The sequence below is a fragment of the Streptomyces sp. NPDC047081 genome (assembly GCF_040643775.1).
In the GTDB taxonomy this organism is placed as follows: Bacteria; Actinomycetota; Actinomycetes; order Streptomycetales; family Streptomycetaceae; genus Streptomyces.
Genome location: NZ_JBEYUY010000018.1, coordinates 1 through 57,335, shown reverse-complemented (window position 1 = coordinate 57,335; position 57,335 = coordinate 1). Strand labels below are relative to the sequence as shown.

The window sequence follows — 57,335 nt, the reverse complement described above, 5'->3', positions numbered from 1 at the left end:
CGCGACTTCCTCCGCGGACGCACCGGCGCGTATACGCGCCTGGATGTCGCGGGGGCGGAGATGGCTCTCGACCTCGATCTCGATCTGACCGAGGCGGGGGCGGTCGCCGCGGACCGCGGCGCGCAGGCGCTCGTCGATCGGAAGCGTGTACTCCGTTGAGTCGGCAGCCTTGAGCACCAGCCGTGTGCCGTCATTCGAGACGGCCACGACACGCAGTTCGGGCATGGGGACCTCCCGGGTGGTGCCTGCCGACGTCACGTGCGTCGCTGCTTCCGCTAGTCGAGTGTGGCCTGCCCGGGTGCAGCCTGCCACAACCTTGCCGAGTTGCCCGGCGTGTCGGGCCAGGGCCCTGGATCGCCGTTATGGCACGGTTACCTATTCGCAACGCTAAGTGACCAACTCCGTCACCCTGTGCAACTAGCCCCCTCCCGGCGGTCCTTCAGCCGCGGACGCCCTGGCGGGAGACCGGACCCAGGGCTCGCAACAGTACTCCATTTGGACCACGTGCGTGGATTGGCTCGCCCCTCAACTTCTGACAACACGAGCCGCACGGCCGCTCGTTGCGGGCTTTTCGGGATCTTGAACGTGGCGTACTTCACGGAATCACCAGAAACGGAACTAATGGTTTCGCGCGTACGTCCCTTTCTCGCGCAGATGGTTGATCAAGCACGGTGGCTCGCGCCGAGAGCAACCGCCCCCGGCACCCGGCGAGTTCACCGCGGGCGCGGTCCACCGCCGCTCCCGCGCCCGGCGCGGCTACGCCCCCAGAACCCGCCGCAAGTAGTCGTTCTGGAACCGCCGATCTGGGTCAAGGCGGTCTCGCAGCGCGGTGAACTCCCCGAAGCGTGGGTAGACGCCGGCGAAGTACTCGGCGTCCCGCGTGTGGACCTTGCCCCAGTGCGGTCGGCCCTCGTGCGCCGTGAAGATGCGCTCGGCGGCGGTGAAGTACGCCTGGTACGGCGTGCCCTTGAACATGTGGACGGCGACGTACGCGCTGTCGCGGCCGGACGCGGTGGACAGCGTGATGTCGTCGGCGGGGGCCGTGCGCACCTCGACCGGGAAGCTGACCCTGAGGTCGGAGCGGTCGACCATCGCCTTCAGCTCGCGCAGCACCCCGGTCACGGCCTCGCGCGGGACGGCGTACTCCATTTCCACGAAGCGCACCCGGCGCGGAGAGGTGAAGACCTTGTAGGGAATGTCGGTGTAGGTGCGCGCGGAGAGGGCCTTGCTGGAGACCCGGGCGATCGTCGGGACCGTCGACGGGGCCGCGCGGCCGACCCACTGGGCCACCTGGAAGACGCCGTTGGAGAGGAACTCGTCCTCGAACCAGCCGGCGACCGGGCGCACCGGCTTCTCCGGGCCCGCGCTGCGGTTGTTGCGCTTGGTGTTGGTGGAGCCGGTGTGCGGGAACCAGTAGAACTCGAAGTGCTCGTTCTCGGCCCACAGTTCGTCGAAGTCGGCGAGCACCTTGTCGAAGGGCATCGGCTCCTCGCGGGCCGTGAGCAGGAAGACCGGCTCCACGGCGAAGGTGATCGCGGTGACGATGCCGAGCGCGCCCAGGCCGATCCGGGCGGCCGCGAAGACCTCCGGGTTCTCCTTCTCGGAACAGGTCAGCACCGAGCCGTCCGCGGTGACCAGCTCCAGTGCCCTGATCTGCGCGGCGATGGAGGCGGACTCGCGCCCCGTGCCGTGCGTGCCGGTGCTGGTGGCGCCGGAGACCGTCTGCTCCATGATGTCGCCCATGTTGGTCAGCGACAGACCCTCGCGCGCCAAGGCCATGTTGAGCCTCTTGAGCGGGGTGCCGGCCTCAACCGTGACGGTCATGGCATCGCGATCAATCTTGCGGATGCCGGTCAACAGTTGAGGGCGGATCAATACACCGTCCGTCGCGGCGATGGACGTGAAGGAGTGCCCGGTGCCGACCGCCTTCACGGTCAGCCCGTCCTCGGCGGCCCTGCGCACGGCCGCCGCCAGTTCCTCCACGGAGGCCGGCTCGACCTCCCGCGCGGGGCGGGCCGAGACGTTTCCGCCCCAGTTACGCCACGTGCCGTTCTTCGCGCTCGTCGTGCTGCTCAACGGTGCCTCCCCGACGCGGAGCCGGCCTGCTGAGCCGGCGGTACCCCAGGAAACCGACCGCGACCGCGACGGCCCCGGACACCGCCGGAACCCCGTACCCGGCCCGCGCCCCGGCCGCGTCGATGACCCAGCCGGCCGCGGAGGAGCCGAGCGCGACTCCGACCGCGAGCCCGGTGCTGATCCAGGTCATGCCCTCGGTCAACTGCGCGCGTGGTACGTGCTCTTCGATCAGGGACATCGTCGTGATCATCGTGGGAGCGATGGACAGGCCCGAGACGAAGAGCGCCACGGCCAGAAACGGCAAGTTTCCGACCAGTAGGAGGGGGATCATACTCACGGCCATCGCGCATATGCCCAGCAGCCAGCGGCGCTGTGGTGACCCTGTGAACCGCAGCAGCCCGAAGACGAGTCCCGCAACGCAGGAACCCGCCGCGTACAGAGCCAGGACCACGCTCGCGGCCCCCTTGTGGCCGCGCTCGTCCGCGAAGGCCACGGTCACCACGTCCACCGCGCCGAAGATCGCCCCGGTCGCCACGAAGGTGGCCACCAGGACCTGAAGGCCACGCGCGCCCAGCGCGCTTCTTCCGCCCTGCTTGTCGCGCGGGTGCGGTGCGGGCTCGGTGGCCCGCTGGGCGGTCAGCCAGAAGACGCCGACGGCGAGGAAGCAGGCGGCCAGCAGCGGCCCGGCCTCCGGGAACCAGACCGTGGACAGCCCGATGGAGATGATCGGCCCGAAGATGAAGCACACCTCGTCGACCACGGACTCGAAGGAGTACGCGGTGTGCAGCTGCGGGGTGCCCCGGTACAGGGCGGCCCACCGGGCGCGGATCATCGCGCCGAGGCTCGGCACGGCCCCGATGCCGGCCGCGCACACGAACAGCAGCCAGTCCGGCCACCCGAAGCGCGCGGCGCACAGCAGCCCGGCCGCCGAGGCGAGCGCGACCAGGGTCGCCGGGCGCAGCACCCGGCGCTGCCCGTACTGGTCCACCAGCCGGGAGATCTGCGGCCCGATCGCCGCGGCGGCCAGCGCGATGGTGGCCGACAGGGCGCCCGCGAGCCCGTACCGCCCGCTGATCTGGGAGATCATCGTGACCACGCCGATGCCCATCATCGACAGCGGCATCCGGCCGAGGAACCCCGCGGCGGAGAAGCCCTTGGAGCCGGGGGCGGCGAACAGGGCGCGGTAGGGGCTGGGCACGGGCGGGCTCCGGGTCAGAGAAAGGCAGTGAAACGCAGGGAGGGTGCGGCGGCTCGGTAAGGCGCGAAGCAAGTCGATACAGCTTACGAGTTAGGTCACCCTAATGCACCGGGGAAACCGCTGTTGAGGCAGCTGCTCCCGTGCCGGCCACCCGCCGTTTCCCGGCTGTCAGTGCCGGGTGGCAGGATCGACCCATGTCAGACGCGCTCGATGCCACCCCCTACGACGCCCTGCTCCTGCTCTCCTTCGGCGGCCCGGAGGGCCCGGACGACGTGGTCCCGTTCCTGGAGAACGTGACGCGTGGGCGCGGCATCCCCAAGGAACGCCTGAAGGAAGTCGGTCAGCACTACTTCCTGTTCGGCGGGGTCAGCCCCATCAACGACCAGAACCGCGCCCTGCTGGACGCCCTCCGCAAGGACTTCGCGGAGCACGGCCTGGACCTGCCGATCTACTGGGGCAACCGCAACTGGGCGCCCTACCTGACCGACACCCTGCGCGAGATGACCGCGGACGGCCACCGCCGCATCCTGGTCCTGGCCACCAGCGCGTACGCCTCGTACTCGGGCTGCCGCCAGTACCGCGAGAACCTCGCCGACTCGCTCGCCGCCCTCGAGGCCGAGGGCCTGGAGCTCCCCAAGGTCGACAAGCTCCGGCACTACTTCAACCACGAGGGCTTTCTGGAGCCCATGATCGACGGCGTCCTGCAGTCCCTGGCCGACCTCCCCGAGGACGTCCGGGACGGTGCCCACATCGCGTTCTCGACGCACTCGATCCCCACCGCCTCGGCGGACAGCTCCGGCCCGGTCGAGGACCACGGCGAGGGCGGCGCGTACGTGGAGCAGCACCTGGACGTGGCCCAGCTGATCGCCGACGCGGTCCGCGAGCGCACCGGCGTGGACCACCCCTGGCGGCTCGTCTACCAGTCCCGCTCGGGCGCCCCGCACATCCCGTGGCTGGAGCCGGACATCTGCGACCACCTGGAGGAGCTGCACGGCGCCGGCGCCCCCTCGGTCGTCATCGCCCCCATCGGCTTCGTCTCCGACCACATGGAGGTCCTCTACGACCTCGACACGGAAGCCGAGGCGAAGGCTGAGGAGCTGGGCCTGCCGATGCGCCGCTCGGCCACCGTCGGTGCCGACCCGCGCTTCGCCGCGGCCGTCCGCGACCTGGTCGTGGAGCGCGCGGCCGTCGAGCGCGGCCAGGAGGTCACCCCCTGCGCCCTGGGCGCCCTCGGCGCGAGCCACAACCTCTGCCCGGTCGGCTGCTGCCCGGCCCGCGCCCCGCATCCCGCCGCGGCCGGCGCCGACAGCCCCTACGCGTGAGGAGCCCCGTGACCGACCCCCGCCATCAGGAACTGCTGGAACTGGCCCTGGAGGCCGCCCGGCGCGCCGGAGACCTCCTCCGGGACGGCCGCCCGGCCGACCTCGCGGTGGCCGCCACCAAGTCGAGCCCCATCGACGTGGTGACCGAGATGGACATCGCCGCGGAGAAACTGATCACGGACCTGATCTCCTCCCACCGCCCGCACGACGGCTTCCTGGGCGAGGAGGGCGCCGCCACCGAGGGCACGAGCGGCATCCGCTGGGTGATCGACCCGCTGGACGGCACGGTCAACTACCTCTACGGCCTGCCGACCTGGGCCGTCTCCATCGCGGCGGAGCAGGACGGCGAGACGGTCGTCGGCGTCGTGGCGGCCCCGATGCGCGGCGAGACGTACCACGCGGTCCTCGGGGCCGGTGCCTGGCAGGGTGAGCGGAAGCTCAGCTGCCGCCCGGCCCCGCCCCTGGAGCAGGCCCTGGTCTCCACGGGCTTCAACTACGTCACCGAGGTCCGCGCCCACCAGGCCGAGGTGGCCCAGCGGCTGATCCCGCTGCTGCGCGACATCCGCCGCAGCGGCTCGGCCGCGGTCGACCTCTGCGACCTGGCCTCCGGCCGCCTGGACGGCTACTACGAGCGCGGTCTGAACGCCTGGGACTGGGGCGCGGGCGACCTGATCGCCCGGGAGGCGGGCGCCCTGACCGGTGGCCGCCCCGGAGAGCGCCCCTCCCGTGACCTGACGGTCGCGGCCACCCCCGGCGTCTTCGAACCCCTCCAGCGCCTCCTGGAGGACTTCGGCGCCTGGCACGACTGAGCACCGCCGGCACAGAACAGCGGGCCCCCGGCGCTGGATTCGCCGGGGGCCCGCTGTCCTGCTCAAAGCCGATCAGACGCTATGCGCCGACCTCCACACCGTGCTCGGCGGCAAGGCGGCGCAGGTCGTCGAGCTCGGCCTGTTCCACCTCGACGAGGAAGTCGTCGCCCTCGTCGCGAGCCCGCGTCAGGTCGGACTCGGTCGTCCTTATGCGCTGCAGAAGTCCTGCGGTGAATGCGTCCATGCTGCGCCCCCTCGTCCTGGGTCGTGGGTCGGTGGCACGGGGGTGTGCCGTTCGGAAGGGGCGATCACGTCTCCATCAGGTGCCCGGCACAGCCCGCGCCGGGTGGCGACGGTGCCGGACACCCACGCCCACTCTGCGGAAAGCGGATTGCGCCGTACCGCATGGTGCTGCGGCACTAGCAGAGCGTGATCGCGGGGTATGAACCGTCCTCCCCTCGCTTCCTTCCACGGAAACCTCAACCCGACGAGAAAATCTCGCATTCCCGGGCCTCACACCTGTTCTTCATGTTGAGACAACCGCGCTCTTCCCCGCTCCGCCCCCGTCTTACAGCCGACTTATGGCCGAAAAGGGCAGGATGGAGGCACACACTGATGAAGAACCCTCAGGCAGGAAGGACAACCGACGTGCGCGTACTCGTCGTCGAGGACGAGCAGCTGCTCGCCGATGCGGTGGCCACCGGACTGCGCCGGGAGGCCATGGCCGTCGACGTCGTGTACGACGGTGCGGCCGCCCTGGAGCGCATCGGCGTCAACGACTACGACGTGGTCGTCCTCGACCGTGACCTCCCGCTGGTCCACGGCGACGACGTCTGCCGCAAGATCGTCGAGCTCGGCATGCCCACGCGCGTGCTGATGCTCACGGCCTCCGGCGACGTCAGCGACCGGGTCGAGGGCCTGGAGATCGGCGCCGACGACTATCTCCCCAAGCCCTTCGCGTTCAGCGAGCTCATCGCACGCGTGCGTGCCCTCGGCCGCCGCACCAGCGTGCCGCTGCCGCCGGTCCTGGAGCGCGCCGGCATCAAGCTCGACCCCAACCGCCGCGAGGTCTTCCGCGACGGCAAGGAGGTCCAGCTCGCCCCCAAGGAGTTCGCCGTGCTGGAGGTGCTGATGCGCTCCGAGGGCGCCGTCGTCTCCGCGGAGCAGCTCCTGGAGAAGGCCTGGGACGAGAACACCGACCCGTTCACCAACGTCGTGCGCGTCACCGTCATGACCCTGCGCCGCAAGCTGGGCGAGCCGCCCGTCATCGTCACCGTCCCCGGCTCGGGATACCGGATCTGATCACTGATGGCCGCCACACCCGCTCTCCCCACGGCACCCCCCAAACCCACCTGGGACCCCCGCAAGCCCGAACCGCCGTTCCCCTGGCTGCGCCCGACCATCCGCATACGGCTCACGCTGCTGTACGGCGGCATGTTCCTGATCGCCGGGATCCTGCTGCTGTCGATCATCTACCTGCTGGCCGCCCAGGCCCTGCACGAGGGCAGCGGCCAGACGTTCTCGGTGACCGGCACCAACCTCGGCATCAGCAGCCCCACCTGTCCCAAGCTCAACCAGGCGGGCAACAACGACGAGTTCAACTCGATCCTCAACTCCTGCGAGGCGGTCCAGCGCCAGCACGCCCTGGACGACCTGCTCAGCCGCTCCCTGCTGGCCCTGCTGGGCCTCGCGGTGATCGCCTTCGCCTTCGGCTACGCGATGGCCGGCCGGGTGCTGTCGCCGCTGGGCCGGATCACCCGCACCGCCCGAGCGGTGGCCGGCTCGGACCTGTCCCGCCGGATCGAGCTGGACGGCCCGGACGACGAGCTGAAGGAGCTCGCGGACACCTTCGACGACATGCTGGAGCGCCTCCAGCGCGCCTTCACCGCCCAGCAGCGCTTCGTCGGCAACGCCTCGCACGAACTGAGGACCCCGCTCGCGATCAACCGCACGCTGCTGGAGGTCCATCTCTCGGACCCGAACGCGCCGGTGGAGCTGCAGCAGCTCGGCAAGACGCTGCTGGCCACCAATGAGCGAAGTGAGCAGCTCGTGGAGGGTCTGCTGCTGCTCGCCCGCAGCGACAACCAGATCGTAGAGCGCAAACCGGTCGACCTGGCGGAGGTCGCCCAGCAGGCCGTCGACCAGGTGCACGCGGAGGCACAGGCCAAGGGCGTGGTGATCCGCGGCGAGCAGAAACCCGCGGTGGTGCAGGGCAACGGCGTGCTGCTGGAGCGCATCGCGCTGAACCTCGTACAGAACGCCGTGCGGTACAACGTCTCCGAGGACGGCTGGGTCGAGGTCACCACCGAGGTCCAGCACGGTCAGGCGGTCCTGGTCGTGTCGAACACCGGTCCTGTGGTACCCGCCTACGAGATCGACAACCTGTTTGAGCCCTTCCGGCGGCTGCGCACCGAGCGGACGGGCAGCGACAAGGGCGTCGGCCTGGGACTTTCCATCGTCCGGTCGGTGGCGCGAGCCCATGGCGGACATATTTCGGCGCAGCCGCGAGAGGGGGGCGGGCTGGTGATGCGTGTCACATTGCCCATCTGAGATGGTGTCGGCGGCACACAGGGTTGTTCGCTTTGCGCGGAATTTTCCGGGCATGGAGGAGGGTGCTCCGTGTGTGATCGATCACATGGGCGAATTTCCGGCCATCTACTCTCCGTGATGATGTTGGCCGTCGGAAAGCCGGGAAAATCCGGGTTTTCGGGTGTCTTGATCACGGGAAGTACAGGTTGAGACGCCTTTGAAGTGCGGCATGGGGACCGTGTACGGTCCCGTTCGCCATCCAAGCCGATCACTCTTGAGGGGTCCGGTTGGGTGTCGATTGAGTAACAGACCTTGATGTGAGGCAAAATCTCCGCCTCGAGGCGGGCACAAGTCCGGCCTCTCACGCGTTACGTGCGCTGGAGACACCCGCAGACACCCAGAGGGGGAGAGCGAAATGGCAACGGATTACGACACCCCACGCAAGACCGACGACGACGTCGACTCCGACAGCCTTGAAGAGCTGAAGGCCCGGAGGAACGACAAGTCGACCTCGGCGGTCGACGTCGACGAGTTCGAGGCCGCGGAGGGCCTCGAGCTGCCCGGAGCCGACCTCTCGAACGAGGAGCTGGCCGTCCGGGTGCTGCCCAAGCAGCAGGACGAGTTCACCTGCATGAGCTGCTTCCTGGTGCACCACCGCAGCCAGCTGGCCAGGGAGAAGAACGGTCAGCCGATCTGCCGCGACTGCGACTGAGGACGGGTCGGCCGTGACTGGCTCGACCCCACCTCGGAAGCGCCGCTTCCTCCTGTCGGGAGCGGACCAGGGGCCGCAGCAAGGCCCCCACGGCACGCGTGACGACGAGCGGGGCTCGTCCGGTACGACATCCGGCACCACCGGATCCACCGGATCGGCCTCGCTCGAACCGGCGACCGACCGGGCTGACCTCCCGGTGCCGTCGGAGAAGGAACCCGCGCCCGTCGCCGGACGGCGGGCCGCGGCGATCCGTGACAAGGCGCGAGAAGGCGTCCGCAAGGGCGGCAGCCGGGCCAGAGCGGGCCTGGCGTACCTCGCCGACCGGATCATCGAGAACGCCCCGCGGATCCCCGTACGCGACCTCGCGACGCTCCGCAGGCAGTTCCCGGGCCTCGGGCCCGAACAGCTCGCCGACAAGCTCGTGGCGGGCGCGGCCGTCGCGACCTCGACGGTCGGAGCGGGGGTCGGAGCGGTGGCGATGCTGCCCGTGCCGCCCGCCATGCCGACGGAGATCGCCGCCGAGATCACCGGCGTGGCCGCGATCGAGCTGAAGCTCATCGCCGAACTGCACGAGGTCTACGGCGTACGGCCGCCCGGCAATCTCAAAGAGCGCAGCACCGCCTACCTGAACTCCTGGTCGGGAGAGCGCGGGGTCGACGTGACGAAGCCGTCGAGCATGGGCGGCGCGCTCAACAGCCAGATGAAGCAGCAGCTGCGCCAGCAGATCATGAAGCGCATGGTGCGCGACCTGCCCAACCTGATGCCCTTCCTGGTGGGCGCGGCCGTGGGCGCGGCCATGAACCGCCGGGACACCAAGCGGCTCGCCGAGCGCATCCGCAAGGACCTGCGCAAGATCCAGGTGTCCTGGGACGCGCTGCCCGAGCTGCCCGCCCTGGAGGCCCCCGCGAAGCCGCTGGAGCTCGGGGACATCGCCAGGGAACTGGGCCGCTGAGCGGGCCCTACACCGCCGCCTGACGGGCCGCCTTCAGCGCCTCGGCCAGCCGCTCCGGCTCCCGCGTCGACAGGTACAGGTACGGCGTCGGGTCCTCCGGGTCGGTGACCTCCACCTTCAGCGCACCGGGGATGTAGGCGCGCAGCAGCAGGAACGCGCGCGTGTCCGCCTTGTACGTGCGCCAGGCGCGCGCCTCCTCCGCGTCCAGCACCTCCGCGTCTCCCAGTGCCGTCACGGGGATCTTCGCCTCGCCGGCGATCAGCGAGCCGCCCACGACCCGGATGCGGACCGAGCCGTACGAGCTCGCCACGACCGCCGACGCCGCCGTGCCGCCGACCAGCCCGCCGAGCAGCGGCAGGGTGCCGAAGGGCAGCAGGATCAGGGCGAAGGAGACGCCGACCAGGAAGGAGATCAGCCACCACGAGCGGGGGGCGGTGAGGCGTTCTTCGTACGGGGCGGTCGAGAGCTGCATGGAGCCAAGCTTGGCACGGTGTCCGGATATCGCGGACGCGCGGGTAAGGTCTGCGGCTGTGAGTGGTACTTCCGCAGCTCTGAAGCCTCCCGCCGACGCGGTGAAACCCGTGCGGCACCCCGACGCTCCCGCGCCCGGTGAGCTTCTCGGGGCGCACTACGAACAGTGTTTCGGGTGTGGCGGCGAGCAGCCCCATGGGCTGCACCTGGCGGCGCGGGCCGGCGAAGGCGTCACCATCACCGCGGAGTTCACCGTGCAGGCCGCCCACCAGGGCGCGCCCGGCCTCGCCCACGGAGGCGTGCTGGCGACCGCCCTCGACGAGACCCTCGGCTCCCTGAACTGGCTGCTGCGGACGATCGCCGTCACGGGCCGCCTGGAGACGGACTTCGTGCGGCCGGTGCCGGTCGGTACCACCCTCTTCCTCACGGCCGAGGTCACCGCGGTGGCCGGCCGCAAGATCTACTCGACCGCCACCGGCCGGCTCGACGGCCCCGAGGGCCCCGTCGCCGTCCGCGCGGACGCGCTGTTCATCGAGGTGAAGGTCGACCACTTCATCGACAACGGCCGCCCGGAGGAGATCCGCGCCGCCATGAGCGACCCCGATCAGCAAAGGCGCGCCCGCGCCTTCGAGGTGAACCCGTGAGCCGTGACCCCCTGAACGTGCTGATCCGGCGCGTCGACCCGGACGTACCGCTTCCGTCGTACGAGCACCCCGGCGACGCGGGAGCCGATCTGCGGACCACCGAGGGGTGCGAACTGGCGCCCGGGGAGCGGGTCGTGCTGCCCACCGGGGTGTCGATCGCCCTCCCGGAGGGGTACGCGGCCTTCGTGCACCCCCGGTCCGGTCTCGCCGCCCGCTGCGGTGTCGCCCTCGTGAATGCCCCGGGGACGGTTGATGCCGGGTACCGTGGGGAGATCAAGGTGATCGTGGTGAATCTCGACCCGCGCGAGGCCGTGCGGTTCGAGCGCTTCGACCGGATCGCCCAGCTGGTCGTCCAGCAGGTCGAGAGGGTCCGCTTCCGGGAGGTCGCGGAGCTTCCCGGCTCGGCGCGGGCCGAAGGGGGCTTCGGGTCCACCGGAGGACATGCGGCGGTGGCCGGGACGAGCAGCACAAACGGTGAGGCCGCCATGGGCGGCCCTACGGGTGGGAATCGATACGCTTCGGTCGTATCCGACCGGGAAGGACAGTGACGTGTTCGGACGTCGCAACAAGAAGGGTGCCGCCGAGGACGCGGCCGGCGAGGCCGAGCAGGTCGTCGACAGTGTCGACACTGAGGCGGACGACGAAGAGGTCGAGCGCGAGCGCGTGAGGCTCGAGCCCGAACCGCGGCCCGACGGGCCCTGGGACGACTCCGAGGTGCGCGACCCCGCCGAGGGCCGCGTGGACCTGGGCGGACTCTTCGTGCCTGGCGTCGACGGCATGGAGCTGCGGGTCGAGGTCGCGGGCGACGCGATCGTCGCGGCGACCGTCGTACTGCGCGACAGCGCCATCCAGCTGCAGGCCTTCGCCGCTCCCAAGCGCGAGGGCATCTGGGGCGAGGTGCGCGAGGAGATCGGCTCCGGCATCACCCAGCAGGGTGGCATCGTCGACGAGGTCGAGGGCCCGCTCGGCTGGGAGCTGCGCGCCCAGGTGCCGGTGCAGCTGCCGGACGGCACGGGCGGCTTCCAGGTCGTGCGGTTCGTCGGTGTGGACGGTCCGCGCTGGTTCCTGCGCGGTGTGATCTCGGGTCAGGGCGCGGTGCAGCCGCAGGCGGCCGGTCTGCTTGAGCAGATCTTCCGGGACACGGTCGTGGTCCGCGGCGAGGGCCCGATGGCGCCCCGCGACCCGATCGTCCTCAAGCTGCCGAACGACGCCCAGATGGTCCCCGAGGGCGTCCAGCAGCAGGAGGAGGGCTCGCGCTTCTCCGGCGGCATGGGGCAGCTGCAGCGCGGACCGGAGATCACCGAGGTCCGCTAGACAGCCGTAGACAAGTCATGGCGAAAAGGGCCGTACCCCTGGTGGGGTGCGGCCTTTTTTCATGCGCGGACTCGTGCGCGGACCCTTGACGGCACATTGGTCTGTACCTACGGTCTCGCCTCAACGCCTGGTTCATAAGGGCGCTCTTTGTTCATATATGAGAACGGAGTCGCTGTGCGTAGACCCGCGTTCCTTGTGATCGTCACCGCTCTTGTCGTCGGCGTCCTGGCCCACCCCGCCGACGCCGCCCCCAGCACCTTCGTCCATCCCGGAGTCACCGTCTCCCGGGCGCAGTTGGACTTCGCCCGCACCAAGGTGAACGCCGGCGCCCAGCCCTGGAAGGGCGCCTTCGACCAGCTGCTGGCGAGCAAGTACGCCGACCTGAACCGCACGCCCAAGCCGCGCGCGACGGTCGAGTGCGGTTCGTACTCGAACCCCGACTACGGCTGCACGGACGAGCGCGAGGACGCGATAGCCGCGTACACCGACGCGCTCGCCTGGTACATCACCCGCGACGACCGCTATGCGAAGAAGGCGATCCAGCTCATGGACGCCTGGTCCGGCGTCATCAAGGAGCACACCAACAGCAACGCCCCGTTGCAGACCGGCTGGGCGGGCTCCTCCTGGCCGAAGGCCGCCGAGATCATCAAGTACACGTACACGGGAAGCTGGACGAACTCCGGCCGCTTCGCGACCATGCTCCGCGACGTCTACCTCCCCGAGATCATCAACGGCTCCAACTCCAACGGGAACTGGGAGCTGTCGATGATGGAGGCCGCCGTCGGCATCTCCGTCTTCCTGGAGGACAAGACCTCGTACGACAAGGCCATGGCGAAGTTCCGCACCCGCGCCGCCGCCTACGTCTACCTGTCCACGGACGGCGACCTGCCCAAGACCGTGCCCAGCCAGAACCTCGACACCAAGGCGAAGATCGTCAGCTACTGGCAGGGGCAGTCCACCTTCGTCACCGGGCTCACCCAGGAGACCTGCCGCGACTTCACCCACGCGGGCTACGGCATCTCCGCGATCTCGCACATCGCCGAGACCAGCCGGATCCAGGGCCAGGACCTGTACGGCACCGACGTGGGCGAGCGGCTGCGGCAGGCGCTGGGCTTCCAGTCCAAGTACCAGCTGGGCGCGGCCGTCCCGAGCTGGCTGTGCGGCGGCTCGCTCAAGCTGGGGCTCGGACCGGTCACCGAGGTCGGCTACAACGCCCTCCACAACCGCCTCGGCATCGCGATGTCCAACACCCAGACCCTGACCGAGCAGCAGCGCCCGGCCGGCAGCAACAACCTCTTCGTGGCCTGGGAGACCCTCACCCACGGCGACAACCCCGGCTGAACCGTTGATCGACCGGGCGCCGGGCGGCGATACTGGCGCCCGGTCGACGGGGGAGGCGACATGAGCAGCCAGGTGGTCACCGAGACCATGGTGCGCGTCGAGAACATCCACAAGTCGTACGGCCATGGAGCGGCCGCCGTGCACGCGCTGCGCGGCGTCTCCTTCGAGGTGCCGCGCGGTGAACTCGTCGCCCTCAAAGGGCGGTCGGGATCGGGCAAGACCACGCTCCTCAACATCGTCGGCGGACTCGACGTACCGGACCAGGGGCGGGTGAGCGTCGACGGGCAGGAGCTGTCGGCGCTCGGCGAGGACGGGCTGCTCGCGCTGCGCCGGGACCGGATCGGGTTCGTCTTCCAGTCCTTCGGGCTGATCCCGATCCTCACCGCCGCCGAGAACGTCGGCGTCCCGATGCGGCTGCGCAAGGCGGACGTGCGGGAGCGCGAGGAACGGGTCGAGCTGCTCCTCGCCCTCGTCGGGCTCGCCGACCACGCGCGGCAGCGGCCCGGGGAGCTCTCCGGCGGCCAGCAGCAGCGCGTCGCCATCGCCCGCGCGCTCGCCAACAGCCCCGCGCTCCTGGTCGCCGACGAGCCGACCGGCCAGCTGGACGCCGAGACCGGGCACGCCGTGATGGAGCTGCTGCGCGCCGTCGTCCACAGCGAGCGGGTCACCGCGCTCGTCGCCACCCACGACGCGACCCTCCTCGACCTGGCCGACCGGGTGCTGGAGCTGAGCGACGGGGAGATCGTCGAGCACTGAGCAGGCCCGGCGTCAGAGTTCCGTCAAAGAGAGCCCCCGGGCCGTCGCCGACCCCTTATGTCGTGATTGTTGGCCGTAAGGTCGACGCTGCGTAGGCAGCAGTGACCGGAAGACAATAGGGGCCATGGGACGCGGCAAGCTTCGGATCTACCTCGGTGCGGCACCGGGCGTCGGCAAGACGTACGCCATGCTCTCCGAGGCGCACCGGCGCGTGGAGCGGGGCACCGACTGCGTGGTCGCCTTCGTGGAGCACCACGGCCGGCCGCGCACCGAGGTGATGCTGCACGGCCTCGAAGAGGTGCCGCGCCGGGAGCTGGAGTACCGCGGGGCCGTCTTCACCGAGATGGACGTGGACGCCGTGCTGCGCCGCGCCCCCGCCGTCGCCCTGGTGGACGAACTCGCCCACACCAACATCCCGGGCTCCCGCAACGACCGGCGCTGGCAGGACGTCGAGGAACTGCTCGCCGCCGGCATCGACGTCGTCTCGACCGTCAACATCCAGCACCTCGAATCGCTGGGAGACGTCGTCGAGTCCATCACCGGCGTACGGCAGCGCGAGACCGTGCCGGACGAGATGGTGCGACGGGCCGACCAGATCGAGCTTGTCGACATGTCGCCGGAGGCGCTCAGGCGCCGTATGGCGCACGGGAACATCTACCAGCCCGACAAGGTCGACGCGGCCCTGTCGAACTACTTCCGCCCCGGCAACCTCACCGCCCTGCGCGAGCTGGCGCTGCTGTGGGTGGCCGACCGGGTCGACGAGTACCTGCAGCAGTACCGCAGCGAGCACCGCGTCTCGAAGATCTGGGGCTCGCGGGAGCGGATCGTGGTCGGCCTCACCGGCGGCCCCGAGGGGCGCACGCTGATCCGCCGGGCCGCGCGGCTGGCGGAGAAAGGCGCCGGCGGAGAGGTGCTGGCCGTCTACATAGCCAGCAGCGACGGGCTGACCTCCGCCTCACCGAAGGAACTCGCCCTCCAGCGCACCCTCGTCGAGGACCTCGGCGGCACCTTCCACCACGTCGTCGGCGACGACATACCGGCCGCGCTGCTCGCCTTCGCGCGCGGGGTCAACGCCACCCAGATCGTGCTCGGCGTCTCCCGGCGCAAGAGCTGGCAGTACGTGTTCGGGCCGGGCGTCGGCGCGAGCGTGGCCCGGGACTCGGGCCCCGACCTCGACGTCCACCTCATCACCCACGCCGAGGCCGGCAAGGGGCGCGGGCTGCCGGTGGCCCGGGGCGCGCGGCTCGGCCGGTCCCGGATCATCTGGGGCTGGCTGGTCGGCGTCGGCGGACCGGTCGTCCTGGCGGTGCTGCTGAGCACCATCGACCTCGGCCTCGCCAACGACATGCTGCTGTTCCTGGCGGTGACGGTCGCGGCGGCGCTGCTCGGCGGACTGCTGCCCGCGCTGGCCTCGGCCGCGGTGGGCTCCCTGCTGCTGAACTACTTCTACACACCGCCCCTGCACCGCTTCACCATCGCCGACCCCAAGAACATCGTCGCCATCGTGATCTTCGTGGGCGTCGGCATCTCCGTGGCCTCGGTCGTCGACCTGGCCGCCCGCCGCACCCACCAGGCGGCCCGGCTGCGCGCCGAGTCGGAGATCCTGTCCTTCCTCGCCGGGAACGTGCTGCGCGGCGAGACCGGCCTTCAGGAACTGCTGGAACGGGTCCGGGAGACCTTCGGCATGGAGTCGGCGGCCCTGCTGGAGCGGGTGAGCGAGCACGACCCGTGGACCTGCGCGGGCCGCGCCGGGCCCGGTACGGCGGTCGAGCGGCCCGAGGACGCCGACGTGGACGTCCCGGTCGGCGACCACATGGCCCTTGCGCTGACCGGCCGGGTGCTGCCCGCCGAGGACCGCCGGGTGCTGGCCGCCTTCGCCGCGCAGGCCGCCGTCGTACTGGACCGCCGGCGCCTCCAGGAGGAGGCCGACCAGGCGCGGGCGCTGGCCGAGGGCAACCGGATCCGGACGGCGCTGCTGGCCGCCGTATCGCATGATCTGCGTACTCCGCTCGCCGGGATCAAGGCGGCCGTCTCGTCGCTGCGGTCGGACGACGTGGCGTGGTCCGAGGAGGACCAGGCGGAGCTCCTGGAGGGCATCGAGGAGGGCGCCGACCGGCTCGACCACCTGGTGGGCAACCTGCTCGACATGTCCCGGCTGCAGACCGGCACGGTCACCCCGCTGATCCGCGAGGTCGACCTCGACGAGGTGGTGCCGATGGCGCTGGTCGGGGTGCCCGAGGACAGTGTCGAGCTGGAGATCCCCGAGACGCTGCCCATGGTCGCCGTCGACCCCGGGCTGCTGGAGCGGTCGGTGGCCAACCTGGTGGAGAACGCCGTCAAGTACAGCCCGGCCGGCAAGCCCGTCCTGGTGGCCGCCAGCGCCATCGCCGAACGCGTCGAGGTCCGGGTCGTCGACCGCGGCCCCGGCGTCCCCGACGAGGCCAAGGAGCGTATCTTCGCGCCCTTCCAGCGCTACGGCGACGCCCCGCGCGGCGCCGGCGTGGGCCTCGGCCTCGCGGTCGCCCGCGGCTTCGCCGAGGCCATGGGCGGCACCCTGAACGCCGAGGACACGCCCGGCGGAGGCCTCACCATGGTGCTCACCCTGCGCGCGGAAGGCCCGTGCGCGGAGGTGCTCCCGTCAGCGGAACCCGAAAGGCAGGTCACATGACCCGCGTGTTGGTCATTGACGACGAGCCGCAGATCGTGCGCGCCCTCGTGATCAACCTCAAGGCGCGCAAGTACGAGGTCGACGCGGCCCACGACGGCACCACCGCGCTCCAGCTCGCCGCCGCGCGCCACCCCGACGTGGTCGTCCTCGACCTGGGCCTGCCCGACATGGACGGCGTCGAGGTGATCCGGGGCCTGCGCGGCTGGACCCGGGTGCCGATCCTGGTGCTCTCCGCCCGGCACACCTCCGACGAGAAGGTCGAGGCGCTGGACGCGGGCGCTGACGACTACGTCACCAAGCCCTTCGGCATGGACGAGCTGCTGGCCCGGCTGCGGGCCGCCGTCCGGCGCGCCGAGCCCGTCGGGGCCGGGGACGACGAGGTGACGGTCGTGGACACCGAGGAGTTCACCGTCGACCTGACCGCGAAGAAGGTCAACCGGGGCGGCCGGGACGTACGGCTGACGCCCACGGAGTGGCATCTGCTGGAGGTGCTGGTCCGCAACACGGGCCGACTGGTGAGCCAGAAGCAGCTGCTCCAGGAGGTGTGGGGGCCGTCGTACGGGACGGAGACCAACTACCTGAGGGTGTACATGGCCCAGCTGAGAAGAAAGCTGGAGGCGGACCCGTCGCACCCCAAGCACTTCATCACCGAGCCGGGCATGGGGTACCGGTTCGAGCGGTAGGCCCGCGGGTACGAAGCTGTCAGTGCACCCCGGTACGCTTCAGATATGAGCTCTGTTCCTCGTTCCGAAAAGCCGGTGGGCCGGTTCCGGCGCATGCTCGACCGGCTCTCCTCGTCGCAGGAGGACCTGGAGTCGGAGGAGCTGCGGGAGGACGCCGAGACCGCGGGCTGCGTGCGCATCGGCGACTGCCACGACCGACAGGTCGTCACGGTTACTGGTACCTTGCGCACGGTCACCCTGCGGCCGCGGGCGGGCGTCCCGGCCCTGGAGGCCGAGCTGTTCGACGGCTCCGCCGCGCTGGACGTGGTGTGGCTCGGCCGGCGCTCCATCGTGGGGATAGAACCGGGGCGCAGACTGATCGCATCGGGCCGGATCTCGATGAGCCGGGGCCGCCGGGTGCTGTTCAACCCGAAATACGAACTGAGACCCCTCGGACGGGAGTAGCCGGTGACGTCGCTCGACAAGCCGACAGAGGACACGTCTGCCGACGATGCCCGGGCGGTGACCGAGGCCGCCCTGTTCGAGGCGTTCGGCGGCGTGCGGGGCATGGTCGAGACGGTCCTGCCCGGCCTGCTCTTCGTCACGATCTTCACGATCAACAAGGACCTGCACTGGTCGGCGATCGCCGCCCTCGCCGTGTCCCTGCTGCTCGTGGTGGTCCGGCTGGCCATGCGGGACACCGTCAAGCACGCCTTCAGCGGTGTCTTCGGCGTCGCCTTCGGTGTCGTCTTCGCGATGATGACGGGCAACGCCAAGGACTTCTACCTCCCCGGCATGCTCTACACGCTGGGCCTGGCGGTGGCGTACATCGTCACGACCCTGTGCGGGGTCCCGCTGATCGGACTGATCCTCGGCCCGGTCTTCAAGGAGAACCTCTCCTGGCGCACCCGCAACCCCGGCCGCAAGAAGGCGTACGCAAAGGCGAGCTGGGCCTGGGGCCTGATCCTGCTGGCCAAGTGCGCGATCCTCTTCCCCCTGTACTGGTGGGCCAACACCGCGCAGCTCGGCTGGGTCCTGATCGCCCTGAAGATCCCGCCCTTCCTGCTGGCGGTCTGGCTGACCTGGGTCTTCCTCGCGAAGGCGCCCGCGCCGATCGACGTCTTCGCGGAGATGGAGGCGGAGGAGCAGGCCGAGAAGGAGCGCAAGGCGGCGCTGGCCGCGGAGCACTCCGAGGCGACCGGCGCACGGCACCGCCGCGAGGCGTAGTCAGCGGTACGACGATGAGGGGCGCCCCGCACTCGCGGGGCGCCCCTCATCGTCGTAACCGAAACCCTTAACCCGCCGCGTCCTCGCGGCGCACCGACAGCAGGTCCTCCAACTGTTCCTCCCTGGCCTGTGCGGCCACGAACAGGAGTTCGTCACCCGGTTCCAGGGAGTCGTCGCGGGTCGGGGTGAGGACACGGGTGCCGCGGATGATGGTGACCAGGGACGTGTCCTCGGGCCACTCCACGTCGCCGACCTGGGTGCCGGCCAGGGCCGACTCCTCCGGGAGGGTCAGCTCGACGAGGTTCGCGTCGCCATGGCTGAAGCGGAGGAGGCGGACCAGGTCGCCGACCGAGACCGCTTCCTCTACCAGCGCCGACATCAGGCGGGGGGTGGAGACGGCGACGTCGACGCCCCAGGACTCGTTGAAGAGCCACTCGTTCTTCGGGTTGTTGACGCGGGCGACGACGCGCGGGACGCCGTACTCCGTCTTCGCGAGGAGGGAGACGACCAGGTTCACCTTGTCGTCGCCGGTCGCGGCGATCACGACGTTGCAGCGCTGGAGCGCGGCCTCGTCCAGGGACGTGATCTCGCAGGCGTCGGCGAGCAGCCACTCCGCCTGCGGGACGCGCTCGACCGAGATGGCGGTCGGCGCCTTGTCGACGAGCAGGACCTCGTGGCCGTTCTCCAGCAGCTCGCCCGCGATCGAGCGGCCGACCGCGCCGGCACCGGCAATGGCGACCCTCATCAGTGACCGCCCTCCTCTTCGGGACCCTTGGCGAAGGACGCCTCGACCTTGTCGACCTCGTCGGTGCGCATCATCACATGCACCAGGTCGCCCTCCTGCAGCACCGTCTGCGAGCTGGGCAGGATCGCCTCGCCGAGCCGGGTGAGGAACGCCACGCGGACGCCCGTCTCCTCCTGCAGCCTGCTGATCTTGTGACCGACCCAGGCGGGGGAGGCGTGCACCTCGGCGAGCTGGACGCCGCCGGTGGGGTCGCGCCACAGGGGCTCGGCGCCCGAGGGGAGCAGCCTGCGCAGCATCTGGTCGGCCGTCCAGCGGACCGTCGCGACGGTGGGGATGCCCAGGCGCTGGTACACCTCGGCACGACGCGGGTCGTAGATGCGGGCCGCGACGTTCTCCACGCCGAACATCTCGCGGGCCACGCGGGCCGAGATGATGTTGGAGTTGTCACCGCTGGAGACGGCGGCGAAGGCGCCGGCCTCCTCGATGCCGGCCTCGCGCAGGGTGTCCTGGTCGAAGCCGATGCCGGTGACGCGGCGGCCACCGAACCCGGGGCCGAGCCGACGGAAGGCCGTGGGGTCCTGGTCGATCACGGCGACCGTGTGCCCCTGTTGCTCCAGTGTCTGGGCCAGAGCGGAACCCACTCTTCCGCAGCCCATGATGACGATGTGCACGACCGTCCTTCCGAATGACCGAAAACTACTGCTCAGATCAGGGTCTCAGACCGACGCCCAAGCTACACACGCGCGGTAGGACGTCGGCACCCCCGTGCACGGTTGCCGTGCACAGGGAGTTCTCAGCGGCGGCTGATGCTCCGGATGCTCACAAGTGTCAGGATTCCGAGGCCGACGAGGGTCGCGGCGGCGCCGATCAGTTCGGCGGTGGCGTGCATGGGACCTCCAGGGGGCGGCGACGGCCGGGAATTCGGGCGGTGTTCGTCATATAGACATGCGGGCGCGCTGAGCTGCGGAATCCGCAGCCGGAGGGAGCTCCGATTTCACTCGGAGAGCAGATCGAGGATGGGGGTCCCCCCGCTCGAGCGTGTCGAGAGTGGGGGAGGGTGGTTGGGCACCCGTTCGAACGCCTACGATGCTCTGTTGTGTCCAAACTGACCGACGTGCCCAAACGGATCTTGATCGGGCGCGCACTGCGCAGTGACCGGCTGGGCGAAACGCTCCTGCCGAAGCGCATCGCCCTCCCCGTCTTCGCCTCCGACCCGCTGTCCTCCGTGGCCTACGCCCCGGGAGAGGTGCTGCTGGTCCTGTCCATCGCGGGCGTGTCGGCGTACCACTTCAGCCCCTGGATCGCCCTCGCGGTGGTCGTGCTGATGTTCACCGTCGTCGCCTCGTACCGGCAGAACGTGCACGCGTACCCGAGCGGCGGCGGCGACTACGAGGTGGCCACCACCAACCTCGGGCCCAAGGCGGGCCTCACCGTCGCCAGTGCCCTGCTCGTCGACTATGTCCTCACCGTCGCCGTCTCGATCGCCTCCGGCATCGAGAACCTCGGCTCTGCGGTGCCGTTCGTGGTCGAGCACAAGGTGCTCTGCGCGGTGGCCGTGATCGTGCTGCTCACGCTGATGAACCTGCGCGGCGTGAAGGAGTCCGGCAAGCTCTTCGCGATTCCGACGTACGTCTTCGTCGGCGGCGTCTTCATCATGATCGCGTGGGGTGCCTTCCGCGGGCTGGTGCTCGACGACACCATGCGCGCGCCGACGGCCCAGTACACGATCAAGGCCGAGCACCAGGGCCTCGCGGGCTTCGCGCTCGTCTTCCTGATGCTGCGCGCCTTCTCCTCCGGCTGCGCCGCGCTCACCGGTGTCGAGGCGATCTCCAACGGCGTCCCGGCCTTCCGCAAGCCCAAGTCGAAGAACGCGGCGACCACCCTTGCGGCGATGGGCCTGCTCGCCGTCACCATGTTCTGCGGCATCATCGTCCTCGCCCTGACCACCAAGGTCCGCATGGCCGAGAACCCGGCCACCGACCTGCTCAAGAACGGCATCGGCGTCGGCGCCGACTACGTCCAGAACCCGGTCATCACCCAGGTCGCCGAGGCCGTCTTCGGCAAGGGCAGCTTCTTCTTCGTGGTCCTCGCGGCGGCCACCGCGCTGGTGCTGTTCCTGGCCGCGAACACCGCGTACAACGGCTTCCCGGTGCTCGGCTCGATCCTCGCCCAGGACCGCTACCTGCCCCGCCAGCTGCACACCCGCGGCGACCGGCTGGCGTTCTCGAACGGCATCGTGCTCCTGGCCGGCGCGGCCACGCTGCTGACGGTGATCTACGGCGCGGACTCCACCCGCCTCATCCAGCTCTACATCGTCGGCGTGTTCGTGTCCTTCACGCTCAGCCAGACCGGCATGGTCCGGCACTGGAACCGCCACCTGGCCACCGAGAAGGATCCGGCCAAGCGCCGCCACATGGTGCGCTCCCGCGCGATCAACACCTTCGGCGCCTTCTTCACCGGCCTGGTCCTGGTCGTCGTCCTGGTCACCAAGTTCACCCACGGCGCCTGGGTGGCCCTGCTCGGCATGTGCATCTTCTACGCGACGATGACGGCCATCCGTAAGCACTACGACCGTGTGGCCTCCGAGATCGCGGCCCCCGAGGGCCCGAGCGACGACAGCGTACGGCCGTCCCGCGTGCACTCGGTGGTCCTGATCTCCAAGATCCACCGCCCCACGCTCCGCGCCCTCGCCTACGCCAAGCTGATGCGCTCGGACTCGCTGGAGGCGCTCACCGTCAACGTCGACCCGGCGGAGACCAAGGCGCTGCGCGAGGAGTGGGAGCGGCGCGGGATCGACGTGCCGCTGAAGGTTCTCGACTCGCCGTACCGCGAGATCACGCGGCCGATCATCGAGTACGTGAAGGGGCTGCGGAAGGAGTCGCCGCGCGACGCGGTGTCCGTGATCATCCCCGAGTACGTGGTCGGCCACTGGTACGAGCATCTGCTGCACAACCAGAGCGCGCTGCGGCTCAAGGGCCGGCTGCTGTTCACGCCGGGTGTCATGGTGACGTCCGTGCCCTACCAGCTGGAGTCCTCCGAGGCCGCGAGGAACCGGGCCCGCAAGCGGCAGGAGTGGAACGCGCCGGGTTCGGTACGGCGTGGACCGGCGGATCAGGGCCGGCCGAAGGAGCCGTCGGGCACGGCCGGCTCGTCGGGCCCGTCGGGCGCCGGCAAGGGCTGACGCTCGCTGGTCAGCGGCCGGACGACACCCACGTAGACTGGTGGGCTGTTGTCCGGCCGTTGTTCTTTCCCACCTGTTCTCTCTCGACTCTGGAGCCACTCCGCCATGCAGGCAGAACCGAAGAAATCGCAGGCGGAGGCAGAGGCGCGGTCGCTGGTGGGGGAGGAGTACGAGGTCGAGGTCGGGCCCGTCGCGCACGGCGGGCACTGCATCGCCCGTACCGCCGAGGGCCAGGTGCTCTTCGTCCGGCACGCGCTGCCCGGTGAGCGGGTCGTGGCGCGGGTGACGGAGGGCGAGGAGGGGGCGCGCTTCCTGCGGGCGGACGCGGTGCAGGTGATTTCGGCCTCCAAGGACCGCATCGAGGCCCCTTGCCCCTACGCCGGTCCGGGTCGCTGCGGTGGCTGCGACTGGCAGCACGCCAAGCCGGGGGCGCAGCGGCGGCTCAAGGGCGAGGTGATCGCCGAGCAGTTGCGGCGGCTGGCGGGGCTGACACCCGAGGAGGCCGGCTGGGACGGCACGGTGATGCCGGCCGAGGGCGACAAGCTGCCGGCGGGTGAGGTGCCCCAGTGGCGGACGCGTGTGCAGTACGCGGTGGACGCGGAGTCCGGGCGGGCCGGTCTGCGCCGGCACCGTTCGCACGAGGTCGAGCCGATCGAGCACTGCATGATCGCGGCGCCGGGCGTGAGCGAGCTGGGCATCGAGGAGCGGGACTGGTCCGGGATGGCGTCGGTGGAGGCGATCGCCGCGACGGGGTCCCAGGACCGCATGGTGATCCTGGAGCCGCGGCCGGGTGCCCGGCTTCCGCTGGTCGAGCTGGACAAGCCGGTGTCCGTGATGCGGGTCGAGGAGAAGGACGGCGGGATTCACCGCGTCCATGGCCGGGCGTTCGTGCGTGAGCGGGCCGACGGGCGTACGCACCGGGTGGGCAGCGGCGGTTTCTGGCAGGTCCACCCGATGGCGGCGGACACCCTGGTCAGGGCCGTGATGCAGGGTCTGCTGCCGCGCAAGGGCGAGATGGCGCTCGACCTGTACTGCGGTGTGGGCCTGTTCGCGGGAGCCCTCGCCGACCGGCTCGGCGACAAGGGCGCGGTCCTCGGCATCGAGTCCGGCAAGCGGGCGGTCGAGGACGCGCGGCACAACCTGGCCGACTTCGACCGGGTCCGCATCGAGCAGGGCAAGGTGGAGACGGTCCTGCCGCGCACGGGCATCACGGAGGTCGACCTGATCGTCCTGGATCCGCCGCGGGCGGGGGCGGGGCGGAGGACGGTGGAGCATCTGGCGTCTCTGGGGGCACGGAGGATCGCGTACGTGGCTTGCGATCCGGCGGCGTTGGCGCGGGACCTGGGGTATTTCCGGGACGGTGGGTATCGGGTGCGGACGCTTCGGGCGTTCGATCTGTTTCCGATGACGCATCACGTGGAGTGCGTCGCGATCCTGGAGCCGGCCACCAAGGGTTCCTGACTTGCACGACCAGGCCCTCTAATGAGGTTAGCCTAAGCTAAGTTAATGCTTACTAGGATTCGCCGGCCCTCTGGAGGAGTCGGAGGGTTCTCGGCTGTCGGCCGCGCCCGCCGTCCTCGAGCCGTCGGCCTGCTTCTCGGGGTGACGCTGCTCGTCGCGGCGTCCGCGTTGTCGTTGACCGTGGGCACCCAGCACATACCGCTCGCGGATGTCTGGTCGGGACTCGTGTCGCCCTCGGGATCGCGCTTCGACAACATCGTCCGCGAACTGCGTCTGCCTCGGACGCTCATCGGCATCGCGGTCGGCGCGGCGCTCGGACTCGCCGGGGGTGTGATGCAGGTCCTCACCCGCAATCCGCTTGCCGACCCCGGTCTGCTCGGCGTGAACGCGGGCGCGTCCGCCGCCGTCGTCACCGCGATCGGCGTCTTCGGTATCACCTCCTTCAGCGGGTACCTGTGGTTCGCGCTCACGGGGGCGGCCGTCGCCGCCGCCGCGGTGAACGCGCTGGGCGGCGCCCGCTCGGCCACCCCGGTCCGCCTCGCGCTCGCCGGAACGGCCGTCAACGCCGCACTGTTCGGATACGTCAACGGACTGCAGCTCTGGGACCTGAGCACCCTCGACTCGATGCGGCACTGGTCGGTCGGCACCCTGGCCGGGCGTGACCCTCAACTCCTGCTCGCCGCACTGCCGTTGCTGATCGCGGGCACCCTGCTCTCGTTCGCCCTGGCCCGGCCGCTGGGCGCACTCGCCCTGGGGACCGACCACGCCCGCGCGGTCGGCACCTCGGTACGGCGTACCCGGATCCTGTCGATCGTGGCCATCACCCTGCTGTGCGGCAGCGCGACCGCCCTGTGCGGGCCCATCGGCTTCGTCGGTCTGATGATCCCGCACGCCGTACGGGCGTTCACCGGCCCCGACCCCCGCTGGCTGCTGCCCTACTGCGCGCTGTTCGCCCCCGCGCTGCTGCTCGGGTCCGATGTGATCGGCCGCGTCCTGGTGCCACCGTCCGAGATCGAGGTGGACATCGTGACCTCGTTCCTCGGCGGCCTGATCTTCATCCACCTCGTACGGCAGCGGAAGGTGGCCCAGCTGTGACGACTTGCCGGGATCTGGGGGTCACTGTGCTGCGCCATGGCCGGATGCGCGCCGGGCGCTACTCGCTCCGCTTCGACCCGCGCGCCCTGCTGGTCTGCCTCGCACTCGCCGTGACCGGTGCCTGCACGGTGGTGCTCTCCCTCGGCACGGGCGCCTACGAGTTGACGCCTGTGGAAGTGCTCAGGACGTTCGCCGGACACGGGCCGCCGGGCGCCGAGTTCATCGTGCTCGACCTGCGGTTGCCGCGCGCCCTGGTGGCCGTCCTGGTCGGCTTCGGTACGGGCATGGCCGGCGCCGTGTTCCAGTCGCTCACCCGGAATCCGCTGGGCAGCCCGGACATCATCGGATTCGGCAACGGCGCCTCCGCGGGGGCACTCGTCGCGATCATCCTGTTCGACGCGGGAGCGCCGCAGACGGCGTTCGGCGCGCTGGCCGGCGGTTTCGCCACGGCCACGGCGGTCTATGTGCTGGCGTGGCGGCGCGGTGTGCACGGCTACCGGCTCGTCCTCGTCGGCATCGGAGCCTCCGCGGTGCTCGGATCCGCCACCAGCTACCTCTACGTGCGCGCCGACATCGGCAAGGCGGCACAGGCCGCCGGCTGGATGATCGGCTCACTCAACGCCCGCGGCTGGAGCGATGTCCGCACCGCCGGGCTCGGCCTGATCCTCTGCGTCCCGGTGGTCCTGGCGTACGCGCGCCGACTGAGCATCCTGGAGATGGGGGACGACACCGCGGGCGCCCTCGGGGTGCCGCCGGAGCGCAGCCGGCTGGTGCTGCTCTGCGCGGGCACCGGTCTCACTGCCCTGGCGGTGGCCGCCGCGGGACCCATCCCGTTCCTCGCGATGGCGGCGCCCCAGCTGGCGCGCCGACTCACCAGGGCCACCGGGCCGGGCCTGCTGCCCGCCGCCTGGATGGGCGCCGTTCTGGTGGCGGCGGCGGACCTGGTGACCCAGCGCGCGACCGGTTCGGCGCTGATGCCGGTGGGGGTGGTCATGGGGGTGGGCGGCGGCCTGTATCTGGCGTGGTTGCTGCTCCGGGAGCGCCGGGCGCACCATCTGTGACGCCTGCCTCCGCCCTTTGGGAGCGACGGCAGGAGAAGGGGCGGCCCCCACGGAGGGCGGCCCCCACGGACATCACCGCGGGGGCCGCCCCCTTCAGCGCGTCAGGCCTGGCCTCAGACCATCGACTCGATCTCGTCGTGAGCGGGCTCGTCCCGGGACGGTGACTGGGCGCTGCGCCACAGACGGGCGTAGGCCCCGTTCGCGGCGAGGAGCTCGTCGTGCGTGCCGAATTCGACCGGCCGTCCGGCGTCCATCACCAGGATCCGGTCGCAGCGCGCGGCCGTGGTGAGCCGATGGGCCACCAACAGCGCCGTCTTGTCGCGTACGGCCCTGAACATGCCGTCGAGCACGGCGGATTCGGTGCCGGCGTCGAGCATCGCGGTGGCCTCGTCGAGCAGCAGCACGTCCGGATCGACCAGCGCGACCCTGGCCAGCGCGATCAGCTGGCGTTCGCCGGCCGACAGGTTGCCGCCCGCCTGGCTGACGGGGTGCCGGAACCCGCCGGGCAGCCGGGCGATGCTCGCGGTCGCGCCCACCGCGTCCGCCGCGGCGGCGACCTCTTCGTCACCGGCGTCGGGACGGCCGTAACGGATGTTCTCCGCGATGTCGCCCTCGAACAGATGGGCCTCCTGGGGGACGATGCCCACCCGCCGCCGGAAGCCGGCCAGGTCGTAGCGGCGGCTGTCGACGCCGTCGAGGAGCACGCTGCCGGACGCCGGGTCGTAGAAGCGCGCGAGGACCTTCACCAGGGTCGACTTCCCCGCGCCGGTGGCTCCGACGACGGCGACGCTCTGCCCCGCCTCCAGGGTCAGTTCGGGGATGTCGAGGGTGTCCTCGGCGGCGCCCTCGTACCGGAAGGTCACGTCCCGCAGTTCGATCCGTCCGCGGAACGGGCCGGTCACGGGGACCGGGTCGGGGACGGGACGCTGGGTCCGCTCGGTGGCCAGCAGGTCGATGACCTGGCGCACACTGGTGCGGGTCTGCAGATAGGAGTCGTAGATGGACGACAGCTGCTGGATCGGTCCGTAGAACTGCCCGAGCAGCAGCAGGAACGCCGCCAGGACACCGGTGGTCACCGAGCCGCTCGCCACGAGGTGGCCGCCCGCCAGCACCACGAGCGCCATGGACAGTTCCGAACAGAAGGCCAGGAAGGGGAAGTACAGCGAGATGTAGCGCTGCCCCTTCTCCTGGATGAGGCGGTTGAGGTTGGACAGCGCGCTGAAGTGCTTCGCCGTGCTGCGCTGTTTGCCGTGGGACTGCGCGATCCGCAGGCTCGCGACGTTCTCCCGGAGCGAGCTGTTGACCTTGCCGAGCTGGTCGCGTGCCTCCTTGTACGCGCTGGAGCTCAGCCGGCGGAAGACCGGCGTCACCATGGCGATCACCGGGAAGGGGGCGAGGGCGGCGAGGGCGAGGCGCCAGTCGAGGACCGCCATGGCCACGGCGATGCCGCCCATTGTCAGGACGCTGACCAGGCCCTGGACCATGCCCTGTTGCAGGAACTTGGACAGGGAGTCGATGTCCACGGTCATCCGGGTGAGGAGACTGCCCCCGCTCTCCTTCTCGTAGTGGTCGAGGCCCAGCTTCTGCAGGTGTCGGTAGCTGCGCAGCCGCAGCGCGTACTGCACCGCCTCGGAAGCCCTGGCGCTGGTCAGGGTCTGGTACGTGTACACGAACCAGTTGGCCGCGCACAGCAGCAGCGAGATCGCGGCGATCCACCAGACCGTGCTCATGGATCCGGGTGCGATGCCGTAGTCGATGCCGCGTTGCAGCAGGACGGGTACGACCACCCGGGCCAGGGCGTCGAAGGCCACCAGAGCGAGGGCGACGGCCAGCAGGCCGCGTACCGGGCGGAGGATGGATCGCAGCGTGGGCGATGTCTCCGGTCCGGCGGCGAGGACCTTGGCGGGCAGCTCGGCGAACCGGTCGCGTCGGCCCGCGCGGATGCCCGGTTCGTCGTCCGTGCCGGGTACCGGAGCGGGCCACAGTTCGCCCGGCGTGCGGGCGGTGCGGGTGTCGACGGTGTCGGTGTCGCCCGCTGTCAGTTCCTGGAAGACCGCGCAGCGGCTCGCGAGTTCGGCATAGGTGCCGCTGTCGGCGACGCGGCCGCCGTCGAGCACCACGATCCGGTCGGCCAGCCGCAGGGTGGAGCGCCTCCGGGCGATGAGCACGGTGATGCGGCCACCGCCGATGTGGTTCTCCAGGGCGCGGTGGATGGCGGCCTCGGTCGTGGCGTCCACGGCGGAGGTCGCGTCGTCGACGATCAGTACGGGTGGCCGGTTGAGCAACGCCCGGGCGAGCGCGAGCCGTTGGCGCTGACCGCCGGAGAGGTTCTGGCCGCGCTCGGTCAGCCGGGTGCCGTAGCCGTCGGGCAGCGCCGTGATGAACGCGTGCGCACCGGCGGCCTCGGCCGCGGCGACGATCTCCTCGTCACTCGCGTCCTCGTGTCCGTAGGCGATGTTCTCGCGCACGCTGCGGGCGAACAGGAACGGCTCCTCGAAGACCACTCCGACATGGGACCGCAGGGACTCCAGGCGCAGCTCGCGGATGTCGGTGCGGCCGTCGGCGGTGTCCAGGAAGACGCTGCCGGACGTGGCGTCGTAGAACCGCGGGATCAGCAGCGACAGCGTCGACTTGCCCGATCCCGAGGGGCCGACCACGGCGACGGTCTCCCCGGCGGCGACGCGGAAGGAGACGTCGCGCAGGACGGGTTCGTCGTGGGTGTAGCCGAAGCCGACGCTGTCGAACACCAACTCCGTGGGCGCGGCGTCGAGTTCGGTGCTGCCGTCGTGGATCTCCGGCCGTGAGTCGATCAGTTCGAAGATCCGCTCGGCGGAGGCCCGGGTGCGCTGGGCGATCACGAGATACGTCGCGAACACCCGCGTCGGTCCGGTCAGCATGGTCAGATACGCGGCGAAGGCGATGAAGGTGCCGATGTCGATCGAGTGGTCCATGACCATGCTGCCGCCGTAGACGAGCACGGCGATCTGTCCCAGGACGGGGAGCGCGAGCATGGTCGCTCCGGGCGCGGCGTGCACGCGCATCATGCGCATGCGCTGGCCGAACAGGGCGCGGGTGGACCGCTCCAGGCGGCGGATCTCCCGCTCCTCCTGGCCGAAGCCCTTGACGACCCGGACGCCGTCGATGGTCTCCTTGAGGTGCTCGGTCACCTCGGCGGCGTCGTTCGCCGCCTTCGCCGAGGTCTCGAAGACGCGGCGCCTGGTCCACAGCGCGACCGCGCCGAGGGCCACGACGACCAGCACGGTCACGGCGGTCAGCTGCGGCGAGAGCCAGAGCATCGCGACGACGGCGAAGAGGTAGTAGGTCACCACGGTCAGCGGCACCGGCAGCATCGTCAGCATCTGCTGGATCTGCTGCAGGTCGCTGTTGGTGCGGGAGATGACCTGCCCGGTGCGCAGCTTGTCCTGGCCGGGGCCGTCGAGCCGCTGGATGCTCGCGAAGACCTCCTCGCGCAGGCCGTGCTGCACGCCGAGGGCGAGCCTGCCGCCGGTGAAGCGGCGTACGTAGTTGCCCGCGAAGTCGATCGCGGCGATCAGGACGAGGCCGCCGGCCACCCAGCCGATGCCGTGGCTGTCGCCGGCGACGGCGCGGTTCACGCCGTCCTTGGTGAGCAGGGGGCCCAGCGTCACCAGGACGATGCTCAGGATGGAGGAGAGCACGATCGCGGCCATGAGCCGGCGGTGCCGAAGGCAGATGCCCAGGAGCCGGCGCAGCCAGCCGGGGTCTGCGGTGGGGAAGGGGGAAGTCGCCATCATGTCCTCAGCGGTCCGTGGGGGCGTGGGGGGCCGGGCCGCGGCCGGTTCCGGATGTGAGCAGGTCGGCGAGGCGGCGGGCGACGACCGTCGGCGGGTCCTGCGCCCGCATCTCGTCCCGTACCTCGGCGGCGGCCGTTCGCAGTGCGGTGTCCGTGAGCAGGCGGTCGATGTCCTCCTTGACCAGGCCGTGTTCGCCGGGGACGAAGCCGCAGCCGCGCTGCTCGACGGTCCGCGCGTTGGTGGGCCGGTCGGCGCCCTGGCCGAAGACGATCTGCGGGACGCCCGCCGAGAGCGCGGTCAGCGTGTTGCCCGCTCCGCCGTGGTGGATGAAACCGGCGGCCCGGCCGAGCAGCGGTCCCATCGGGATCCAGGACATCAGGCGTACGTTGTCGGGCAGCGAGTCGATCTCCCGCTGCCCGTGCTCGCCCAGCGACAGCACGAACTCCGCGTCCGACTCGTGCGCGGACTCCACGACCCACTTGATCAGGTCGATGCCGTCGACCATGGGCTTGAGCGTGCCGAGGCTGACGACGATGCGCGGGCGACCGGTGTCGGCGCTCCACCAGTCCTCCAGGACGGTGCCGCCGTTGAAGGGCACGTAGCGCATCGACCACAGGTCCGGCTCGTCGAGCACCCGCATGCTCGGCGGGGCGATGTCGAGCCAGGCCAGGTCGCGCGGCGGGCCCTCGAGACCGTGCCGGGCGTAGGCGTCCGCCATCGAACGGGTCACGCCCTCCACATGCCACCGCTGGTGACCGAACCCGACGGTCTGCATGACGACGGGCAGGTCGTACTTGGCCGCCACCAGCGGGCCCGCGACACCCAGCGGGGGATACACCACCAGGTCCGGTCGCCAGCCGCCGGCGAAGTCGACCAGGGCGTCGGCCATTTCGTCGCCGAAGAAGGAGAACTTCCCCATCTTCGTGCCGAGGTTCTGCTGCTTGCGCCGCTCCTCCCCTCGGCGGTACTCGGCCTCGGAGTCCAGCTCCGGTGCGGTGTCGAAGCCGACGAGGCCGGCCTCGGCGACCCGCCGGGTGAAGGCACCGGCACTCGCCACCACGACCTCGTGTCCTTCGGTGCGGAAGGCCTGGGCCAGGGACAGGACCGGATACAGCAGTCCGTACAGCGGGGGCCCGACAAAGAGCACGCGCATGATCATCTCCTTTTGCTTAGGTTAGCCTTGCCTGATTGATCGATGGGGTTTGCTGGAAAGGGAGGGGAGTGCCATGAGTGGGTCGGCAGCCGTACCCGCGATCGAGAGCCCGCGGCTGAGGCGGCTCGTGAGCGAGCTGCGGACACAGGGCGGCTCAGCGCTGGAGGACTTCTGGCGGGAGCTGGCCGAACGGGGCGCGCCTCTGGTCGAACCCGCCGAAGGTGCCCCGGGCGAACGCCTGGTGACCGTGGTGTGGCGCCAGGACCGGCCGGTCGAGGGCGTCTACCTGCTGGCCAACCGCGTCACCGACAAGCACCTCGCGCCCCGCGGGATGATGCGACGCCTCGACGGCACCGGCCTCTGGTACGTCAGCCTGCGGCTGCCCCTGGGCCTGCGCTGCGGCTACCGCATCCATCCCTTCACCGCGGACGACCCGCACATCACCGCGCAGGGCCCCCGGGGCGGCACCGCCCGCGGCCTGCCCGACGACCGGTCGGACCCCCTCAACCACCGGGCCGGCGGACCGTTCGGCTCGATGATCGAACTGGACGGCGCACCTTCGCTGGACGAATGGCACCCCCCGGCCCGGCCCGTACCCGGTGCTCGGACCGACACGATCGAGGTCCCCGCCGCGGACGGGAACACCTACCGGGTACGGCGCCTCGTCCCCGCCACCGAGGCGGCGACCGATCCGGGGCTGCTGGTCATGCTCGACGGCGAGAAGTGGTTCGGCCAGTACGCGATCGCCGACGCGCTCACCGCCGCCGTCGCCACGGGCAGGATCCCGCCCCTGACCGTCCTCGGCGTCGAGGCCGGCGCCGGCACGGCGCAGCGCATGCGCCAACTCGGCGCCAACCCGCGGTTCATCGACGCCGTGGCCGACGAGATCATCCCGGCCGCGACCGCGGATCTGCCCGGCCGGCCCGAGCCGCGGCGCACCGTCCTGTGCGGCCAGAGCCTCGGCGGACTCACCGCCCTCGCCGCGGCGCTGCGGCGGCCGGACGCCTTCGGCACGGTGCTCGCCCACTCCGCGTCCACCTGGTGGCGGCCCGGAATGAAGGCGCGGCCGCAGACCCTGGTGAGCGGCGATGACACCTGGCTGCACGAGCAGGCGGCCGCGGCACCGGTCGGCGACGTCACCATCCGCATGGACGTCGGCTCCAACGAGGGCACGATCCTCGACGACATGCGCAGTCTGCACGCCCTCATGTCGGCGCGGGGATTCGACGCGTCCCTGAACGTGTATGCCGGGGGCCACGACCACTGCTGCTGGGCGGCGGCCCTGATGGACGGCCTCACCGCCGTGTGCGCCGAGTGGCACGCACCCGCGGTGTGAACCTCCGGAACGCGTCCGTCCGCTCATTCCGGGCCCGCCTCCACCCGCCGCACGCAGGCCGGGTGCGGGGCGGGGCCGAAGCACACCGTCCAGCCGGACGGCACCTCACGCCAGGACGGCCACAGGGACATCCGGCCGGCGGCGTTCACCAGCACCAAGTGGGTGTCGTGGCCCTCGGGCCCCGGGTCGAAGGGGCCGGGCTGCGCGGTCATGCGTCGAGCTCCTTCAGCCGGGCGGCGAGCACCGCCGCGATGTCGTCGAGGTGGCGGTCCCGCATCAGCTGCGGATGCGTGCAGTCCAGGTCGTGGTTGACGATCGCCCCGCTCACGTGCGGCCGCCACGCCTCCCGGGTGAGCCAGTCCTCGGCCCGTGGGGCGGCGGCGGTGAAGAACAGCAAGTCGCCCTCGTAGCGCTGGTGTTGGTGCTCGCGCATCATCCGGGCGTGGTTGGGGACGATGTCGACGATCCGCGACAGCGTGTGGTCGGACAGCCCGGCGAGCGGGCTGCCGGCCCGGCGCAGGGTCGCCAGTACGTCGTCACGGGTCCGCTCGTCCGTGCGGTCGAAGCCCGCCATGCGCAGCACCGCGGTGAGCGCGTCGCCCTCCTCGGGCGCAGGCCTCTCCCGCCACTGCTCGGCCGGGAACGCGTCGAGCAGGGCGAGGAGTTCGACCTCCTCGCCGGCCTGCTGGAGCAGGACGGCCACGGTGTGCGCGAGGACTCCGCCCACCGACCAGCCGAGCAGCCGGTAGGGGCCGTGCGGCCGCACCTCGCGGATGCGTTCGACGTAGTCCTCCGCCTCCTCCCGCAGCGAGCCCGGCAGCGGCTCGTCGCCGACCAGACCGCGGGCCTGGATGCCGTACACCGGACGCCCGGGTCCGAGGCGCGCGGCCAGACCGGCGTAGCACCAGGCGATGCCGCCCGCCGGATGGACGGCGAACAGCGGCGGTCCCTCGCCCTCCGCCCGCAGGGGGAGTACGACGCCCAGGGCCTCCCCGGCGGCCGGTCCGGCGGCGTCCAGGCGGGCGCTCAGCGCGGCCGGCGTCGGCGCCTCGAAGAGCGAGCCGATCGTCAGCTCGGCCGCGAACTCCTCCCGGATCCGCGCCACCAGCCGGACCGCGAGCAGCGAGGTGCCGCCCAGGTCGAAGAACGCGTCGTCGGGGCCCACCGCCGGGACATCGAGCACCTCGGCGAACAGCCGGGTCAGCGCCTCCTCGCGCGCCGAGGCGGGGCGCCTTCCGGCCCCGCCTCCGGTGAAGACCGGAGCGGGCAGGGCACGGCGGTCCAGCTTCCCGTTGGGGCTGAGCGGGAACGCCTCCAGGACCAGCACGGCCGCCGGGACCATGTGCTCCGGCAGCTCCCGCGCCAGCGCGGCCCGCACCGCGACCGGCTCGGCCTCCCCGGTCACATAGCCCACGAGCCGGTCCTCGACGACCAGCGCACAGGCGCCGTCGACGCCCGGCCGGGCGGCCAACGCGGCCTCGATCTCGCCGAGTTCGATGCGCTGCCCGCGCAGTTTCACCTGGTGGTCGGTGCGGCCCAGGTACTCCACCTCGCCCGCCGGCGTCCAGCGCGCCAGGTCGCCGGTGCGGTACATCCGGCCGCCCGCCGGGCCGAACGGGTCGGCCACGAACCGGGACGCCGTCAGCTCCGCCCGGCCGAGATAGCCGTCGGCCAACTGCACGCCCGCCAGGTACAGTTCGCCCGGCACTCCCGGCGGGCAGGGCTGCAGCGCCGCGTCCAGGACGTACAGGCGGGTGTTCCACACCGGCCGCCCGATCGGCACCGCCCCCGGGGCACCCGGCGCGCAGGCGTGGTACGTGACGTCCACGGCGGCCTCGGTCGGTCCGTACAGGTTGTGCAGCCCGACGCCCGGCAGGGTGCGCCCGAAGGCGTTGGCCGTCTCGCGGGGCAGGGCCTCGCCGCTGCAGAAGACCCGGCGCAGGGCCGCCGCGCACCCGGTCACCTCCGGCGCGGACAGGAACACCTGGAGCATCGACGGCACGAAGTGGCAGGTGGTGACCGCCTGTTCGCGGATCAGCCGGGCCAGCAGAACGGGATCCTTGTGGACGCCGGGTTCGGCGACGACCAGGGTCGCGCCCTCGCGCAGGGGCCAGAAGAACTCCCACACGGACACGTCGAACGACGACGGCGTCTTCTGCAGCACCCGGTCCGCGGCCGTCAGACCGTACTCGTGCTGCATCCAGCGCAGCCGGTTGTCGATCGCGCGGTGCGGTACGACGACGCCCTTCGGCCGGCCCGTCGACCCGGACGTGTAGATGACGTACGCGGGGTCGGCCGGCGTGAGGGCGCGCGGCGGATTCACCCGCAGGCGTCCGGACACGTCGAGCCCGTCCAGCGCGACGAGCGGGACGCCGGTGTCCTCGGGAAGCCGGCCCGCGCGGTCGGTGATCGCGCACACCGGTCGGGCGTCCTGGAGCATGTACGTCAGCCGCGGCGGCGGATAGTCGGGGTCCAGCGGCAGATACGCGGCGCCCGACTTCAGCACGGCCAGCAGCGCCACGACCAGCTCCACCGAGCGCGGCACCGAGACCGCGACCACGGCACCGGGCCGGGCGCCGAGCGACTGGAGGTGATGGGCCAACTGATTGGCCCGTACGTTCAGTTCGGCGTAGGTGAGGGAGACGTCGCCGTACACGAGCGCGGTCGCGTCCGGGGTGGCGGTCGCCCGCGCCTCGATGGGGCCGATGAGGGTGGTCGGCGGCAGGGCCCGGTCGGTGCGGTTGAACTCGGCCAGGACCAGGGCGCGTTCGTCGGGGGTGGCGATGTCGTGTGCCGCCAGCGGCAGTTGGGGATCGGCGGCGGACAGGCGGTCGACCAGGTTCAGGAACCGGCTTTGGTGCGAGGCGAGTTCGGCTTCGCCGTAGAGGGCGGGATTGCCGTCGTGGTCGATCCGCAGACCCCGGCCGTCGGCCCGGTCGTAGATGTTGACCGTCAGGTCCTCGACCGGGCCCGCCGACAGGTTCCGGGCCTGGGCCGGCGCACCGGCGAAGTCCACCCCGTAGTCGAAGGGCATGACGTTGACCAGCGGGCCGACCAGCCCGCGGTTCTCACCGAGCAGGCCCAGGTCGCGCCGGATGTCCTCGTAGCGGTAGCGCTGGTGACGGCGTGCCTCGCGGATCCCGAGCACGACCTGCCGCACCAGTTCGGCGAAGGTCGCCTCGGGGGTCACCGTCAGGCGCAGCGGCAGGACGTTCATCACCATGCCGGGCACGCGCAGCGACGCCGAGCCCATCCGGCCCATCAGCGGAAGACCGAGGACGACGTCCGAGCGCGCCGAGGCCCGGGAGGTGTAGAGGGCCTGCGCGGCGATCAGCACGTCCGGCCAGGTGGCGCGCAGCCGTGCGGCGAGTTCGCGCAGCCGCTCGGTGCTCTCCGGTGACAGGTGGGCCGTACGGCGGCGGAACGACCGGGACGGCAGCGCGCCGCGGCCCGCGAGCCGGGGCGCCTCGGGGCGGTCGGCGAATGCCCGCGTCCAGTGGGTGCGGTCGGCCTCGAAGGCGGGGGAGGAGCGGTACGCGGTGTCTTCGGCGACCAGGTCGGCCAGGCCGCCGAAGGTGCGCGGGCCGGGAGCGGCTCCCCGGGCGAGCGCCGTGTACACCTCAGCGGTGCGGCGCACCAGCAGCGAGTAGCCGTAACCGTCCATGACGAGGTGATGGATGCGCTGGTACCACAGCCAGCGCTCCTCGCCGACCCGGAACAGGGCGTGCCGGAACAGCGGCCCCGCGGCCAGGTCGAAGGGCTCGGCGAGGTCGGCGCGCATCCACGCCTCCGCCTGCTCCTCGTCGGGCAAGAGGTGCACGGTGAGCGGGAGTTCGACCGTTTCGGACAGGTGCTGGCGCGGTCCGTCGGGCGTGTGCTCGACGCGGACGCGCAGGGCTTCCGCCTCGGCGGCGACCTGCCGCAGGGCGGCGGCGAAGAGCTCCGGGTCCAGCGGGCCGTCGATCCGGAGGCACTCGGCGGTGTTCTGCGCCGGGCTGAGCGGGTCGAGGGCCTGCGCGTACCACATGCCCGACTGGGCGGCGGTGAGCGGAAGCACGGTCCCGGTGAGGGCGGGTGCGACGGTCACGCTGCCCCCAGCAGTGGGGCCCAGGCCTCGATGGCCGGGCGCTCGGCGAGGTCCGCGAAGTCGGCCTGTACGCCGTGCTCGCGGCGCCACAGCGTGAGCAGCGCCATGATGCGGACGGAGTCCAGGCCGTAGTCCAGGAGGTTCTCGTCGACGGGTATGCCGGCGGGGTCCTCGCCGAGGCAGTCCGCGACGTCACCCCGGATCTTGTCGAGCGTCAGGGCGGCCATGGTCAGAGCTCCTTGAGAAGGGTGTCGGTGGTGGTCACGACCGCGCACCGGCCGGCGGCCCAGCGCAGTGCCATGTCGTGGTCGGCCCGGGAGAAGTCGGCCACCGCGTCGGCGACGACGAACGCCTGGATGTCGCGCTGCCACGCGTCGACCGCGGTCATCAGCACGCCGATGTGCGCGTACACGCCGACGATGACCAGCTGGTCGCGGCCCGAGTCCCGCAGCAGCGCGTCGAGTCCGGTGCGGACGAACGCGCTGTACTTCCACTTCGTGAGCACGGTGTCGCCGGGCGCGGCGGCCACCGGCCCCGGCACGGCGAGCGCCGCGGGGTCGTCGGCGACGCCCGGGCCCCAGAAGTCGAGTTGGAGGCCGCGTTCCGCCGGGGTCTGGCCGCCGCGCTGGGCGGAGTAGACGACCGGGACGCCGAGGCGGCGGTACTCGTTCAGCAGGCGGGCCGTGTTGTCGAGCATGCCGGTCAGCGGCTGCGAACCGGTCGGGAACGCGGACAGGAAGTGCTGCTGCAGATCGTGTACGAGCAGGACCGCGCGCGCCGGGTCGACGGTCCAGGACACCCGGCCCGCGGGCAGCTCGTCCGGAGTCGGCAGCGGATAGGCGGGGATGGCGGGAAGTGCCATGAGGGGGAAGGCCTTTCAGAGCTGTTCGGCGGTGGTCCGCAGCTGCTTCTTGCTGACCTTGCCGACACCGGTCTGCGGGAAGGCGTCGACGAACTCGACGAGATCGGGGACCTTGTAGGCGGCCACTCCGCGCTCGCGCACGAACCGCTTGACGGCGACCGGCCCGGGCGCCGCGGCACCGTCGCGCAGGATCACGTACGCGAGGGAGCGTTCGCCGAGGTAGGCGTCGGGCACCGCGACGACGGACACGTCGTGGACGCTGGGGTGGGCGAGGATGATGTTCTCGATCTCCTCGGGCGCGATCTTCTCGCCGCCGCGGTTGATCTGGTCCTTGGCCCGGCCCTCCACGACGAGGTGACCGCTCGGCAGCCGGCGCACGATGTCGCCGGTGCGGTAGAAACCGTCCGCGGTGAAGGTCCGGGCGTTGTGCTCGGGGGCCCGCCAGTAGCCGCGGATCGTGTAGGGGCCCCGGGTCAGCAGATGTCCGAACTCCCCGTCGGGTACGTCGTGTCCGGCGTCGTCGACGATGCGGATCTCGTCGTCCGGGGAGATCGGACGGCCCTGTGTGCCGACCACCGTCTCGAAGTCGTCGTCCAGGCGTGTGTAGTTGACCAGTCCCTCGGCCATGCCGAAGACCTGCATCAGGCGACAGCCCAGAGCCGGTTCCAGTCTCCGAGCCGCCTGCTCGCTGTACTTGGCGCCGCCGACGAGCACCAACTCCAGGCTGGACAGGTCGTGTCCGGACTGTCCGGCGGCATCCGTCCACACCAGTGCCAGGGGCGGTACCAGCCCGGTCATCGTGATCCGCTCGCTCTCCACGAGGGGGAAGGCGGTCGCCGGATCGGGCCTCGGGCACAGCACCGCCGTACCGCCCGCGTACAGCACGCCCAGCCAACCGGGCGAGCTCATCGGGAAGTTGTGGGCGGCGGGCAGTACCACGAGGAAGCGTGTGTCGGCGTCCACGCCGCAGATCTCGTTGGAGCCTCGCAGCGAGTAGAGGTAGTCGTCGTGGGTGCGGGGGATCAGCTTGGACACACCGGTCGTGCCGCCCGACAGCTGCAGGAACGCCAGCTCGTGCGGGCGGGGCGGGGCGGGTGCTTCGGCCGGTTCGCACGGTACGGCGGACAGCGCGGTGTGCTCTCCCGGATCGCCCGCCACGAACACGTGCCGCAGGCCGGGCGTCCGCCGCCTGATCCGCGAGGCGAGGGCACGGTGGTCGAAGCCCGCGTGCACGTCCGGGATCACGTAGGCGACGGCGTCGGTGAAGGAGCAGAAGTGGGCGATCTCCGTGTCCCGGTGCGCGGGCAGCGCGTACACGGGCAGCGCCCCGATCCGGAACAGCGCGAAGACGACCTCGACGAACTCGCCCACGTTCGGCAGTTGTACGACGACCCGGTCGCCCCGGCCGATCCCGCGTGCGGTGAACCCGGCGGCCAGCCGGTCGGCGCGCTCGTCCAGCTGCCGGTAGGTCCAGGTACGGCGCTCGGGGGCGGGGTCGACCACCGCGACACGGTCGGGGTGGGCGGCGGCGCGTTCGCGCAGGATGCCGCCGAAGGTCTCGCCCCGCCAGTGGCCCGCGGCGCGGTAGCGCTCGGCGAACTCCTCGGGCCAGGTGGGGGCGTCGACGCCAGGGGTGATGGTCACAGCGAAGCCCCCATGGCGTCCAGGAACGTACGGAACTTCGCGGCCGTCTCCGCCGTCTCGGCCTCCGGCGTCGACGCGGCCACCACACCGGCGCCCGCGAACAGCCGCAGCCGGCGTCCCTCGGCCTCGGCGCAGCGGATCGTCACCACCCACTCCCCGTCGCCGTCGGCGTCCTGCCAGCCGACCATGCCCGTGTAGGGACCCCGGTCGAAGGGCTCCGACTCCGCTATGACGGACCGTGCCACCTCCGTGGGGGTGCCGCACACCGCGGGCGTCGGGTGCAGTGCGCAGGCCAGGTCCAGCGCGGTGGTGTCCGGGTCGGCGAGTTCGCCCGTGACGGTGGTCGACAGGTGCCACATGCCCGCGGTGCGCAGGAGCGTGGGCCGGTCGGGCACGGTGATGCGCGTGCAGAAGGGGGCGAGGGCCGCGCGTACGGAGGCCACCACGACGGCGTGCTCGTGCAGGTCCTTGGCGGACTCCAGGAGGGCGACCGCCCGCCGCACGTCCTCCGCCAGATCCTCGCTGCGCGGTGCGGAACCGGCCAGCGGGTTGGCGGTGAGCAGGCCGCCCTGGCGGGAGACCAGCAGTTCGGGGCTGGCACCGAGCAGGGTGCGGCCCGGACCGCTCGGCACGGCGAAGGTGTAGCCGGCCGGGTCGCGGCGGGCCAGCCGGCGCAGCAGCGCGGGCAGGTCCGGCTCGCGGGAGGACGTCAGCTCCAGGGTGCGGGCCAGGACCACCTTCTCGAACTCCCCGGCGCGCATCCGCGCGACCGCGGCGGCCACGGCGTCGCCGTACCGCTCGGGAGCGGGGACCTCGCGCACCTGCCAGTCGGGACGGGACTCGGTGTACGGCACGTCCAGCGCGACGAGCGGGTCCCCGCTCAGCGGGGGCGCCCAGTGCACCATGTCCGGGACGGCGAGCGCGGGCGGGGCGTCCGGGGCGAACGGCAGACAGCCGAGCACGACCGGAGCGGGTGCGTCGGGCCGGCGCAGTGCGGTGAGCAGCTCGCGGACCCGCTGTGTCAACGGGCGGCCGTCGTGGGGTACTTCGGCGGTGGTGCCGCGGCCGAGCAGGGTGCGGCGGGGTGAGGCGAGGAAGCGGTCGGTGGCGGGGCGGTAGGCCTCCAGGAGGGAGGTGGCGGCGCCGGGCGAGACCGGCGGGGCGGTTGCGTCGTGCAGGGAGATGGACATGGTTGTCTCCAGTGGGGGGCCGGCACGAGGTGTGGCCGCGAGGGCGGGTACGGGATCAGGCGCGCAGGGTGGCGCCCCCGTCGACGTAGAGGTCGTGCATCGTGATGTGGCGGGCGCGGTCGGAGACCAGGAAGACGACCGCGTCCGCGATGTCCGAGGGATCGGCGATCCGGCCGAGCGGGATACCCGTGCGGTACGCGGCCGGATCGCCCTCGATCACACGCCGGGCCGCGGCCTCGTCGTCGTCGGCCGTCCACAGGGCGCGCTGCATGTCGGTGAGGGTGGAGCCGGGTGAGACGGTGTTGCAGCGGACGCCACTGGCCGCCAGCTCAAGACCCAGGCACCGGGTGAACATCACGGCCGCGGCTTTCGAGGCGGCGTAGGCGGCCATGCCCGTGCGGGGCACGCCGGCCGCGTTCGAGGCGACCGTGACGATGCTGCCGTGGCCGCGTTCCGCCATCCGGCGGGCTGCGGCGCGCGACACATGGAAGACGCCGTCGGTGTTGACGGCGAACGTGGCCGACCATTCCTCGTCGGTGAGGTCCACGACGTGTCCGGGGTGCAGGACTCCGGCGACGTTGACGGCGATGTCGAGCGGGCCGAGCGTGCGCTCCGCCTCGTCGACGACGGCCTCCACGCCGGCGGCGTCGGTGACGTCCAGGGCGCGGACGGTGACGCGGCCGGCCTCAAGCGTCTCGATGCCGGCCGGGTCGACGTCCGTGGCCAGGACGCGGGCGCCCTGGTCCACCAGGGCGGCGACCACGGCCCGGCCGATGCCCCGGCCCGCCCCCGTCACGAGGGCGAGCCGGCCGGCGAGTTCGACGCTCACGAGGCGAGCGCCTGCTCGAGCTCGTCGAGGACGACGTCCGCGGAGAGCGGGCCGCCCGCGCTGTTCCACGCCGAGCCTTCGACGACCACGACGTGCTTGTTCTTCTCGGCCGTCAGCTTGCTGAAGTTGGTGACCTTACGGGCCTCGGTGTACGCCTTCTCGCCGTCGGCCTTGTCGCCCAGCGTGCCGAAGAAGAGCCAGTCGCCGTCGATGGTGTCGAGCTTCTCCAGGGAGACCGGCTCGCTGTGGCCGACGCTCGCCCCCTGCTGGTCCTTCGGCCGGGTCAGGCCGAGCGCCTTGAGGGTGGCGCCGACGACGCCGTCGCCCTTGCCGACGACCGACGGCGCGCCGTCCTGCCAGCGGATCACGGAGACGGACTTGCCCGCGTTGTCACCGAGCTTCTGCTTCACCTCGGCGACCCGGGCGTCGAAGTCCTTCAGCCACTTCGTCGCCTCGGACTTCTTGCCGAGGGCGTCGGCGGTGTCGGTGAACGCCGTGCGCCAGTTCTCGTTCTGCTTCGCGGTGAAGACGGTGGGGGCGATCGCCTGGAGCTTGTCGAGCGACTTCTGCGCGCCGACCGTCGCGTCGACGAGGATCAGGTCGGGCCGCAGTGCCGCGATCTTCTCCAGGTCGGGCTCGGCGACGGTGGCGACGATCTGTGCCTTGGACGCCTTGTCCGCGAGGTAGGTGGACACGCCGTTCTGGCCGCGGCCGGAGGTGGTGCCGACCGGCTCGACGTCGAGGGTGAGCGCGGCGTCCGTGGTCGACTCGCTCAGGGTGACGACCTTCTTCGGGGCGGTGGGTATGTCGACCTTGCGCCCCTGGGCGTCGGTGAACTGCCGCGTCGTGGCCGCGACGGCCTGCCCCTTGCCGGAGGAGGCGTCGTCGTCCCCGCCACAGGCGCTCAGGAGCAGCGCTCCGGACACCACGGCGGTGCAGGACAACAGGACCGCTCTGCGGGAGACACGTACAGAGGACATGCGGGAACAACTCCTTGAGGAGAGGGACGGGAGGAAAGGGGTAGACGTAGGCAGTTCGGTCAGTGGTCCGTGGTGCCCAGCAGACGCACCAGGCCCTCGGCCAGGGCGCCGTGCCAACAGGCGTGGTCGTGGCCGCCGTTGAACTCGGTGCGGGTCACCTGGTTGCCGGTCGCGCGCAGCACGTCGTACAGGGCGCGGTGGTGTTCGAGCGCGGAGCCCTCGTGCAGGCCGGCGTCCAGATGGAAGATCACCGGCAGCGGTCCGGCGGATGCGAAGCGGCCGGCGAGCCAGGGTCTGCCGAGCACCAGCGGTTCGGGTCCGGGCCGGGGTCGTGCTCCGGGCCGCCACCACAGGGCGGCGGACTGGGCGAGGACGTTGCCGAACCGCTCCGGCCGGGCGTACGCGGCGTACAGCGCGGTCGTCGCGCCCAGCTCCTGCCCGGCGACAACGGTCCGCCGGGGGTCGGCGGTGAGCGGCCGGCGACGGGTGGCCCAGGGCAGCAGCTCGTCGGCGAGGAAGGTCACGAAGCTGTCGTTCGCGCCGAGTTCGCGATGCCGCAGGTGCCGGTCCACCGCGTCCGGGGCGAGTACCGCGAGCGGCGGTAACGCCCCGTCGGCCATCAGCGCGTCGAGCGTGCCGCCGAAGCCGAGGCGCCCGAACCACATGTCACCATCGGTCAGCACCACTACGGGCAGCGGTGATCCGTCACCGCCGTCCACGTGCCCCGGCGGCAGATAGAACCAGGTGTCGCGGTCGCCACCGAGCGCGGCCGAGGGCACCCGGTGCCGCTCGACCCGCCCGGCGGGCACACTGCCCGCCCGGCCCGCCCATCGCTGGTCCGGCGCGTGCGGCAGGGCGAACACGGAACTCGGCACCGGCTGCCAACGGTCGGGAACACGGTGCGGATTGAGCGGATCCGGCGCGGTGTGCGCGGTCAGGGACCGCAGCAGCTTCTGGAGCCCGTCCGGGTCCGTGGGCGGCGCCTTGGAGGATATGTCGGCCGCCATGCGGTAGGAGCCACGGTGATCGGCGCGCAGTCGCAGACCCAGATGCCATACGTCGGTGCCGGGCACCTGCTCCAGCAGGGACTCGGCGAGGCGTTCGCGGTCTCCGAACCCGCTGGAGAACAGCAGGACCTGCTTGGTGGCGCGATGGCCACGCCACAGGAACGTGACCGCCCGGTACGCGGGTTCGCCCGCCGACTCCTCGACCAGCGGAGTGCCTGAACGCTCCACCTCGTCCCAGAAGTCGGCGACGAGGATCGCGCGCTGCGCCGCCGAGGCGGGCGCCAACTGCTTTACCAGGCGAGCGATACGCGGTCCGGTGATGCGGACCGGCCGTGCGTCGGGCAGGAGGGCCGGCGCGGAGGTGGCAGGCATCGAAGATCTCCGTGGACACAAGTCGGACAGAGGGCATGGCATGATCTGTCGACGAAATCGCCGACAATCAAGTTTAGGTAAGCCTAACCTAACTTTGCTCCTGCGTGGGTGCATCAAGGAAGCCCGTACTCATCAAGGGGTCCCGAAGATGGGGCGCCAGGCGCCGAACAGCCCTACTGGCGCGGTACGTCGCTACGCGCGGCTGCGCCTGCGGCCCTTGGGGCGGCGGGGGTAGGGGAAGACGCGTGGGCGGCGTTTGGCCGCCACGTCCTCGATCCAGCCGAAGAGGACGATGGCCAGGCAGATCAGGGGGACGGCGAGGAACAGGGGGGTCCACTGGCTCGACAGGAGCCACTGGGCCCGGTCGTAGAAGAAGGTGTTGCTCCACAGGGGGTCGATCAGAGGCTCGGTCAGGACCAGGGCGAAGGAGTGCCACAGGTAGACCGTGACCGCGCGGGAGTTGAGGAGGCTGATGACGCCGTTGAAGCGCTCCAGCGGCTTGGGCCACTGCTCCCACGAGGGGCTCAGGTGGAGCAGGAGCAGCACCGCGCCGAACGACCAGATCGCCTGGGCGACCGGCACCGCCTCCAGGTCGTGTCCGATCCGGGGGTTGTCCACCGGCGACCGCAGCAGCCACCACATGCCGAACATGAGCACGAGCGGAGCGATGGACGGCACGACGTACTGCGGGATCCTGCGGAGCAGTCCCTCCTGGTGGGCCATGCCGAGCAGCCAGCAGGAGCCGAACGTGGTGAAGTCGGTGGCGGCCTCCATCAGCCGGCCGGACTGGTCGACCAGACCGGAGTTGATGAAGAACGCGAGCGCCAGCGGCACCAGGAGGGTGACCCAGGGCAGCTTCCGCATCGCCTTGAGCATGAGCGGCGACAGCAGGACGTACCAGAGGTAGGCACGCAGGTACCACAGCGGTACGGAGATCTGCTCGGCCCAGGACGCGGGCAGGTGGCCGCCGAAGGTGTGCAGCGAGGCGCCGAACGGCGGCTCGCTGAGCGGCAGGATCCAGAAGGCCATGTGGGCCCACCACCAGCGGGGGTGGTGGTCAAGGTGCGGACCCCAGCCCTCCAGGATCATCAGCGGTACCACGACCGCGCCGAACAGCCACATCGGCGGCAGCAGCCGGCGCAGCCGGCCGCGGATCACGCTGAGCGCCGGTCGGTTGAGGGACCGCGCCATCAGCGACCCGGCGAGCGCGAACATGACGCCCATGGAGGGGAAGACGATCGGCAGCCAGGTCCAGCTGAAGTTGTGGTAGATCACCACGCGGACCAGGGCGAGCGCCCGCAGCAGGTCGAGGTAGCGGTCGCGGCCGGGCTTGCGCGCCGGCGCCGGGTCCGCCTCCTCCGGCTGCGCGGCGCGCTGCGTGGGAATCAGGCCGGGGTCCGGGACCCGCAGGGCCATGGTCTCGGACGAATCCTGGACGCCACGAGCACCCCGTTCCGCCGTACTCATGAGGACATCTCCACCGTTGTGACGTCGAGCCCCACCTCGCCGGTGCGCTTCAGTTTCTGCCAGCGCAGCCGTCCCCCGGTCAGAGCGGTGATGGCGGACTGCAGCAGCACCATGTACATGAGCACCCGGTAGACCACCTGCTGAGCCGGCAGCGTGATCAGATGCCACGCCTTCTCCCTGTCCAGGTGGAAGGACCACCAGGCGCAGACGGCCTGCAGGGCCATCACCGCGAACCACGCCGCCAGGGTCTTGTACGCGTCGACGAAGACCACGCCGTAGACCATGCCGATGTCGAAGGCGGGCGCGAGCAGCGGGGTGACCACCATGAACAGCGCGACGAACGGCAGACCCACCCGGCCGAAGTGACCGGCCGGGCCCCGCTCCAGCAGTGCGTGCCGGTGCTTCCACATCGCCTGCATGGTGCCGTAGCTCCAGCGGTACCGCTGCGACCACAGCTGCTTCATGCTGACGGGTGCCTCGGTCCAGGCGCGGGCGTTCTCGGCGTAGACGACCTTCCAGCCGGCCCGGTGCAGGGCCATGGTCACGTCGGTGTCCTCGGCGAGTGTGTCGTCGCTCATACCGCCGGCCTGCTGGAGTGCCGTACGGCGGAAGGCGCCGATCGCGCCGGGAATGGTCGGCATGCAGTCGAGCACGTCGTACATCCGGCGGTCGAGGTTGAAGCCCATCACGTATTCGAGGTGCTGCCAGGCGCCGATCAGGGTGTCGCGGTTGCCGACCTTGGCGTTGCCGGCCACGGCGCCGACGCGCGGGTCGGCGAAGGGCTGCACCAGTTCCCGGACGGTGACGGGCTCGAAGACCGTGTCGCCGTCCATCATGACGATGAGTTCGTGCGAGGCGGCGGCCACACCGGTGTTGAGGGCGGCGGGCTTTCCGCTGTTCGGCTGGCGGATCAGCCGCACCATCGGCAGGTCGAGCTCCTCCACGATGGCGGCCGTGTCGTCGCTCGACCCGTCGTCGACCACGATCACCTCGATGGGGTGGTCGCTTCTGGCCAGGGAGAGCAGGGTGTTGGTGATGCACTCCTGCTCGTTGTACGCGGGCACCACCACCGTGACCGGTTCGGTGACCGGGGCGCCCCAGGAGAAACCCTTCTTGCGCACGCGCCGCACATGGATGGTGGAGAGCACCAGCATCAGCGCGAACCGCGCCATGACCAGCACGCCGACGACCGCGAGGAGGCCGACCAGCCACGGCATCAGTCGTACCGAGAAGGTGGTGCACCACAGGAACGCCTTGCCGAGCCACAGGTTGTAGCTGGTGACCTTGGTGTTGGCGGAGCCGGAGCCGAGCGCCTCGCCGGTGGTCTTGAACGTGTAGCCCTGGGCCTTGAGCTTGTCGATGATGATCGGCAGCGCGGCCAGCGTCTGCGCGCGGTTGCCGCCCGCGTCGTGCAGCAGGATCATCTCGCCCTGGCCCGGGAGGTCGGGCATGGCGGCCTTGACTATGGAGTCGACGCCGGGGCGCTTCCAGTCGTCGGTGTCCTTGTCGATGAAGGCGGTCAGGTACCCCTCCGACCCGGCCTGCTTGGTCACCGGCCACGACCAGTCGTCCAGCGCGTCCGCGGTGGAGGAGTACGGCGGGCGGAACAGGCTGGAGTGGATGCCCGCGACACCGGCCAGCGCGAGCTGGGTCTCACCCAGCTCCCAGGTCAGCCGGCTGCCGGAGTGCAGCGCGAGGTCGGGGTGGGTGAAGGTGTGCACCCCGATCTCGTGGCCGTCGGCCACGATCCGGCGGATCAGTGCCGGGTTGCGGGTGACCATCGAGCCGGTGACGAAGAAGTCCGCGCGGACGTTCTTCTCCTTCAGCACCTCGAGGATCTTCGGCGTCCACTGCGGGGACGGCCCGTCGTCGAAGGAGAGGACGACCGTCCGGTCCGGGATCGTGTAGCTGACCGGTTCGCTGTTCTTGTCGCCGCGCGCGTCGACGACCGGGCCGCCCTCCAGCACGCTGGTGGGAACGGTGTTCTTGTCCACGGAGACGGCGATGCGCTCGTCGTGGAAGACCTCGTTGTTCGCCATGCCCCGCAGCACCATCAGCGCGAGCAGCGTCGCCAGCACGGCGGTCGGCAGGAAGAAACGCAGCGGGGGCGCGGCCAGTCGGCGCGGCCGCGCGAGGGACTGCCGTGAGCGGTGACGGCTGGAGCGGGACATGGACTTCCTGGTCGGTCGCGTCTGGCTACTGCGTGGCGGAGGCGGTCGCGGACGCGGTCGCGGTGGTGTCGGGGCCGGCCGTGGCGGCGGTGCCGGCGGCGGACCCGGCGACGCCGGGAGCCGCGGGCACCGGCGCGTTCAGGTACTGGCTGGGCGGTGTGGTGTCCGCGGTGCGCGGGACGCGGAGCGCGGGCGCCTGCGACTGGGTGCCGACCAGGCCGGAGATCATCGCCACCACCAACCCGGTACAGACGACGCCGACCAGCCAGCCGAGACCGCGCAGACGGCGGCCTCGCTGACCGGTCTGGTCCACAAAGACGGGAGCCGGCTCGACCTCCGTGGAGGTACTGGTCATCGGGCGCCTCGAGCCTTCCTCAGGGGACGACTGCCGGTTCGGCGCTGCCGAAAGCAGTGAGTGGTGCGGAAAACCAATAAGTGCGGCAGGTGAGGAACATGATCCGACCCGCCCCGATCATCCGTAGACTAATATGCAGATTCCGTGAATGTCACGCGGGTCCCGTGGAAGTCCGGCGACTCGGTTTGCCTTCCTGCTCGATGGGACCTGACGCATGGTCATACCGCGCCGCCGTAGCCGCCTTTCGGCCACCGTGGCCCTCGTGGTCGCCGTCGCCTTCCTGGTGAGCGCGTGCGGCGGAGCGGCAGGCGGAGACGACACCGCGGCGGTCACGGCCACCGCCCCGGCCGCGCACTTCAAGGTCTCGTCCATGCTCAAGCCGTCCGGCCGCGCACTGGGCGTCGTCGACGACAAGACCCCCTGGCAGTACGGAATCGTCGAGAAGTTCACCGAAGAGGCGGGCCGGGCGCCCGACATCCGCGAGTACTACAGCAACTGGGGCGACGACTTCGACACGGAGGGCAACGCCTTCCTGTGGCAGCACGACCGGCTGCCCATGATGGCGCTCGTGCCCTCCGACACCGCGCTCGCCGACATCGCCGCGGGCGGGGACGACGCCTACATCCGCCGTCTCGCGAAGCAGGTCGCCGCCTACGACGGGCCGCTGGCCCTCTCCTTCGCCGGTGAGATGAACGGCCCCTGGAACTCCTGGGGCCCCGAGCACGCCAAGCCCGCCGACTTCGTCGCCGCGTGGAAGCGCGTGCACGACATGTTCGCCGAGCAGGGCGTCACCAACGTGATCTGGGTGTGGACCCCGCACGTGGTCGATTCGGGCACCACCGCGAAACTGCGGCCCTACTACCCGGGTGACTCCTACGTCGACTGGGTCGGCCTCATCGGTTACTACGGCCCCCTCGACGGTGTCGCGTTCTCCAGTCTGTTCACCCCGACCCTGCGTCAGATCTCGGACTTCTCCGGCAAACCGGTACTGATCGCGGAGACCGGGGTGGCGCAGGGCAAGAGCAAGGAGGCGCACATCCGTGACCTGTTCCAGGGCGCCGCGAAGGCCGGCGTCATCGGGATCGTCTGGTACGACCAGCGCAAGGACTGGCCGGGCGGCAAGCAGCTGATGGACTGGCGGATCAGCTCCTCGCTGGGTGCGCTGGCCGCGTTCAAGGTGGAGTCGTCCCGGAGCGGCTTCGGACACTCGTTCAAGGACGGCTGATCCCGCGTCATCCCGGGAGTTCGGGCCGCGGCCCGCGACAGACAGCACTTATCACGGCGCATCACCGCGGCCGGCGCCTGCGGCTGCCCGAACAGAAGAGAGCAGGGAGATGACGACGCAATCGTCGCCGGGACAGGGCGCTCCGCAGCCGGAGCACGGCTGGGCGTTCCGGCGCCGCGAGCCGGCCGCCCGCCCGCAGCGACACGGGGACCGGCGGCAACAGGCGGAGCCCGGCACGCCGAGGGACGACCGGACGTCCGCCGAGCAGGCCCACCGCACCGTCTCCCGCCCCCGGTTCGACGAGACCATGCCGCTGCGCGTCCCCGAGCCCCGCTCCGACGCCCACGAGGCCCTGCGCGAGCCGGGTGCCCGAACGCCTCCGTACACCCGTCCCGGCGTTGAACCCGCGGACGAAGAGCGCCGGCACCACTCGGGGACGGCCGAGGTCCCCGGACAGGAGTCCCTCCGCCACCCCGAGCCGGTCGCCACGCGGCCCGCCGCGGCCAGGGGCGGCGAAAGGCCCGGCAGGACCAGGCAGGCGGGCCGGATCGCGCTCGTTCTCGCCGTCCTCGCCGCCGCGGGCGGCTCCGCCGCCGTCCTGCTCGAGCAGCAGCACGCCGCCGCCGTCGCCTCGAAGAACCTGACGCAGGTGTGGCAGATACCGGCGCCCGCCCACGACGACACACTCGTGGGCAGCTGGCTCACCGACAAGCTGCTCGTCGTGGCCGGCACCCGGGGCGGCCTGCGGGCATACGACCTCACCGGCGGCGGAAAGCTGTGGAGCGCCGCCCCCTCCGCGGCCGCCGCCGAGCGCGGCACGGTCCCCTGCGCGATGTCACCGAAGCTGAACTCCAAGGGCGTCGGCACGGTCGCCTTCGGCAAGGACGGCAGCACCTGCACCTGGCTGGCCGGCGTCAAGGCGTCCACCGGCAAGATCCTCTGGTCCATGCCGTTGACCAGCGCCGGCCACCCGTCGACGGTGACCGCCTCGACGTACGTGCAGGGTGATGTCGCCACCATCGTCAGCCAGAACTTCCTGGGCGGCGTGAACACCCGTACCGGTAGCCGCGTCTGGGGCTACCAGCCCCGCGGCCGCTACTGCAACGCCTACGGCTGGGGCGCCGACGGCGTCGTGCTGGTGGACGACTACTGCCTCGACGAGAAGACCAGGTTCACCCTCACCGCGTACGACGCGAAGACCGGGAAGGTGATCTGGCGGAAGGCCGAGAGCGCCCACACGGATGTCACCCACATCCTGTCCGGCTCACCGCTGGTCGCCGCCGTCCACACGGCCCGCCAGGATGCGGTGCGGGTCTTCGACGACCGGGGCGACGGCCGCAAGCTGGCCGTCGGCGACGACGAGCTCACCAGCGGCAACACCAGCGAGGCCGACCACTCCGCCCGGCTCTACGGCACCGTCCTGGCGACCCCGGCCACGGCCGCGGGCGGCGCCGCCGTCGACGGCTTCGACACCACGACCGGCGCCAAGCTCTGGACCCGCCCGTCCACCGCGCTCGCTATTCCGGCGCCGGGAGAGGACAAGGAGGACGGGACGGTGTACGCCGTCACCACGTCCGGACCCCCGCAGCTCATCACCATCGACCGGCGCACCGGGCGCACGACTCCCGTCGCGGGCCTGCCGAAGGGGAGCGGCAACGGGAACTTCACCGCGGGCACGGTGTACCTCACCCCGGACGGCGGCGTGCTGGAACTCAGCTCCCTCGGCTCCGACGGCGGCGTGCGCTTCTACCGCTAGCCGGCGCGTCAGGACAGGGCGGTGGCCAGCAGGGTGAAGGCGGTGACGATGACGGCGACGCGGACGTGGTGGTAGCGGTTCCAGCGGTTCAGCTGGTCCTTCCAGTCGGCCGGGCGGTTCTCGGGGGTCCACGTCCTGTTGCGGTTGTTGATCGGGACGAGCAGCAGCACCGACATCACCACGCTGACGATCAGCAGGCCGGCGGCGGTGGAGACAAGGCCGGCGCCGTGGTCGGGCCATCCCGCTATGGCCCAGATCGCGCTGAGGACGAGCGAGCCGATGTACCAGAACGGCATCAGGGCACCGAGCATCCGGCCGCCGTGGGCGTGGCCGAGCTGGCCGCTGTCCTCGGGTAGCGCGTCCAGGATCCGGCTCATGATGAAGGCGACGGAGAACTCCACCCCCACCATCAGGCCTACGACGACGGTCGTGACGACCCCGAGTGCGTCGAGCATGACGATCCCTCCGTTTTTCTAGCATTGCTAGGTGATGAGGCAACGCTAGACCTTCTGCCGCTCGGTTGTCTAGCGGTGCTAGGGTTCGAGTCATGTCGGTACAGGAACGCAAACAGCGCGAACGGGCGGAGCGTGAGCGCCTCATCGTGGCGACGGCCCGTGAACTCGCCGAGCAGCAGGGCTGGGACGCGGTCACCACGCGCCGGCTCGCCGAGCGCATCGAGTACAGCCAGCCCGTCCTCTACAGCCACTTCCGGGGCAAACGGGAGATCATCGGTGCCGTCGCGCTCGAAGGCGCAGGCGAGATGGCCGCGGCGGTGCGGGCGGCGACCTCCGCCGTGGACGGGCCGCGCGAGCGGGTCGCCGCCCTCGCCCGCGCCTACCTCGACTTCGCCGAGCGCAACCCGGCTGTCTACGACGCCCTGTTCCAGCTCGACGGCGGCCTGGCGTACGCGCAGGAGGACACGCCGGAGCCGCTGAAGGACGCCTTCGCCGCACTCCTCGAGAGCCTCGGCGAGGTCGCCGGGGACGGCGTGGACCCGGGCCTGTTCACCGAACTCTTCTGGGCGGCCCTGCACGGAATCGCGACACTGACCCGAGCGGGACGGCTACCGCGGGAGTACGCCGAGCAGAGGGTGGAACTGCTGGTGACCCGGCTAGCCGCGGCCTGACGCACGCACGTGCGGGTGGCCGACGGTTGTTGCGGTAGGAGCGCCGTCTGCGGGCGGCTGGCCGCTGGCTGGCGGCTGCGGGTTGTGGGCTGTGGGTTGCCGACGGCCGGCTTACGGCGATGCCGAGTTGGCGGGTCCGAGCCGGCGGGTCGAGCACGGGCGGGGCTGTTCGGCGCCGCGGATCCGGCCTGCGCCCGGCGCCGACGATCCGTGCCGCGCGCCGGGCGTCGGTCAGCCGTGCCACGCACCCTGCGCGCAGCGCGGTGCCTCGTACCCGTGCCTACGGGCCCACCGCGTGCCCGGCGGGCCCGGTCGAAGCAGGTGGTGATCCAGCGGTGGTGGGTGGGCGTGCCGGGCGCGGTGCTGAGTCGCGCTGTCGGTCGCTTGTTCGGCCCGGCCGTCGGCGGCGTCGTTACTCGCCGAGCAGGCGTCGCAGCCACGTCAGGCGGGCCGTGGACGCCGCCTGGGAGAGCGCGGCCTGGGGCATCAGCGTGTCGAAGCCGTGGAAGCCGCCGGGCCACACGTGCAGTTCGGCTGTGCCGCCCGCCTGCCAGATGCCGGAGGCGTACGCGACGACCTCGTCCCGGAACGTCTCGGCCGAGCCGACGTCGAGGAAGGCCGGCGGCAGCCCCGACAGGTCCTCGGCGCGGGCCGGCGCCGCGTAGGCGGGGACGTCGGCGGTACCGCGCAGGTCGCCGAGAAGCGCGGACCACCCCTGCTCGTTGGCGGCCCGGTCCCAGACGCCCTGCCCGGCCATCTGCACGGCGGACGGGGTGTCGTTGCGGTCGTCGAGCATGGGGCACATCAGCACCTGACCGATGGCCTGCGGGCCCTTGCGGTCCCGGGCCAGCAGCGCCGCGGCGGCGGTCAGGCCACCGCCCGCGCTGGTGCCGGCCACCACGATCCGCTCCGGGTCGCCGCCGATCTCCACGGCGTGCTCGGCCGTCCACACGAGTCCGGCGTAGACGTCCTCGACCGGCGCGGGATGCGGGTCCTCGGGCGCGAGCCGGTACTCCACCGAGACCACCACCGCGTCCAGCCGTCGCGCCCAGTCGAGCACGACCTCCACGCCGACCCGGTTGTTGCCGATCACCATCCCGCCGCCGTGCGCGAAGTAGAACACCGGCCGCGGGCCCGCGGCCGTCCTCGGCCGGCACACCAGCAACGACACGTCGGGGCCGCCGTCCGGACCCGGCACCGACCGGTCCCCGACCTCGAAGAAGCCCTCGCAGCTCAGCAGTTCGTCGCTGGGAGTGGCGGCACCCATCCCCGCCCGCAGCTCACGGATCCGCGCGGCGTCAAAGGTGCTGGGCACCCGCGCGAGCAGCATTTCCAGGGCGGCGGCCAGTTCGGGATCGAACGGGGGCGGCGTCAGGGACATGGACTGTCTCCTCCCCGCGTACACGGTGTTCACGTACGCGTCTTCCTTGCGTACGACCACGTACGCGGCTCCTGAGCACATACTGGGCGACCGGAGCCGGAACCCGGAGCCGCCAGGTGGCGCAGGTTGCCCGCCACATGGCGGTCGGCTTGACCGGCTGCATCCCGATCGGTGCGTTACCGCTCGCCCTGCGCGCCCGACCGCCTGGCGACCTCGGTCCTGACCGTCTCCTCCAGCTCCTCCGGCGTGAAACCGAGGTTCCGCAGGACCTGTGCCGCCGGGCTCTCCTCCGTGCGGATCAGCCCCAGGAGCGTGTGTTCCGTGCCGACCCGGTCGTGGCCCAGGTCGGCCGCCGCGCGGACGGTCCGTTCGATGGCCGTCTTGCTCTCCGGGCGGAACGCGATGTGGCCCCGCAGCGCCTTCGGCCCGGCCGGTGCCAGCACTTCCTCGATCGCGTCGCGCACGCGCTGCTCCGACCCGGCCTTCGCCAGCAGCACCTCGTACGCGAGACCGCGCGGTTCGCCGAGCAGCCCGAGCAGCATGTGCTCGGTGCCGATGGACTCGTGCTTGTGCGTCCGCGCGGCCTCCTGCGCCAGCACGATGCTGTGCCGGTTGAGGTTGGTGAACCGCTCGAACGGGGCCGGGGTGTGGCGCTGCTGGGCGGCCTGCTTGGACACCCCGATCGCGTCGCCGATCTCGGTCCAGGACGCACCGGCCTGCTTGGCCTTGCCGACGTAGTGGTCGATGAGCTGGTCGCCGAGGGCGGACAGGGTCTGGGCGCGCAGATGCGCTTCGCTGATGAGGGCCAGGTTGTCGGCCTCGGGGAGTTCCTCGTCGAGACGGGCGATCAGGTCGGCGAGGCTGATGTTGAGTGGCGTCATGCGTCAACCGTAGATTGACGATCGCCGAGCGTCAATCTGTAATTGACGATTGATTCGGGTGCCCTCACCCGCCGCGGATCCCGACGCGGGCGTCGTCACTCGCCGCCGCACCCCACGGCGACGCGGCCCTACGTCAGCTCCAGCAACCCCCGCCGCACCGCCTCCGACACCGCCGCCGCCCTGTTGTCGACGCCGAGCTTCCGGTAGATGCGCACCAGGTGCGTCTTGATCGTCGCCTCGCTCAGATACAGGGACTCGGCGATGGCACGGTTGCTGTGTCCGTCCGCCATCAGACGGACGACCTCCCGCTCACGGCCCGTCAACTCCGGTGCCGGAGCGGCCACTTGGCCCACGAGGCCGCCGACGATCTCGGGCGCCAGCCCCATCCCGCCCGCCGCGGCACCCCGTACCGCCCGGAAGAGGTCCTCGGGCGGACCCGCCTTGAGGACGTAACCGCGGGCGCCCGCCTCCAACGCCCGTACGACATCGGTACGTCCGGAATAGCTGGTCAGCATGACGACCGGCACCGACGGGGCCTGCGCCGCCAGCGCGCGGACCGCCTCGACGCCGTCGGCGACAGCGGCGCCCCGGTCCGTGTTCTCGAAGCGCAGGTCCATCAGCACGACATCCGGTGCCAGCGACACCGTGAGCCGGACGGCCTCCCCGGGGTCGCCCGCCTCCGCGATCACGTCGAGATCCGGTTCGCCCTCCAGCAGGGCGCGCAGCCCCGCCCGTACGACGGCATGGTCGTCGGCGATCAGCAGGCGGAGCGGGGGCGGTGTCAACGGGCCGCCGCCGTCGGGCTCGGGAGCGTGAGTACGCCGGTCAGGGCGCGGGCGGGGACCGTGGCGCGGACGCGCGTGCCGCGGTTCGGGGCGCTGTCGACGGTCAGATCACCGCCGTACTCCCGAAGCCGTGCCCGTGCCGCCGGAAGGCCGAAGCCGCGGCCGGAGGGGGACGGGCCGGTGGTGAGGTCGAAGCCGATGCCGTCGTCGCGCACCTCCAGCTCGACCCGGTCGGCGGACCGGCGCAGGGTGACGAGGAGGCTTGTCGCGCGGGCGTGCTCGCGGACGTTGGCGAGAGTGCTCTGCGCGACCCGGAACAGGGTGAGCGCCGCCTGTTCGTCGAGGTCGGGGCGGTGGACCCCGGTCGAGCGGAAGCGTACGTCCGGCGCCGCGCCCTCCTCGCGCGCCCGCAGGCAGAGCAGTTCGAGGGCGCCCTCCAGTCCCTCCTCGGCGACCGCGGAGGGGGTGAGGTCCCGGATCATCCGCCGGGTCTCCGCGAGGCTCACGTCCAGACCGTCGGCGACCGCGCGCACCCGGGTGCGGGCCACGTCCGGCCGCTCCTCCCAGTCCCGTTCGGCGGCCTGCAGCAGCATCAGGCTGCCGGAGAGCTCCTGCGCGAGCGTGTCGTGCAGGTCCCGGGCGATGCGCTCGCGCTCGCCCAGCACACCGGCCCGCCGCTGCTCCCGCGCCAGCACCTCACGGGTGCCGCGCAACTCGTCCACCAGCAGCTGCCGTTCGGCCGCGACCCGCTGCTGCGCCTGGTACAGCGCCACCGTGCCCCACACCGCCGCCACCGGGATCAGCACCAGCTCCGGGTCGAACCCGCCCGCGCTCCTGGTGAGCTGGGCGACCAGTACGAGGGTGACGGCACCGGTCGCGACCAGCGCCGCCCGGCGTCCGAGCGCCCGCAGGGCCGCGCAGGCCAGCGGCACCGCGCACCACACGTAGGCGCCGGTCAGGGACGGGGGAGTGAGGGCCGCGAGGTAGGCCCACAGCAGGATCAGGGCGGCCACCCAGCCGTGCCGGGCGAGCGCGCCCAGGCGCCGCCACAGCAGCAGGCCCGCCGCGTAGGTCGCGGCGAGCAGCGTGCTGACGGTCACGATGTCCCAGCACAGCGCGATGTTCAGCCTCGCGAGCCGGACCAGGGCGGCGCCGACGACGAGGAAGAACACCAGGTGCGCCAGATGGCGGGGAGCGAACCGGCTGCCGGGGACCGGCGGTGACGGGTGGGCGGGGCCCGGGTCGGACACGGCAAACCCCCTGGAGAGATGATCCGTCGGGGCGGCCGAGTCTATCCGTCGGCTGTATGGGCGATGTGAAGAGCGGGGCCCCGGCCGGCGGCGCGGGAGTGGGCGCGACCGGGACCCCGCGGCGCGTCAGGCTCCCGGGTGCAGCCCGAGCCGGCCGGGTGTGGGGTCGCCCTCGACCTCGCCGAAGTAGAGCGCGAAGGTCTGCTTCCAGCGCTCCACCCCGGCCCGGTCGGCCATGAACTCCGGGAAACCGTCGAGATGGGCGTTCGGGTACTCCCAGATCGGCTTGAGGCCGCCGGCCGGGGTGACGTCGGTCCGTACCGACCAGCCGTTGAAGGCGTTCTGCTGCGTCGCCGTGGACAGCTGCCAGTTGAGGTACAGCTTCGCGGCCGTCGGGTTCGCGGCCTGCTTGAGGATCGCGGCACGCTGGCCCCACGCCATGAAGGGATGCTTCTCGGGGACCACGAACCGCACGGGCGACGAGGACGGCGCGACCAGACTGCCCGAGCCGCCGACGCCGATCGCCCGCTCCCCGGTGCGCACGGCGTCGCCGGGAGAGTTGCTGCCCCGCGCGAACCGCACGTCCTGCGCGGCGAGCCCGGCGACCCAACTCCAGCCGTACGTACGGGCGTACAGGGAGTAGAGGTAGAGCACGGCGTCGTCGTCGTGCGGGTACGAGGAGGCGATCCTGCCCTTCCACTTCGGGTCCACCAGGTCGAGCGGGGTGGCCGGGGCCGCGTCCGAACCGACCGCCGCGGGACCGTACATGAAGCTGAACGCGATCGCCGCCACGGCGACCCACGCCCCCTGCGGATCCCGGAACCCCTCGTACAGCTTCGAGAACCCGGCCGGCTTGTAGTGCAGCAGCCGTCCCTGCTGCTTCCAGCGCACGAAGTCCTGCAGCGTCTGCAGCTGTACGACGTCGGGGACGAGGGTGCCGGTGGCGAACTGGTTGTCCACGCGGACGTCGTGGTACTTGCTGTAGTCCACGACCAGCGTCAGGTCGATGTCGGGGAAGCGGGCCTTGAAAGCGGCCTTGGTGCCGTCCTGCTGGGTCGGGGTGTCGCCGCCCGCGTAGACGACGAGCTTGCCGCCCTCCTCGAGCGCGGTCCGGTAGAGCTCGTCGAGGGTACGGGTCTCCTCGGGGCCGGGGGAGTGCCGCGCGGCGGTCGGGGCGGCGGTGGCGTTGGCCGTGGCCACACCGAGACCGAGGGCGGCGCCCGCGCCGGTGGTCAGGACACGTCGTCTGCTGGGGAAGCTGGACACGCTGAGGAGACCTCTCTGCTGGGGGTGACGTACGGCCCGGGCGCCATGGGCGTTCGTCAGTCTGGCTCGGGGGAGAGGGGTGGCGCGTCGTCCGTACGGATCGACGGGCGGCCATGAGATGGAATCGGGGGTGAGACCCACCGGTTTGACCCCCATCGCGAAAATGGGGCCCGCGGCCCGACTCCACCCGAAGGCCGGGGGGGCGGGAGTACAGG

At 71.4% G+C, this 57,335-nt stretch carries 50 protein-coding genes (1 of these 50 running past the window's edge); 23 read left to right on the top strand and 27 right to left on the bottom strand.

The features are described from left to right. The 3 genes from sepH to ABZ848_RS30270 all read right to left on the bottom strand — a co-directional run. A protein-coding gene (sepH, locus tag ABZ848_RS30280; protein ID WP_360837010.1) for a septation protein SepH crosses the window boundary here: on the bottom strand, positions 1 to 225 show its 5' end (the start). The gene continues 819 nt to the left of window position 1, outside the view; the window shows 225 of its 1,044 coding nt (coding positions 1-225); it begins with the start codon at positions 223 to 225; its stop codon lies beyond the left edge, outside the window. 531 nt (positions 226 to 756) lie between these two features. Then, a complete protein-coding gene (locus ABZ848_RS30275) occupies positions 757 to 2,076 on the bottom strand; it encodes a D-arabinono-1,4-lactone oxidase (RefSeq protein ID WP_360837008.1) in 1,320 nt (439 codons plus the stop codon). Next, a complete protein-coding gene (locus ABZ848_RS30270; RefSeq protein WP_360837006.1) occupies positions 2,036 to 3,274 on the bottom strand; it encodes an MFS transporter in 1,239 nt (412 codons plus the stop codon). The genes ABZ848_RS30275 and ABZ848_RS30270 overlap by 41 nt, the downstream gene beginning before the upstream one ends. A 194-nt stretch (positions 3,275 to 3,468) precedes the next feature. On the opposite strand from ABZ848_RS30270, the gene ABZ848_RS30265 reads away from it, so the two are divergent. Next, the gene (locus ABZ848_RS30265; protein ID WP_360837004.1) at positions 3,469 to 4,596 is read left to right on the top strand and encodes a ferrochelatase; all 1,128 of its coding nucleotides are present in this window, start codon (positions 3,469 to 3,471) and stop codon (positions 4,594 to 4,596) included. A gap of 8 nt (positions 4,597 to 4,604) precedes the next feature. Continuing rightward, positions 4,605 to 5,405, top strand: coding sequence for an inositol monophosphatase family protein (locus tag ABZ848_RS30260; RefSeq protein ID WP_360837002.1), 801 nt, complete (start codon positions 4,605 to 4,607; stop codon positions 5,403 to 5,405). A 79-nt stretch (positions 5,406 to 5,484) separates the two neighbouring features. On the opposite strand, the gene ABZ848_RS30255 is transcribed toward ABZ848_RS30260, so the two are convergent. Continuing rightward, positions 5,485 to 5,649, bottom strand: coding sequence for a hypothetical protein (locus ABZ848_RS30255; RefSeq protein WP_242764828.1), 165 nt, complete (start codon positions 5,647 to 5,649; stop codon positions 5,485 to 5,487). A gap of 404 nt (positions 5,650 to 6,053) precedes the next feature. Between ABZ848_RS30255 and ABZ848_RS30250 the strand changes: the two genes are divergently transcribed. The 4 genes from ABZ848_RS30250 (at position 6,054) to ABZ848_RS30235 (ending at position 9,598) form a co-directional block, all read left to right on the top strand. Then, the gene (locus ABZ848_RS30250; protein WP_003993508.1) at positions 6,054 to 6,707 is read left to right on the top strand and encodes a response regulator transcription factor; all 654 of its coding nucleotides are present in this window, start codon (positions 6,054 to 6,056) and stop codon (positions 6,705 to 6,707) included. Positions 6,708 to 6,713: 6 nt separating this feature from the next. Then, positions 6,714 to 7,955, top strand: a complete 1,242-nt coding sequence (locus tag ABZ848_RS30245) for a HAMP domain-containing sensor histidine kinase (RefSeq protein ID WP_360837000.1) — start codon at positions 6,714 to 6,716, stop codon at positions 7,953 to 7,955. A gap of 394 nt (positions 7,956 to 8,349) precedes the next feature. Beyond that, positions 8,350 to 8,646, top strand: a complete 297-nt coding sequence (locus ABZ848_RS30240) for a DUF4193 domain-containing protein (protein WP_005481602.1) — start codon at positions 8,350 to 8,352, stop codon at positions 8,644 to 8,646. A gap of 13 nt (positions 8,647 to 8,659) precedes the next feature. Further along, complete coding sequence (locus ABZ848_RS30235; protein ID WP_360836997.1) at positions 8,660 to 9,598, top strand: hypothetical protein; 939 nt, start codon at positions 8,660 to 8,662, stop codon at positions 9,596 to 9,598. Positions 9,599 to 9,605: 7 nt separating this feature from the next. On the opposite strand, the gene ABZ848_RS30230 is transcribed toward ABZ848_RS30235, so the two are convergent. Then, the gene (locus ABZ848_RS30230) at positions 9,606 to 10,070 is read right to left on the bottom strand and encodes a DUF3093 domain-containing protein (protein WP_360836995.1); all 465 of its coding nucleotides are present in this window, start codon (positions 10,068 to 10,070) and stop codon (positions 9,606 to 9,608) included. 58 nt (positions 10,071 to 10,128) lie between these two features. Here ABZ848_RS30230 and ABZ848_RS30225 point away from each other — a divergent pair, with 58 nt between their 5' ends. The 9 genes from ABZ848_RS30225 (at position 10,129) to ABZ848_RS30185 (ending at position 18,681) form a co-directional block, all read left to right on the top strand. Further along, positions 10,129 to 10,713, top strand: coding sequence for a PaaI family thioesterase (locus tag ABZ848_RS30225; RefSeq protein ID WP_360836993.1), 585 nt, complete (start codon positions 10,129 to 10,131; stop codon positions 10,711 to 10,713). After that, the gene (gene dut, locus ABZ848_RS30220) at positions 10,710 to 11,261 is read left to right on the top strand and encodes a dUTP diphosphatase (protein WP_360836991.1); all 552 of its coding nucleotides are present in this window, start codon (positions 10,710 to 10,712) and stop codon (positions 11,259 to 11,261) included. Before ABZ848_RS30225 ends, dut begins: the two co-directional genes overlap by 4 nt. A gap of 1 nt (position 11,262) precedes the next feature. Next, positions 11,263 to 12,027 (top strand): DUF3710 domain-containing protein, encoded by a 765-nt coding sequence (locus ABZ848_RS30215; RefSeq protein ID WP_360836989.1) that lies wholly within the window; start codon positions 11,263 to 11,265, stop codon positions 12,025 to 12,027. A gap of 174 nt (positions 12,028 to 12,201) precedes the next feature. Next, entirely contained in the window at positions 12,202 to 13,368 is a 1,167-nt protein-coding gene (locus ABZ848_RS30210; RefSeq protein WP_360836987.1) for an alginate lyase family protein, read from the top strand. 60 nt (positions 13,369 to 13,428) lie between these two features. After that, positions 13,429 to 14,124 carry an ABC transporter ATP-binding protein gene (locus ABZ848_RS30205; RefSeq protein WP_360836986.1) on the top strand — a complete coding sequence of 232 codons (696 nt, stop codon included), beginning with the start codon at positions 13,429 to 13,431 and terminating at the stop codon, positions 14,122 to 14,124. A 124-nt stretch (positions 14,125 to 14,248) separates the two neighbouring features. Further along, entirely contained in the window at positions 14,249 to 16,792 is a 2,544-nt protein-coding gene (locus ABZ848_RS30200) for a sensor histidine kinase KdpD (protein ID WP_360836984.1), read from the top strand. Continuing rightward, the gene (locus ABZ848_RS30195; RefSeq protein WP_360836982.1) at positions 16,789 to 17,475 is read left to right on the top strand and encodes a response regulator; all 687 of its coding nucleotides are present in this window, start codon (positions 16,789 to 16,791) and stop codon (positions 17,473 to 17,475) included. Before ABZ848_RS30200 ends, ABZ848_RS30195 begins: the two co-directional genes overlap by 4 nt. A 45-nt stretch (positions 17,476 to 17,520) precedes the next feature. Beyond that, positions 17,521 to 17,919 (top strand): OB-fold nucleic acid binding domain-containing protein, encoded by a 399-nt coding sequence (locus tag ABZ848_RS30190; RefSeq protein WP_360836981.1) that lies wholly within the window; start codon positions 17,521 to 17,523, stop codon positions 17,917 to 17,919. Between the two features lie 3 nt (positions 17,920 to 17,922). Continuing rightward, positions 17,923 to 18,681 (top strand): DUF3159 domain-containing protein, encoded by a 759-nt coding sequence (locus ABZ848_RS30185; RefSeq protein WP_360836979.1) that lies wholly within the window; start codon positions 17,923 to 17,925, stop codon positions 18,679 to 18,681. 67 nt (positions 18,682 to 18,748) lie between these two features. On the opposite strand, the gene ABZ848_RS30180 is transcribed toward ABZ848_RS30185, so the two are convergent. After that, entirely contained in the window at positions 18,749 to 19,426 is a 678-nt protein-coding gene (locus tag ABZ848_RS30180) for a TrkA family potassium uptake protein (RefSeq protein WP_242764802.1), read from the bottom strand. Continuing rightward, positions 19,426 to 20,097, bottom strand: coding sequence for a TrkA family potassium uptake protein (locus ABZ848_RS30175; protein WP_360836976.1), 672 nt, complete (start codon positions 20,095 to 20,097; stop codon positions 19,426 to 19,428). Before ABZ848_RS30175 ends, ABZ848_RS30180 begins: the two co-directional genes overlap by 1 nt. A 425-nt stretch (positions 20,098 to 20,522) precedes the next feature. Here ABZ848_RS30175 and ABZ848_RS30170 point away from each other — a divergent pair, with 425 nt between their 5' ends. The 4 genes from ABZ848_RS30170 (at position 20,523) to ABZ848_RS30155 (ending at position 26,224) form a co-directional block, all read left to right on the top strand. Further along, positions 20,523 to 22,607 carry an APC family permease gene (locus ABZ848_RS30170; protein ID WP_360836975.1) on the top strand — a complete coding sequence of 695 codons (2,085 nt, stop codon included), beginning with the start codon at positions 20,523 to 20,525 and terminating at the stop codon, positions 22,605 to 22,607. 105 nt (positions 22,608 to 22,712) lie between these two features. After that, positions 22,713 to 24,068 (top strand): TRAM domain-containing protein, encoded by a 1,356-nt coding sequence (locus ABZ848_RS30165; RefSeq protein ID WP_360836974.1) that lies wholly within the window; start codon positions 22,713 to 22,715, stop codon positions 24,066 to 24,068. Positions 24,069 to 24,209: 141 nt separating this feature from the next. Next, entirely contained in the window at positions 24,210 to 25,163 is a 954-nt protein-coding gene (locus tag ABZ848_RS30160) for an iron chelate uptake ABC transporter family permease subunit (protein ID WP_360836973.1), read from the top strand. Between the two features lie 44 nt (positions 25,164 to 25,207). Next, on the top strand, positions 25,208 to 26,224 hold the full coding sequence (locus tag ABZ848_RS30155; RefSeq protein WP_360837182.1) for an iron chelate uptake ABC transporter family permease subunit: 1,017 nt from the start codon (positions 25,208 to 25,210) through the stop codon (positions 26,222 to 26,224). A gap of 113 nt (positions 26,225 to 26,337) precedes the next feature. Here the strand turns inward: ABZ848_RS30155 and ABZ848_RS30150 are convergent, their stop codons facing one another. Together ABZ848_RS30150 and ABZ848_RS30145 are read right to left on the bottom strand one after the other, a co-directional pair. Then, the gene (locus tag ABZ848_RS30150; RefSeq protein WP_360836971.1) at positions 26,338 to 29,997 is read right to left on the bottom strand and encodes an ABC transporter ATP-binding protein; all 3,660 of its coding nucleotides are present in this window, start codon (positions 29,995 to 29,997) and stop codon (positions 26,338 to 26,340) included. Positions 29,998 to 30,001: 4 nt separating this feature from the next. Beyond that, a complete protein-coding gene (locus ABZ848_RS30145; RefSeq protein WP_360836970.1) occupies positions 30,002 to 31,150 on the bottom strand; it encodes a glycosyltransferase in 1,149 nt (382 codons plus the stop codon). 73 nt (positions 31,151 to 31,223) lie between these two features. On the opposite strand from ABZ848_RS30145, the gene ABZ848_RS30140 reads away from it, so the two are divergent. Beyond that, entirely contained in the window at positions 31,224 to 32,486 is a 1,263-nt protein-coding gene (locus ABZ848_RS30140) for an alpha/beta hydrolase-fold protein (protein ID WP_360836969.1), read from the top strand. A 23-nt stretch (positions 32,487 to 32,509) separates the two neighbouring features. Here ABZ848_RS30140 and ABZ848_RS30135 read toward each other — a convergent pair whose 3' ends face one another. The 12 genes from ABZ848_RS30135 to ABZ848_RS30080 all read right to left on the bottom strand — a co-directional run bounded on the left by ABZ848_RS30135 (position 32,510) and on the right by ABZ848_RS30080 (position 47,450). Further along, positions 32,510 to 32,698: an MbtH family NRPS accessory protein gene (locus ABZ848_RS30135; RefSeq protein ID WP_360836968.1), complete on the bottom strand. Its 189-nt coding sequence runs from the start codon at positions 32,696 to 32,698 to the stop codon at positions 32,510 to 32,512. Next, complete coding sequence (locus ABZ848_RS30130) at positions 32,695 to 36,573, bottom strand: amino acid adenylation domain-containing protein (RefSeq protein ID WP_360836966.1); 3,879 nt, start codon at positions 36,571 to 36,573, stop codon at positions 32,695 to 32,697. Before ABZ848_RS30130 ends, ABZ848_RS30135 begins: the two co-directional genes overlap by 4 nt. Next, positions 36,570 to 36,800 carry a phosphopantetheine-binding protein gene (locus ABZ848_RS30125; RefSeq protein ID WP_360836964.1) on the bottom strand — a complete coding sequence of 77 codons (231 nt, stop codon included), beginning with the start codon at positions 36,798 to 36,800 and terminating at the stop codon, positions 36,570 to 36,572. Before ABZ848_RS30125 ends, ABZ848_RS30130 begins: the two co-directional genes overlap by 4 nt. A gap of 2 nt (positions 36,801 to 36,802) precedes the next feature. Beyond that, entirely contained in the window at positions 36,803 to 37,435 is a 633-nt protein-coding gene (locus ABZ848_RS30120) for an isochorismatase family protein (RefSeq protein WP_360836962.1), read from the bottom strand. 15 nt (positions 37,436 to 37,450) lie between these two features. Beyond that, entirely contained in the window at positions 37,451 to 39,079 is a 1,629-nt protein-coding gene (locus ABZ848_RS30115) for a (2,3-dihydroxybenzoyl)adenylate synthase (RefSeq protein ID WP_360836961.1), read from the bottom strand. Continuing rightward, positions 39,076 to 40,269 carry an isochorismate synthase gene (locus ABZ848_RS30110; protein ID WP_360836960.1) on the bottom strand — a complete coding sequence of 398 codons (1,194 nt, stop codon included), beginning with the start codon at positions 40,267 to 40,269 and terminating at the stop codon, positions 39,076 to 39,078. Before ABZ848_RS30110 ends, ABZ848_RS30115 begins: the two co-directional genes overlap by 4 nt. A gap of 55 nt (positions 40,270 to 40,324) precedes the next feature. Continuing rightward, complete coding sequence (locus tag ABZ848_RS30105) at positions 40,325 to 41,098, bottom strand: 2,3-dihydro-2,3-dihydroxybenzoate dehydrogenase (protein ID WP_360836959.1); 774 nt, start codon at positions 41,096 to 41,098, stop codon at positions 40,325 to 40,327. Next, the gene (locus ABZ848_RS30100; RefSeq protein ID WP_360836957.1) at positions 41,095 to 42,078 is read right to left on the bottom strand and encodes an ABC transporter substrate-binding protein; all 984 of its coding nucleotides are present in this window, start codon (positions 42,076 to 42,078) and stop codon (positions 41,095 to 41,097) included. Before ABZ848_RS30100 ends, ABZ848_RS30105 begins: the two co-directional genes overlap by 4 nt. Positions 42,079 to 42,137: 59 nt before the next feature. Next, positions 42,138 to 43,457, bottom strand: coding sequence for an enterochelin esterase (fes, locus tag ABZ848_RS30095; protein ID WP_360836956.1), 1,320 nt, complete (start codon positions 43,455 to 43,457; stop codon positions 42,138 to 42,140). 192 nt (positions 43,458 to 43,649) lie between these two features. Further along, positions 43,650 to 44,924 (bottom strand): acyltransferase, encoded by a 1,275-nt coding sequence (locus ABZ848_RS30090; protein ID WP_360836954.1) that lies wholly within the window; start codon positions 44,922 to 44,924, stop codon positions 43,650 to 43,652. Beyond that, a complete protein-coding gene (locus ABZ848_RS30085; RefSeq protein ID WP_360836952.1) occupies positions 44,921 to 47,095 on the bottom strand; it encodes a glycosyltransferase in 2,175 nt (724 codons plus the stop codon). The genes ABZ848_RS30090 and ABZ848_RS30085 overlap by 4 nt, the downstream gene beginning before the upstream one ends. A 25-nt stretch (positions 47,096 to 47,120) precedes the next feature. Then, on the bottom strand, positions 47,121 to 47,450 hold the full coding sequence (locus tag ABZ848_RS30080; RefSeq protein ID WP_360836950.1) for a hypothetical protein: 330 nt from the start codon (positions 47,448 to 47,450) through the stop codon (positions 47,121 to 47,123). 214 nt (positions 47,451 to 47,664) lie between these two features. Here ABZ848_RS30080 and ABZ848_RS30075 point away from each other — a divergent pair, with 214 nt between their 5' ends. After that, complete coding sequence (locus tag ABZ848_RS30075) at positions 47,665 to 48,675, top strand: glycosyl hydrolase (RefSeq protein WP_360836949.1); 1,011 nt, start codon at positions 47,665 to 47,667, stop codon at positions 48,673 to 48,675. 109 nt (positions 48,676 to 48,784) lie between these two features. Continuing rightward, positions 48,785 to 50,431, top strand: a complete 1,647-nt coding sequence (locus tag ABZ848_RS30070) for a PQQ-binding-like beta-propeller repeat protein (RefSeq protein ID WP_360836947.1) — start codon at positions 48,785 to 48,787, stop codon at positions 50,429 to 50,431. An 8-nt stretch (positions 50,432 to 50,439) separates the two neighbouring features. On the opposite strand, the gene ABZ848_RS30065 is transcribed toward ABZ848_RS30070, so the two are convergent. Next, on the bottom strand, positions 50,440 to 50,886 hold the full coding sequence (locus ABZ848_RS30065) for a DUF1772 domain-containing protein (RefSeq protein WP_360836945.1): 447 nt from the start codon (positions 50,884 to 50,886) through the stop codon (positions 50,440 to 50,442). Positions 50,887 to 50,978: 92 nt separating this feature from the next. Here ABZ848_RS30065 and ABZ848_RS30060 point away from each other — a divergent pair, with 92 nt between their 5' ends. Then, positions 50,979 to 51,557, top strand: coding sequence for a TetR/AcrR family transcriptional regulator (locus tag ABZ848_RS30060; RefSeq protein ID WP_360836943.1), 579 nt, complete (start codon positions 50,979 to 50,981; stop codon positions 51,555 to 51,557). A gap of 412 nt (positions 51,558 to 51,969) precedes the next feature. On the opposite strand, the gene ABZ848_RS30055 is transcribed toward ABZ848_RS30060, so the two are convergent. The 5 genes from ABZ848_RS30055 to ABZ848_RS30035 all read right to left on the bottom strand — a co-directional run bounded on the left by ABZ848_RS30055 (position 51,970) and on the right by ABZ848_RS30035 (position 57,120). Then, the gene (locus ABZ848_RS30055) at positions 51,970 to 52,938 is read right to left on the bottom strand and encodes an alpha/beta hydrolase (protein ID WP_360836941.1); all 969 of its coding nucleotides are present in this window, start codon (positions 52,936 to 52,938) and stop codon (positions 51,970 to 51,972) included. Positions 52,939 to 53,114: 176 nt separating this feature from the next. After that, complete coding sequence (locus ABZ848_RS30050) at positions 53,115 to 53,819, bottom strand: Clp protease N-terminal domain-containing protein (RefSeq protein WP_360836939.1); 705 nt, start codon at positions 53,817 to 53,819, stop codon at positions 53,115 to 53,117. Positions 53,820 to 53,947: 128 nt separating this feature from the next. Continuing rightward, positions 53,948 to 54,604 carry a response regulator transcription factor gene (locus ABZ848_RS30045; RefSeq protein WP_360836937.1) on the bottom strand — a complete coding sequence of 219 codons (657 nt, stop codon included), beginning with the start codon at positions 54,602 to 54,604 and terminating at the stop codon, positions 53,948 to 53,950. Then, complete coding sequence (locus ABZ848_RS30040; RefSeq protein ID WP_360836935.1) at positions 54,601 to 55,854, bottom strand: sensor histidine kinase; 1,254 nt, start codon at positions 55,852 to 55,854, stop codon at positions 54,601 to 54,603. The genes ABZ848_RS30045 and ABZ848_RS30040 overlap by 4 nt, the downstream gene beginning before the upstream one ends. A 126-nt stretch (positions 55,855 to 55,980) precedes the next feature. Beyond that, on the bottom strand, positions 55,981 to 57,120 hold the full coding sequence (locus ABZ848_RS30035) for an extracellular solute-binding protein (RefSeq protein ID WP_360836933.1): 1,140 nt from the start codon (positions 57,118 to 57,120) through the stop codon (positions 55,981 to 55,983). Between the last annotated feature and the right edge of the window lie 215 nt (positions 57,121 to 57,335).

Excerpts from the sequence above, each read along its gene's own strand:
- ABZ848_RS30265 (WP_360837004.1), top strand. The coding sequence starts at position 3,469 with ATGTCAGACGCGCTCGATGCCACCCCCTACGACGCCCTGCTCCTGCTC.
- ABZ848_RS30255 (WP_242764828.1), bottom strand. The coding sequence starts at position 5,649 with ATGGACGCATTCACCGCAGGACTTCTGCAGCGCATAAGGACGACCGAG.
- ABZ848_RS30245 (WP_360837000.1), top strand. The coding sequence starts at position 6,714 with ATGGCCGCCACACCCGCTCTCCCCACGGCACCCCCCAAACCCACCTGG.
- ABZ848_RS30240 (WP_005481602.1), top strand. The coding sequence starts at position 8,350 with ATGGCAACGGATTACGACACCCCACGCAAGACCGACGACGACGTCGAC.
- ABZ848_RS30230 (WP_360836995.1), bottom strand. The coding sequence starts at position 10,070 with ATGCAGCTCTCGACCGCCCCGTACGAAGAACGCCTCACCGCCCCCCGC.
- ABZ848_RS30205 (WP_360836986.1), top strand. The coding sequence starts at position 13,429 with ATGAGCAGCCAGGTGGTCACCGAGACCATGGTGCGCGTCGAGAACATC.
- ABZ848_RS30200 (WP_360836984.1), top strand. The coding sequence starts at position 14,249 with ATGGGACGCGGCAAGCTTCGGATCTACCTCGGTGCGGCACCGGGCGTC.
- ABZ848_RS30195 (WP_360836982.1), top strand. The coding sequence starts at position 16,789 with ATGACCCGCGTGTTGGTCATTGACGACGAGCCGCAGATCGTGCGCGCC.
- ABZ848_RS30190 (WP_360836981.1), top strand. The coding sequence starts at position 17,521 with ATGAGCTCTGTTCCTCGTTCCGAAAAGCCGGTGGGCCGGTTCCGGCGC.
- ABZ848_RS30180 (WP_242764802.1), bottom strand. The coding sequence starts at position 19,426 with ATGAGGGTCGCCATTGCCGGTGCCGGCGCGGTCGGCCGCTCGATCGCG.
- ABZ848_RS30165 (WP_360836974.1), top strand. The coding sequence starts at position 22,713 with ATGCAGGCAGAACCGAAGAAATCGCAGGCGGAGGCAGAGGCGCGGTCG.
- ABZ848_RS30155 (WP_360837182.1), top strand. The coding sequence starts at position 25,208 with ATGCGCGCCGGGCGCTACTCGCTCCGCTTCGACCCGCGCGCCCTGCTG.
- ABZ848_RS30150 (WP_360836971.1), bottom strand. The coding sequence starts at position 29,997 with ATGATGGCGACTTCCCCCTTCCCCACCGCAGACCCCGGCTGGCTGCGC.
- ABZ848_RS30145 (WP_360836970.1), bottom strand. The coding sequence starts at position 31,150 with ATGCGCGTGCTCTTTGTCGGGCCCCCGCTGTACGGACTGCTGTATCCG.
- ABZ848_RS30140 (WP_360836969.1), top strand. The coding sequence starts at position 31,224 with ATGAGTGGGTCGGCAGCCGTACCCGCGATCGAGAGCCCGCGGCTGAGG.
- ABZ848_RS30135 (WP_360836968.1), bottom strand. The coding sequence starts at position 32,698 with ATGACCGCGCAGCCCGGCCCCTTCGACCCGGGGCCCGAGGGCCACGAC.
- ABZ848_RS30125 (WP_360836964.1), bottom strand. The coding sequence starts at position 36,800 with ATGGCCGCCCTGACGCTCGACAAGATCCGGGGTGACGTCGCGGACTGC.
- ABZ848_RS30120 (WP_360836962.1), bottom strand. The coding sequence starts at position 37,435 with ATGGCACTTCCCGCCATCCCCGCCTATCCGCTGCCGACTCCGGACGAG.
- ABZ848_RS30110 (WP_360836960.1), bottom strand. The coding sequence starts at position 40,269 with ATGTCCATCTCCCTGCACGACGCAACCGCCCCGCCGGTCTCGCCCGGC.
- ABZ848_RS30100 (WP_360836957.1), bottom strand. The coding sequence starts at position 42,078 with ATGTCCTCTGTACGTGTCTCCCGCAGAGCGGTCCTGTTGTCCTGCACC.
- fes (WP_360836956.1), bottom strand. The coding sequence starts at position 43,457 with ATGCCTGCCACCTCCGCGCCGGCCCTCCTGCCCGACGCACGGCCGGTC.
- ABZ848_RS30090 (WP_360836954.1), bottom strand. The coding sequence starts at position 44,924 with ATGAGTACGGCGGAACGGGGTGCTCGTGGCGTCCAGGATTCGTCCGAG.
- ABZ848_RS30085 (WP_360836952.1), bottom strand. The coding sequence starts at position 47,095 with ATGTCCCGCTCCAGCCGTCACCGCTCACGGCAGTCCCTCGCGCGGCCG.
- ABZ848_RS30080 (WP_360836950.1), bottom strand. The coding sequence starts at position 47,450 with ATGACCAGTACCTCCACGGAGGTCGAGCCGGCTCCCGTCTTTGTGGAC.
- ABZ848_RS30075 (WP_360836949.1), top strand. The coding sequence starts at position 47,665 with ATGGTCATACCGCGCCGCCGTAGCCGCCTTTCGGCCACCGTGGCCCTC.
- ABZ848_RS30070 (WP_360836947.1), top strand. The coding sequence starts at position 48,785 with ATGACGACGCAATCGTCGCCGGGACAGGGCGCTCCGCAGCCGGAGCAC.
- ABZ848_RS30065 (WP_360836945.1), bottom strand. The coding sequence starts at position 50,886 with ATGCTCGACGCACTCGGGGTCGTCACGACCGTCGTCGTAGGCCTGATG.
- ABZ848_RS30060 (WP_360836943.1), top strand. The coding sequence starts at position 50,979 with ATGTCGGTACAGGAACGCAAACAGCGCGAACGGGCGGAGCGTGAGCGC.
- ABZ848_RS30055 (WP_360836941.1), bottom strand. The coding sequence starts at position 52,938 with ATGTCCCTGACGCCGCCCCCGTTCGATCCCGAACTGGCCGCCGCCCTG.
- ABZ848_RS30050 (WP_360836939.1), bottom strand. The coding sequence starts at position 53,819 with ATGACGCCACTCAACATCAGCCTCGCCGACCTGATCGCCCGTCTCGAC.